This window comes from Burkholderia sp. Tr-20355, assembly GCF_017104685.1.
GTDB lineage: Bacteria > Pseudomonadota > Gammaproteobacteria > Burkholderiales > Burkholderiaceae > Burkholderia > Burkholderia seminalis.
This window is the reverse complement of record NZ_JAAGPK010000008.1, coordinates 1-55954: the sequence shown is the minus strand read 5'-3', so window position 1 is coordinate 55954 and position 55954 is coordinate 1. Positions and strand designations below refer to the sequence as shown.

Below are 55954 nucleotides of genomic sequence, written 5' to 3'. Positions count from 1 at the left end.
GACGCGGCGCGGCGGGCGCGGCTTCACGACCTTCGTTTCAGGCGGGAACAGCGCCGATTCGCCGAGCGTGTCGCGCAGCTGCTTCGCGAGCGCCTGCGCATCGGACTTCGCGTCGCCCGCGAGCGACGCATCCTGGCGCAGCTCGCCGAGCGACTGCGTCGCGATCCGCAGGCCGGCCACGGCCAGCACGCTCTTCGCCTGACGGTCGGTCGCGTCGCGCTGCAGCGCTTCCTGCGCGGCAACGATTGCCTGGCCGTAGTGGTTCTGTGCGAACTGGATTTGCGCAATGCGCGACCACGGCTCCTCGCGCGTCGGATCCGACTTCGCGAGTTGCTGGTAAAGGCCGAGCGCCTTGTCCTGGTCCCCCGCCTTCGCAACGGCGTCTGCATCGGCCAGCGACTTGTTGAACACCTCGGCAGTCGGCGGCGCGGGAGGCTGGCTCGCACAACCGGCGATCACGCCGCAAGCCACTACTACCCCAGACAGTTTTGCGAAGAGACGGTCTTTCATCGTTATTTCCACCGGCGCGTGAGTTTTAAATCGTTGAGAATCTGGTTCTTTTGCTTTGCAAGAAGCGCGCGGGTATAGTACCGATCAATTTTTCATAATTCAATCGTCGTGTGAAGAGTAATTCCTTTTAAAACCGGGCGCTACCCCCTCGAATGGCCTATCGCCGCAGGCTCGCGGCGGTTTTTCTTTCGGCCGGAATGCGCAAGTTTTACTGGTCGCACGACGCGCCGCCCGGGCGGCGGAAAAAATTTCCGGATGCCCGCCGAGACGCCGGCGCGCTTAATAGTTGAACAATGTAACGCCGGGGATTCGCAGCGATCGCGGAAATACCTGGCAGTCTTGACAGGGATAAAGGCGGCACGCCGGAAACACATGAGATCGTCCATGATTCGCTACGCGCTGCCGCTGGTTGCGTGCGCCCTGCTGGCCGGATGCGCGGCCGCCCCGCTGCTCGGCTCGGCCGCGAGCGCCGTGATGTCCGCGGCCGGCATCGGCAAGCCCGAGGTACCCGACGCGCAAAAGCCGCCGCGCAACCTCGGCATCACGCTCGCCGCGGCGCCGAACCTGAATGCCGCGACCGACAACAAGCCGCTCGCGCTCGTCGTGCGGCTCTATACGCTGAAGGACCCGACGTCGTTCCAGCAAGCGCCGTTCGACGCCTTCACCGATCCGACCAAGGAAAAGGCCGCACTCGGCGCCGACCTGCTGAACGTACGTGAAATCACGCTGATTCCGGGCCAGCGCTATACGGCGACCGAGAAGGTTTCGCGCGAGGCGCAGGCGTTCGGCATCGTCGCGCTGTTCCGCGATCCCGCACTCCAGCGATGGAAACTGACGTTCGATCCGGTGAAGTCGGAGAAATCCGGCATAATCATCGGCCTGCATAATTGCGCGATGACGGTCACCGATGGCACCGTCATTGCACCGCAGCAGGGTGCGCCGTCACAACCGCTGAATATGCTGTCTTCAGTGTCCTGCGGTTAAACATGTCGCACGAATGTCAATTAACAAGAGTTAACAATTGGCGATTTAATTCGGGCACGACCAAATCGATTACATCGCAACGCCACATTAACCGGATTTGACATGAGTTATTCGGCCAAGGTGCTGTGGGGGGAAGGGCTGTTCCTCCGGCCTCAACACTTTCAGCGACAGGACGCGTACCACGAGGCGCGCCTGTTCGAGTCCATCCAGGCGATCCAGCCGTACAACTGGGGCGTGCGCTCGGTGCGCATCGATCGCGACGCGCTCGGCAGCAATGTGCTGCGGGTCGCCGAACTCGCGCTCGTGTTTCCGGACGGTGCGCTGTATGCCGCGCCGCAGGCCGACGACCTGCCGCCGCCGATCGCGCTGGATACGCTGCCCGAGGGCATCAACGAATTCGTGTTCTATCTCGCGCTGCACCCGCTGCGCGAGAACGGCACCAATTACAGCGACGATCCGGCCGCCGGCTTCATGACGCGCTTCGTCAGCGAGCAGACGAGCGTCGCCGACAACTTCACCGATGCCGCCGAAGCCGACATCACGCTCCTGAAGACGCAGGTCAAACTGATCGCGCACAGCGAACCGCGCGACCAGTTGCTGTCGGTGCCGCTCGTCCGCGTGCGCCGCACCGCGACCTCCGGTTTCGAGATCGACGACAGCTTCGTGCCGCCGTGCCTCGCGATCGAGGCATCGCCGATCCTGCACCAGCGGCTGCGCCAGCTCGTCGACGCGCTGCAGGCGAAGGTGAACGCGCTGTACGGTTTCCACCGCGAGCCGTCGAAGAACATCATCGAGTTCCGCTCGGGCGACATCGCATCGTTCTGGCTGCTGCACACCGCGAACGCCGCATTCGCGACGCTCGCGCACCTGCACCAGCACGCGGCGCTGCATCCCGAGCGGCTGTTCCAGGAACTGCTGCGCCTCGCGGGCCAGTTGATGACGTTCTCGAAGGGTTATTCGCTCGCCGACCTGCCCGTCTACCGCCACGACGATCCGGGGCCGAGCTTTGCGCGTCTCGACCTGATGCTGCGCGAGCTGCTCGACACCGTGATCTCGACGCGCTATTTCGCGATCACGCTCGACGAGGTACGTCCGTCGTTCCACCTGGGCCGCCTCGACTCCGGCAAGATCGACGACAAGACCGAGTTCTATCTGGCCGTGTCCGCGGACATGCCGAGCGTCGAGCTCGTCGATGCCGTGCCGGCCCGCTTCAAGGTCGGCGCGCCCGACGACGTCGACAAGCTCGTGCTGTCGGCGATGCCCGGCGTGCGGCTGTCGTACACGCCGCAGGTGCCGCCCGCGATTCCGGTGCGGCCGGGCGCGTGCTACTTCGCGCTCGATTCGCGCAGCCCGCTGTACGAGCGCATGCTGCAGGCCCAGTCCGCGATGATCTATGCGCCGACTGGCATCAATGACCTGAAATTCGAACTGATCGCGGTCACATCATGAGCTACGCGCCTTCCCTGTTCGGCGACAACGCGCCGGCACCCATGCATACCCCGGCGTCGACGGACTCCGCGTTCCAGGCGCGTTCGCTGCTCGATTTGCTGTACGACGGCTTCTTCATGCTGTTCCTGCTCAAGAACGGGCGGGAACCGGACAGCGCGAGCGAGTTCAGCACGCGGATCCAGGAGTTCCTGTCGGATTTCGAGCGCGGTGCGAAGAAGCTGAATATCGCTGCCGAGGACGTCTACGGCGCGAAATTCGCGTTCTGCGCCGCGATCGACGAGATGGTGCTGTCGTCGCAGTTCAAGATCCGGGCCGACTGGGAACGCCGGCCGCTGCAGCTCGTGCTGTTCGGCGAGCAGCTCGCGGGCGAGAAGTTCTATCAGTATCTCGAGGATTGCCGTGCGCAGGGCGCGGCGCGGCTGCAGTCGCTCGAGGTGTTTCATATGTGTCTGCTGCTCGGGTTCCAGGGCAAGTATCTGCTCGAAGGGCCGGAGAAGCTCGCTTACCTCACCGCGCGGCTGGGCGATGAGATCGCGCATATGAAAGGCAAGCGGGCGCCGTTCGCGCCGCATTGGCCGTTGCCGGATCAGATCGCGCATCGGTTGAAGCGTGAGGTGCCGGTTTGGGCGATCGGGGCGGTGTTTGCACTCGTGGCACTGCTCGGGTACCTCGGGCTCAATACTTATCTCAAGGACAAGACGCTGCAGGCGTTGGCGCCTTATTCGCAGGTGATCAAGGTCGGGCCGGAGTCGGCTAATTTGACGATTTCGTTGCCTTGAGGGGCGGGCTTCGTTCGACGTTGATGCTGCATGGAAAAAGGACCGCTCGGCGGTCCTTTTTTACTGTGGCGCGTGGCGAGCGCCTTCAGAGCAGGATGAATTCTTCGTTGTCGACGTAGAACACGAATGCGTCGAATAGTTGCGCGATGCTCGGTTCGTCGACCTGGTCATGTGCGTTGATCACGATGTCCTCGATCGTCGCGCTGTTCAGCGTGACACGCCAGTCGGGGTGTGGTGCGGCTGCGGGTGGAGTGGTGCCTTCGGCGTGGTCAGCGTCATCGGCGAATTCGCCCTCGGTATCGAGCGTCCACGGCGTCGGCGGCAGGCAGAGCCATCCGGAAAAATCTCCAGGGTGTTCGAGGATGTGCTGCAGCGACGCAGTGGTCGCGTAGGTGGTCGACATAGGTATTGCGGTTGAACGGAGGGAAGGCGTTGCTGGAATCGTGAGGCCACGGTGGCAAGCCGTGATTATGCCGAATCCGGGGCCCTGAGATTGCTCAGCGCGCGTTGTTGGGGCCTGTCAGGAATTTCGTGTTTAAGGCATAACATGCTCTCAAGGAGAGTGTATGCCTTGCAAACCGAAAGCCCAGCCGGCGGCTCTGCCGGCGATTCCGGCCGAGCTGCTTGAGCGGTTCTGCAACGGTCCGATGACGGCCGAAGCCATCAATGCCGCGACACTGGCGCTCAAGAAGGCGCTGATCGAACGGGCGTTGGGCGGCGAGATGAATCATCATCTCGGCTACCCCGCCGGTGCGGCCAAACCGACCAACGCCACGAATCAGCGCAACGGCAAAGGTGCCAAGACGGTCCGATTCGCATCGAGGTGCCGCGCGACCGCGAAGGCAGCTTCGACCCCATCCTTATTCCCAAGCACGAACGGCGCTTCACGGGCTTCGACAACAAGATCGTCGCCATGTATGCCCGGGGCATGACCGTGCGCGAGATTCAGGGCTTCCTGCTGGAACAGTACGGCACCGAGGTCTCACCCGACTTCATCAGCTCGGTCACCGACGAGGTCATGGCCGAAGTAACCGCCTGGCAGGCCCGGCCGCTTGAGCCGATGTATCCGGTGGTGTTTTTCAACGCACTGCGGGTCAAGATTCGCGAAGACGCCGTCGTGCGCAACAAGGCGGTGTACCTGGCGCTGGGCGTGCTGCCCGACGGCACGTGGGAGATCCCGGGTCTGTGGATCGAGAACACCGCGGGCGCCAAGTTCTGGATGAAGGTACTCAACGATCTGGAGACTTGCGGCGTTCACGACATCTTGATCGCCGTGACCGACGGTCTGAAGGGCATGCCCGAGGCCCTGGCAGCAGTATTTCCGGCCACGACGCTGCAAACCTGCATCGTCCATTTGATCCGCAACAGCCTGGACTACGCCAGTTGGAAGGACCGCCGAGGACTGGCCGCGGCGATCAAACCGATCTATGCCGCGCCCAGCGCGGAAGCTGCTCAGGCCGAACTCGATGCGTTTGCGAATGGCCCGTGGGGCCAGAAATTCCCGACCGTCAGTAGCGCGTGGCGCAACGCCTGGGATCGCGTGATCCCGTTCTTCGCGTTTCCGCCGGGCGGGCGCAAGATCATCTACACGACGAACGCGATTGAAAAATATCAACTCGCAGCTGCGCAAGATCATCAAGACCCGTGGTCACTTCCCGACCGATGAGGCCGCCACCAAGCTCATCTGGCTGGCCTTGCGCAACATCACCGCGAATTGGGGAAGTGCCGCGCATGACTGGAAGACCGCCATGAACCAATTCGCTATCCTTTACGCAGATCGATTCATCCGGCGTTCCGAGTAATTGCTCCACCCGCCTTGAACACGGAAATCCTGACACCCCCGCGCGCTCCTCCTAAACACCACTTGAAACCTGCATCCCACATCTATACTTTTTGCCGATTGAAATTTGGGCAAGATACTACGAATTCCGTGATCGCCACACTTACGAAGTCACCATCTTCTTCATCAGACTCCCTAGCCAAATAGACATAATATGGCGATCAGGTCCGAATCGAAATCGTACGCAATCATCTGCTCCCCTTTCCGAACCAATCAAAAAAAGAAGCGAAGATGACCCACCTTGCATCAATATCGAAATTTTTTACTCATCAACATACAATTCACGCCAATCGATACGTATCAACATCACCTCGCCTCAACTGAGGGACTGCACGCCCCGTCGAAAAAGAATAACACGGAAACGCAAAGCCTCACTCTCATTCAGCAGCAAACCGACCCTACAAAGTTAGAGCATCGTAAATCAAAATCCTATCCTTTTCAGCCATTTTATATGCATGCATAACAAGAGTAAGGTCACTTTCAACGCCATCTATTATTAGATCGAGTTGCACCCTCTTACTGGACTCCGATGGCGCCCCCGGATCAATTTCATACAACTTCACGTGACTAACGATGTAGCCTCGATCAGGGACTCCAATCCTTTTCAGCGCATTCTCATCCAGAATATCCCCGCACAGATATTCCAAAATATTCCTCTTAACTCCCTCCGACTCTTTGGCATCAAAATTTCCATCCGAAACCAATTTTTCGAAAATATTTTTCGAAAAGCATTCACATATTTTGGACATCTCCAAAATCATATCATCTGTAATCCATTTGCTCACACTACCACCTCCTAGTTGAACTATTTCTATTCCCTGGCACCCGAGTCGGCGTATCAGCCGTAACGCCCATACTGGAGAAATAATTGTCAGCTCGCATTACATGGCAGCGAGTTTCATCTGCAGAAAAACCAGCTCGGCGTAGCGCCCGGTATGCAACCCGACGCTCCGCTGCATATGTACCGCCGACACCTCTCTGACGCTGCGATTGTGTCGCAACATAATGCTCCGACCCAATTTCGTGTGACGGCCCCGCCAATTGCACCGAAGGTGCAGCGTTCGCAGCAGCATCATCGTATCCTGGGACGCCTTTCATAGCCGCGTTTTGTATTACGTGATGCGAATCTGCCGGAACATTGTTATACGGTCCGAATTTACGGCCTGACTCCGAAAGAATTTTCTCGCAATCCTCCGGACAAGGGCGACATTTCTTTAACCCAAGTGGGTCGATCCAGCCTATCGGGTTGGGTGCGTATTGATAGACATTAATGCCGCCGATGAGGCCAATCGGATCCTTACTAATGAACCGTCCGCTACTCGGATCATAGTATCGGTGCCGGTTATAGTGAAGCCCCGTCTCCTCATCAACCTGCTGCCCCTGAAACCGCAGCGGATTTCTCGGCGCAATTCCTGCCGCTGTCGATACACGCGCAATAATCTCTCGCGCCTCTCCCCACGCCTTATATGCCCCCTCCCACACGACGTCACCGTCATCATCTGTCAACAACTGAGGGGTCCCGATCTGGTCGCAGTGGTAATAGAACAGTGTCGCGCCGCCTCGCCGCTCCGGCATCTTTTGCAGCGGATCTTCCTCTGGCACATAGCGGTCGGTATTCTCCCACCCCGGTGTCTCGATTCCCAAGACTGGCTCAGACACATACTGCGCCAGCGGCACAAACGTCCCCGGTTCGTAGATATAGTGCGTACCGCACTCGCCATCGCTCTCATACGCCAGTGTGTCACCATCCCACCCGAACACCGTGCGCTCGCCGTTCACCTCCTTTGCGATCCGGCGACCGAATGCGTCGTAGAAATACCGTGACTGACTCTGCCGCGATGTCTCCGCAACCCGCGCCGACAGCAAACGATTGAACTCATCCCACTCATACTCCTGCTCGCCCGCAGGCGTACGCTTGCGCACCAGATTCCCGCGTGCGTCGTACTCGAAGTGCATTCCCGCATACGCCTTCAGCAGGTTACCGAGCACCTTCGGCACCTCGACCGGCAACGTGCTTTCCGGTCGCACCGGGCTTGGACGGGATGCTGGCGCCTCCGCAGACGTAGTCGGATCGATGATGTTGTTCGCCGGATCGAACGCAAACCGCTCCTTCGCAACCGGACTGATCGCTTCGATCAACCGCCCGACTGGATCGTATCGATAGTCGGTCCCGCCCTTACGGCTGTCCTCGATCCGAGACAATTGCCCCACTGCATCATAGCGATACCGCCGCTCGGCAAGCGGTGCAGGTGCCGTCGACCGCTGAATCGTCTGCTGAAGCAAACGTCCCGCAAGATCGTAGTGCGTACGCTGCCCGACCTTGCTCGACAGGACGCGCACCGTCTCGCGATGAAGGTCATCGCGCTCAAATTGCACCCGCTCCTCACCATCGAGTTGCATTCCATGCACGTGTCCGGAACCGTACATCAACCAGTCGACCGCATGACCATCTGGCCGCACGGTACGTCGTCGGTTGCCAAGTTCGTCGTATTCGTGGTGCCACACGTAGCTGCGCCGTTCCCCGAACAGATCGTAAGCGTGATGTTCGCGCACAAGGTTACCAACCGGATCGAAGAAGGACTGCACACGGCTGTATCGGTTCACCGCATCGATCAACCTGCCGCTTGGGTCGTAGGCAAACCGTTCCTCGTATTCCCCCACGACACGCTTCATCACACGGCCAATCGCATCGACATCAACCGACATCACGCAACCCGCTGTGTCCACAGAAACAAGCCTGCCGTTTTCTTTGTCGTATTCATAGCGCGTCGACTTGCCGTCAAAGCCGATTTCCTCGATCAGCCGCCCCGCCGGATCATAGTGAAACTGGTACGTTGCAAAGTTCGCATCAGTCAGCGCGACTAAGCGACCGAGACGGTCATAGCGAAATGCAAGCGTCCGCCCGAGCGCATCCGTGCGGCTCGCCATCCGGCCAACCGCGTCATAGCTGTATCGCATCGATCGATTGAGTTGATCGGTATGCCGCAACAAACGCCCCTCGGCGTCGTATTGCACATACGCAACTCCGGCCGGTGAACGAATTGCCGTGAGTTGGCCGTTCGGGCCATAGTCATATGCGACCACGCCCCCCGATGCGTCCTTTGCCTCAATCACGCGCCCGATATCGTCGTAGCGCCACTCCGTCTTCTTTCCGGAGCAGTCCGTGAAGCTCGTCAACCGCCCACCATCGTTGTACTCCAGCGCCTTCGACCCACCCTTCGCATCGGTGATCTGTGTCGGCAATCCCTTGTCGTTGTAGATGTACTTCGTCGAGTGCTCGAGCGGATCAATCTCCTCGACGAGATTGCCCGCGTCGTCGTACTTGCGCTGCCACACATGTCCGTTCGGATCAACGAGTCGGATCATCTGATCCTTGTCGTCGTATGCCATCTCGACGACGCTACCGTCCGCCCGCTCCTGCCAGACCAAATTGCCGCGCGCGTCGTATTCACTCCGTTCGATGCTGCCATCCTGCCGGATGTGCAGTACCAGATTGTGATGAGCATCGCGCCGAAACCACTCCTGGTTACCGTCCGGATACACGATCCGATACACGTAACCGTGGATGTTGAAGTAGTACCGCGTCATCTGTCCGAGCGCATCGGTCACGTAGGTCAGACGGATGTTCGGATTCCATGCGAGCCGGAGATCGAGGCTGCCGTCATCCGCATATTCGCGAATGCACTTCGCGTTTGCGTTGTCCTCGGCATCCGCGCCATCCCATTCGAGCGTCATCCCGCGGCCCGTGCGATCGGTATAGCGCGTCACAAGGTGACGGCGATACTGATACGTCCGCGCATTGCCGTGGCGATCGACCGCGCGCACGAGATCGCCGTCGGCATCGTATTCGTAGCTCGTCAGCGTGCGACGAACACCATCCTTGAGCACGTGTTCGATCTGCACGATCCGGCCATGCCGATCGTGCTCGAACGCGAGCACATTGCCGCTCGAATCGATCAGACGCGCCAGGCGATCGAGCGCATCGTAGTCCAGCGTGATCGTGTTGCCGGCACGGTCCTTCTGCATCGCGAGACGGAACACGTCGCCGCGACGCTCGTACACATGCAGCACGGCATGGCCGTATGCGATCGTCACCCATGTATCGTCGAGCCGCGACAGCGTCAGGTTCTCCGACAGATCATCGTGCACCGCGCCGGCCGCGAGTGCCGGATACTCGATGCTGCGCCCTTCCGCATCGCGATAGATCCACTGACCGTTCTTGATGTCAATGCGCGTCGTATAGGGCGTGATCCATCGCGCACCCAGTTCGCCATTGTCATAAGCCGACAGACGAGAACGATAAGTACGCTCCCAAACGAGCGGCATGGCGCCCGGCAGGTCGAAATCCACGTGGGAGAACGTTTCGTCGCCGAACGCGAAATCGATTGATGCCTCCGATGCCCCGAGCCCGCACGCCTTGCACGTGCTCCTCCCCGCCCCTTCGACCGGCGCTTGTCCGTCGACTTTCTCCAGCCCTTCCTGCTCCCGCGTCTTCTTCGCCTGGCTCTTCCCGTTCGCCTTGACGTCCGTACTCTGCTCATGAAGCTTCGCGCGCGCCTTGACGCGGCCAACGGCCTCGATCAGCTGCAAGACCAGCCACATCATCTTGCCTTCTTCGCTGCCGGCAAGCGAACGAATCGACGCCGCGATCTTCGGCGCTTCGGTCCGAAGGAACGTCACCGTGCCGCGAAACGGCTCGAGCCACGCATCCGGCGCGAGCTTCGCCACCGTGCCCGCCGTCTTGTTGACAACCTTCTTTCCCAGCGCCTTGGTCCCCTCGTACGCAAACTGGATGCCGTCGCCGACACGGCTCGGGCTGTACCACGGCCGCTCGTCCGCCATCTTCTTTGCGATCTCCTGCTGTCGCTTCAGATTCGCGTTGGCGTCGAAGAGTTGCCCGTGCAGCGCCTTGTCCATGCCGGTCGCCAGCGCGAGCATGAGCTCCTGGCACGTCGATGCGCATCCGTTGAGCAGTTCGACGAGGCCGGACTTCAGCTTGTTGAGAAAATCCTCGATCTCGGTCGCGCAAGTCGCGTTGATATGCGTGACCAGCACGGAGATGATCGCCGCGCCGAGGTTGTTGCGCGTCATCAGCAATTCGTGGCGAACGAGCGCAAGCAGCGGGCGCGCCGACATCCGGAAAGGCGCAAGCGTCGGCGGAACCGGGATGATGCCAAGCAGGTTGATCGCAAGGCTCATGTAGTCGAGCACCTGGCCGCCGCGCTTCTCGATGATCTCGGCAATATCGCCCAGCGCGTCGACCATTGCCATGATGTTGCCGATGATCGGTACCGCACCGGCAAACGTCTTCACGTCCTCGAACGTGATGTGGTTGCCGCTGATCTTGCGCAACCACGCATCGAAGCGGTTGCCGACCGCGGCGACATCCTTCGGAGAAACATCGCTGAGCCAGGTAACGGCCTGTTCCTTCTCTGCGCCCGGCGGAAGTTGTTGTGCCATGTCGTTCTTCGTTCAGTTCGTTATATTCGGGCGGCTGACGAGCCGCCGCGCTCTCAGGATTTCAGCGGTCCGCCAAACCCGCTCGTCGGCAGCTTCATGCCCGTCGCTCCCGCGGCCGAGGCCACGGTCGTGGCGCCCTTGCCCGCGATACCGGCGACGCCCGGCAAGGCGCCTTGCAACGCCCCGGACGCCGCATTCGCCGCCGGCGCGGCCAGCGCCGCGAGTCCGCCTTGCCGTGCCGCCTGCACCATCCCGGCCACCTGCTTAGCGGCGCTGCCCAGGCTCGACGCCGTCTGCAGCGCGGAGACTGCACCTGCTCCACCCAGCGCGCCCGCCGCAGCCGGCAACGCGGAACTCGCCAGTGCGCCCAGCGCTGCACCTGCACCGCCACCGCTCACGAGCCCCATGGCTGCCGTCGCAGCAGCAGGGGCCATCCCTTGCAACTGGCTGGCAAGCTGTCCCGTTGCCGCTGACTGGGCCGCCTCCGGCGACGGCTCGACCGGCTCCGCTGGCCATTTCGCCTGTTTGAAATAGTTCGCCGGCTGATCCGACTCGCGCGGATCCTTCCCGAACTCGACACGTACCGCACCCGGCGGCAGCCCGCTCACGACCGTGTAGCCGCTGTTGTCGAGCGCCCCCTTCTTCAGCACCGCACCGTTCACGTCTTTCACCGTGAACAGCCCGCCCTTCACCGCCTCGCCGTTCACGTACTTGTGAAACAGCTCCAGCTGCCCCGGCTGATCCGGCCGTGGACTCGGCAACGGATATCCCATGCTCGCCGGCCCCGCGAACGTATGCGACGCCCCCTTCACATCGACCGCGCCAGGCGTATGAATCTCGATGTCCCCGCCTTGAATGCGGATATACCCGCCGCCGCTCGTCAGCAGAATCCCCTGATCGGCCGCGATCTCGATGCGATCCGTCGCCGACACGACCTTCACCGCCTTCTGCGCGGTCACCTCGATGTTGTCCGACTGCGCCTGGATCTCCACCTTGCCCTTGCCCGCGAACAGCTTCATCCCCGCGTTCTGTACGAACAGGCTCAGCTTCTGCCCGATGCTCCCGATCAGCGACTTGCCCGCCGCGACATGCACGCTTTGCCCGCTCGCCACGTTCACGTGATCGTTCGCGACCACATGCACCGACTGCTGCGTCGACATCCCGATTCCCGACGGGCTGCCGAACAGCATCACCGGTTCCTTGAACGCGTTCGCGTTACCCGTGCCGCCGCCTGCCGTGCGCCCGCCGGATGCGCTGCCCGACTTGCTGTCCTGCGTCGCGTCGGTGAACGCGCGCATCGTGTCCTGCGCTTCCTTCAGGCTTTCCGCCTGATGCTGCTCGCTCACACCCGACATCGCTTCGACGAGGCTTTCACCCGTCACGAGCTGCTGCTGCGCTTCCTTCACGTCGAGCGGCTGGCTGTTCGGCGCCTTCGGGTGCGTCGTCACGTAAAGGCCCTGGCTCGCCCGCACCGCGCCGTACGCATCCGAGCGCAAGTCGAACCCGCTGCCGAGATACGACCCGCGCGAATTGCCGTTCTGGTCGATGAGGTAGCCGAGGTGCAGCAGGCTGTTCGCGCTGCTGCTCATCAACTGCACGCGGTTCTGCCCGGTCGCGTCGTCCATCACGAGCTGGTTGTAGCCGCCGCCCGAATACTCCTTCGACCGATACCCTGACAGGATCCCGTCGCTGTGCCACTGCGGCTGGTTCGCGCCGTTGTACACGCGCCCGACCGCCAGCGGCCGGTCGCAGTCGCCGCCGACGTAGTCGATCAGCACTTCCTCGCCGATACGCGGCACGTGCACGCCGCCGTAGCCGCCGCCCGTATCCGACTGCACCACGCGTACCCAGCACGACGCGTTCTCGTTGGCCGGATTCAACCGGTCCCATACGAACTGCACACGGATCCGGTTCAGTTCGTCGGTATAGACCTCCTCGCCCTGCGGTCCAACGACGATTGCCGTTTCGAGGTGCATCTCCGGTTTTTTATGCTCGAACGGGCTGCGATACGGCACGCTCACGCGCTGCGCCTCGACCTCGACGAGATAGAAGCCCGTCGATCCGTCGTCGTGCGGGACACGCAACGCGGGATCGGCGCCGTAACCGTCCTGTGCCTGGATCAATGCCTCGCGCAGGCTGTACGGGAAGTCCGCGCTTTCGCTCGCAACGGGCAGGTTGTTCTCGATCCACCACGCGACCTCGATCGTGGCGAATTCGCGCTGATCGGCGGAATCGCGATCGTGCTCGGGATGCTCGGCCAGCGTGAAGCGCCGGCCGGCGTCGATCGCGCGCACGCCGCCCGCACCGTGGAAGCGCTTCGCCTGCGATTCCCACTCCTCCATCCGCACCTTCGTCAGATGGTCGCCGCGCGTCTGGTCCAGATACGTGTAAGCGCCCGTGTACTCGTACACCTCGAGCTGGTCGGGCAGTTCACCCTGGCCGGCCATCGTCGGCAGCGACGTACCTTTCGGATTCGACGGTTGCGCGGGATTCTTGTAGTCGAACGTGCGGGTCGACCGCGTGACGCTCTGCAGCGTGCGCGTGCCCGACCATTGCGTGAACGCGTCGGCCCCGCTTGCCGCACCGCCGCGATAGAAGCTCACCGTCTCCGGTGACAGCGGCGCAAACGCCTGCAGGTTGTCGGTGATCACGAGCGTGTGCGACTTGCCGTCGTCGGCCTGCTGCCATGCGCAGTAGAGCCCCTCGTCCTCCATCAGCCGATGCACGAAATGCCAGTCGGTGTCGTGCTGGCGCGTGTACGAGCGATTTGGCAGCGGCTTCGACAGCGCGAAGCGGAAATGGCCCTTGGCCTGCGGATGCTGGTTCAGCACGTCGCTGATGATCTGGTCGACGGTCGTGTCGTTCCAGAGCCGCTGGTCGCGACGGAACTTCAGGAAATGGGTGAAATCGGCGAACGTGAGCTGATAGGTCGTGAGTCCGCCGTCGGCGCCCAGCCGGCGCGCGGTATGCACGTATCCGTTGATCGGCCGATAGCTGCGGTCGCCTTGCTCGATCCACAGCGTGACGGGCTGCGCGATCAGCTTTTTAAGTTCCAGATCGCTATCGGTCGACAGCACGTCGAGCGTGAACTCGTACGCACGCCCAATGCGCGAGCGGCCGACTGCCCGCTGCACGGTCAGGACGTTGCCCCCCAAGGGCGTATCGAGCTTCAGCAACCGGTCCTGCTGAAGCAACCCGCCACGCAACGCGGCGATCGTGTTCTGCATGTTCATGGCTACGGCCTTTTCTTCTTTTGACGCGCCCTCGGATGGCGCGAGCACTGGACTTTGCTCGCGCGATTTTACAGACAATTTACTGGCATCCTCGAAAACCGGCCGGATTTGAAGACACGGCATCCAATCGGTCCGCGCTTTGCCTGCGCTGGCGCCCGCCGCACCGTTCGGCCCTCGCCGCGCCGTGAAATCGATTGCAATCAGGGCCAATTCGACTTCCGGCGCGGCGCGGTTGCGAGTAGTGTCTACGTGCCCGTATTCCGGCCTCATCCGGGTCCGACCGATACCCGGCGCTCCCTACACGACACTGAACACTGGAGATCTGCGATGAAACGTTCGAAGTTCCTGCTGTCGGGCCTGCTGCTCGCGTCGGCCCTCGGCTTCACGGCCGTCGCCGCACACGCGGAAGACCTGCTCGATTCCGTGAAGAAAGCCGGCGTGCTGCGCGTCGGCCTCGAGGGCACGTATCCGCCGTTCAATTCGCGCGGCACGTCAGGCCAGCTCGAGGGTTTCGACGTCGACGTCGCGAACGCGGTCGCCGGCAAGCTCGGCGTGAAGACGCAGTTCGTCCCGACCGAATGGAGCGGCATCATCGCCGGCCTGCAGGCCGGCAAGTTCGACGTGATCGTCAACCAGGTCACGATCACGCCGCAACGCAAGGAAGCGCTCGACTTCAGCCAGCCGTACACGTACTCGGCCGCGCAGCTGATCCAGCGCAAGGACGACACGCGCAACTTCAAGTCGCTCGACGACTTCAAGGGCAAGAAGCTGGGCGTGACGCTCGGCACCAACTACGACCAGATGGCGCGCACCGTGCCGGGTATCGAGGTGCAGACGTATCCGGGCGCGCCGGAGAAACTGCGTGACCTCGCCGCGGGCCGGATCGAGGCAACGCTCGACGATCGGCTGATGCTGCCGTACATGATCAAGACGTCCAACCTGCCGCTGCGCGCGGGGGCGGTGCTGAACGGCGGCAAGCAGGAAATGGCGATCCCGTTCCGCAAGGGCAATCCGAAGTTCGAGAAGGCGATCAACGACGCGCTCGATTCGCTGCACAAGGACGGCACGTTGAAGAAGATCTCGATGCACTGGTTCGGCAGCGATGTGACTGTGCCGGTCGCACAATAAGCCGCCCGGCATTTCCATGCGTCACGCCGTTCATTTCGATGAACGCGTGACGCCTCCCCTCAAGCCGCTTCGTCGAAGCGCGCCAGCAGCATCTGGCCGATCGGCGTCAGCGCCGGACGCGCCGCCACGGCGCTCATGCGCGCCTGCGTATCGTCCACCAGACGCTTCTCGACCAGCACGGCAAAGGCCGGATTAGATTGATCGACGCTGTCCGGCGCACGCGCAATGCGCAACAGCATCGAGAATTCGTGCGGACTCAGCATGGTCCTTGTCTCCTGACCGGCCGCGATCCGGTTCGAACCGGCGTCGATCGTGTTTGCGAATGGAAGGGTGCGATGCGCGACCGCCAGGCTGCCGGAGCGAGATCCCGGTTGCCCGGCCTGCGAGGCGGGCACGTCGCCGCGGGGCGGGTTGCGCACGGCTCCGTCGGACGGGGTCGCGGCGACGAAAACGTGCAACCTTATGGGCGTATCGTGACGCGGCCGTGACAGCAAAGCGGGAGCGAAACAGTCCGCATTACGCGCCGCCGGCGTTTCGATGCGGATCCAGTTGACGACGAACTGCATCAAGCTCGCGCCCGTCATCGCGAATCGACTGAATACGGGTAGCCGCCGCGCTCCGATCCGCTCGCATGGCGCATGCAGCGCACGACCACGTTCAGCGCACGCCCAAGCGTCATTCCAACGAGCACGCCCCAGACGGCGAACGACAGCATCTCGAAGCCGCTCGTCGCCGCCCATGGCGCCCGCACGGCCACTGCATAATGCATGCAGGTTTCCGCGACGAAGGTCACCATCAGCGTGACGAGTAGGCTTGCGTCGCCGGGCAGGCGCACGCGCAGGCCCGACGGCATCGAGCGGTATTCGAGGCGCCACCGGCTCGCGTGCAGCCAGCCCAGCGACGCGCCGCCCAGCACGGCCGCCAGCGCAATCGCGTTCGCATCGACACCGGCGTGCGGAAACAGACCGTTCAAGCTGACGATGCCGAGCATCCCGAATACGACGGGAGAAATCAGCGGTCGCATCGCCGGCACCTCGCGCGGGAAACAGCGCTTGATGCCGATGTAAAGCAGCACGCAGAACATCACGTACACGTAAGGCTTCAGACGAAGGAGCGCGGACATGGTCGAAGTCGCCTGATCGGAATGGACACGCCGACACCGTACTGCGCAGCCCCTGCGCGCGGCGCGGCTTGCGACGGGCGGCCGGAATCCGCGGACGAGTTGCGCGTCGTGGCGATGGTCGTCCGGTGAGGCCCCCTCGGCGCGGAGCCGGCGCCATCCGCTATCCCTCCGGGCGACGCTCCGCGACACTCGTGGCGATAGCCGGCCAGCCGTCGGCCGCCGACGCACGTCGTCGAAGCCGCGCGCCGTTCGTCGCAACATTCACGCAGTCGGCCCGCGTGACGCTAAAGTCACGGCATACGCGCATCGCGCATCGCGCACCACGCTCCCCCGACACCATGCGAGCCACGTCCGATCCTTCACCGATACCGCCGCCTGCCGGCGCCGCACCGCGGCGGCTGCGCGATCCGGCCGCGCTGCTCGCGTTCACGTGCTTCAATTCGGTCGTCGGCCTGGGGTTCTGGGTCGTCCATGTCGGCGAACCGCTGCTGCCCTACCTCGTCGTCGCCAACACGATCGGTTTCTGCGCGCTGTTGCTCAGCCGCGCCGCGAATCGGCTGCTGCCGCGCAAGCCGGGGCTCGTGCTGAAGGCCATCGTGATCGCACCGGTCAGCGTGTTCGCCGGGTTCGAGATCGCCGCGACCATCATTCGCGGGAACGTGCCGCACGTATTCGGGCACGCCCGCATCGGAACGTGGGACAACTACGGGCCGTCGTTCCTGGTGTCGGCCGTGCTGTTCGTGTGCGTGTCGCTGTTCCTTCAGTCGCTTCGCATGCGCGCGACGCTCGAAACCGAGCGACGCGAAGCCGCCGAAGCGCGCCAGGCCGAGACAGCCGCGCGTCTCGCGCTGCTGCAGGCGCAGATCGAGCCGCACTTCCTGTTCAATACGCTCGCGAACGTGCAGAGCCTGATCGAACCCGACCCGTCCCGTGCATCGACGATGCTGGACAACCTGAACCGCTACCTGCGTGCGAGCCTGCGCCGCACGCGCGATGCGACGTCGACGCTCGGCGACGAACTCGATCTCGTCGACGCGTTGCTGAAGATCGCCTCGATCCGGCTCGGCGAGCGGCTGTCATATGCGATCGAAGTTCCGGAGGAATTGCACGCGCTGCCGTTCTCGCCGCTGCTGCTGCAACCGCTCGTCGAGAATGCGCTGCTGCACGGGATCGAGCCGTCGATCGACGGCGGCGGGATTGTCGTTCGCGGCCGGACGCGGGGTGACAAGCTCGAACTGAACGTGATCGACACGGGCGTCGGCCTCGGCAAGGGCGGCTCTGGCCTGCACGGCGGTGTCGGGCTCGCCAACGTCGCCGCACGTATCCGGACGCTGCATGGCGAGCGCGGCAGCGTCACCGTCGAAACGAACGCGAGTGCCGCACATGGCGTCACCGCCACCCTGCTGACTCCGATCGACTGACATGCCGACCGCCCTCATCGCCGACGACGAACCGAACCTGTCCGCTTCGCTCGCGCAACGACTGCGGCAGCTCTGGCCTGAACTGGAGATCGTTGCGATGCCGCGCAACGGTGTCGAAACACTGGCCGCACTGAATGCGTCGCCGCGCCCGGACATCGCGTTCCTCGACATCCGGATGCCCGGCATCGACGGATTGAAGCTGGCTGCGCTGGTGCCGGACGTACATGTCGTGTTCGTCACGGCTTACGACGAATATGCAGTCGACGCGTTCGATCGCTCAGCGGTCGACTACTTGCTGAAGCCGGTGACGGACGAGCGGCTGCTGCGCTGTATCGCGAAGCTTCAGCGCGGCGAGCCGGCTGTCGGGCATCCCGAAGCGTTGGCTCAAGCGGCGCAATCGCGGGATGCCGCGCCGATCCGCTGGCTGACCGTGGGCGTGAAGGATGCGACGCGGCTCGTTTCGATCGACGATGTGCTGTATTTCCAGGCGTCGGAAAAATACACGGAAATCGTCACGGCCAGCGAACGGCTCGTGATCCGCACGCCGTTGAAGGACCTGATGCAGCGGCTCGATCCGGCGCGGTTCGCGCAGGTGCATCGCGGTGTGATCGTCGCGTACGCGGCGATCGATCGTATCGAGCGCGATCTGCTGGGACGGTTGCGGATTCGCGTGCACGGGCAGCGGGAGATGCTGCCCGTCAGTCGTGCGTATGCGGGATTGTTCAGGCAGATGTGAGCGGCAGATTGATGTCGAAAGGACAGTCCCCTTGTCGCGGCACCGCGCACGCGACACCTCGCCGACCAGAAAGACGGCCGCAGAAAAGACAAAGGGCCGGGAGAATCAATCTCCCGGCCCTTGTTCAATATGGTGCGGCTGCAGGACTCGAACCCGCCACCTGATGATTACAAATTTTCAATTAAATCAATAAGCTACTGAAAATCAAGGGAAAATGACTGTAACCAAGGGAAATCAAAAGCACTTTGTATTCAGCAACTTAGCAAAATTTAGCAAAGCGATCGCAAACTTATGCTTGTACCCCTGTTGTACCGCCCCTAACCATCCGGAAGCGGTTTCATCCGGCACATATCGCTTGTTGCCATAGCCCGCGTGTTCCGACGTCACTTGGTGTCGCCGCTGCCCCTGTCCTTGCCGCGCGGCACGCCCAAGCCAGTTGTCACAAAGGTCTGCATGACGTTAGCGCCTTGTGGACGCAACCCCTCAGCTTGCATCGCCGCATACCATTGAGACAGCGCCCTCCGAGCCCCCTCCATGTCCGTGCCATCCGCGAATTCGCTCATGTGCTCGTTCCATAGCTCAAGCTCCCGCACTGTCACAGCGTCGGCCTTCACCAAGTACCTTGCAACACCCAAAACGGCCTCCGCAAGCTCATGCTCGACCACGGCGGTGGGATTCGACCACTGAGCCTCGCCTAGAGAGTCGGTGTACAACGCGATTTGCTTGAGCTGGTCGAGAATGTACGGATGCTCCGCGTTGTGAGCAAACAACGGACGTAGATCTTCAAGTTTCGTAGGCCCGGTACGATTGATCAGGTCCGCAAACATCCAAGCGACGTTCTTCTTGGTGTGGGACCGGTACTCCTTCCAAAGACCCACAAGTTGCCGGTCATCCGTAGCAGTGACCATGCGGCGCAGGATTGGCAGCTTACCGCCCTCCTCGATCGCGAGGATTGATAGAGCCAATGCAGACGGATAGCGTCCGTTCTCGAACAACAATTGAGCGTCTTCAAGAAGCCGACAGGCATTCTTGCCAGCGGCAGTCATACCCTCAGCTATCTGCTCCAGTGAGAGACGCCCGCGGAATTGGTCGAGTTTTGTTCGTGCAGTCAACGCGTGCCCCAGACGGTAGTCTATTGTCGCTCCCTGCGATGCGTGGCCATCAATTGGTGGATATCACGCTGCACCTCGTCGACGAGGGGGGCGACTTTGCCAGCGGTGATTTCCGCTGCCTCTCCGATCATCTTGCCCACACGATGTTGGTGACCTATATGCGCAGATGACAGTGCACCATACATGTGATCGGAAAGCGTTTTGAGCTTCACGAATAGCGCGTCGGGCATGAATAGGAAATTGCGGTGTGTGTAGGCCGAAAATTGCCGAACAGCGGCTTCGACGCGTTGGTATCGGTGGAAGAATACCGTGTGCTGGTAGTACTCCCCTCTCTCTCGGCCAGTGTGCAGCCGCAATTGTTGCTTTTGAGTCTCGAGAAGTTCACTGTCTTTCAAAAACTCTTCCAACTCTGCATCCGTCATCGCAGCTACATCTACGTATTGCTGCATCCGGCTGGTCAGCGCGCTTAGTTGGCCAAATGCTTCCGCTAGCTTCTCCCATGTCTCAGGAACGACCGTAAATTCGCGCTCCAGATACCTTAGTCGCCCCTGGAGGTCTGTGTCCCATTGAACTTTCAGCTCGGCTAGCTCCTTGGCGTTCGTCTGCCGAAGAGACTCAAGGCGCTGGGAAAACTTACCTTCGATCCACTTCTGGCCAAGCCATTTGAACATCCCATAGGCTATGGCGGCAGCTCCGCCGCCAGTCACGATGAAGTTCTGAACGAATTGCCATGCATCGGCTTGCGTCATTCCTGGAGTTCCTCTTAGGCCAAGCACATGTTGCGAAATCCGAAGCCTAGCCATCCGTTTGCCATGAGCGGATTCAAGGCCGACATTCGACGCGCCCCGCGTCCCTCATATGTCAACACCTTCCCCTTTAGCAACGTTGGCGTGCTCAAGTGAAGAGCGAGTCGGCACCTAACCGGAGCGTTCGTTGACAGATGAGGGACGACCATATCTCGCCACTTCCCCGCAAATCTCGATGCATCTCAGCGCCGGCCAGCTCCAACAACAACCTGAGGCTTGAGCCTGTCACGGACCTGTTGATAGATCGGTATGTCAATGTCCTCCTTGACCTCAAGCGTTACGGCAAGGCCGTATGGAATCACATCATCCAAATGAACCGTCGCATCCTTTTTGCAAGTCACTCTTATCCGGATCGTCTCACCATCTTGGTAAGCGGATATGATCCTCTCCCCCTCGAGTACCTCGTGTTGGACCGTCCCCCTGAGCACCTGATTGCGGTCGCCATCCTGACGTGACAGCCTCAACGAAGTTTCATCCCACGGGGAACCACCAGGGGCGAGTTCCAACTTAGCCTCGCGCAAATTGCGGTGATCTGAGTTGATCGGCGTGAACCACGCCAACGTCACCACTAACCGCCGCCATAGCTTCTGGGCAGAAAGGCCGATTGGCAACGGAAATGCGTATTCATGGACCTCGTTCTCTCGAATCTCTCCACACCCCAGAACTGTCGCGCGTTGGGCCGTACATGTAAGTACGCGCTCTATGTCGGCAGCGCCGTAACCGATGTATCGCGCGATGATTTCCCTGAACTGTCTCGAGTTCCGCTCATTCTTCAGTGCAGAGGTCAGAAGATCCTTAGCAGATTCCGACTGTTTGGCTCCGTGGATAAGTAGCGCCTTGATCAACACGGCAATTAACGGTTCGGGTACAGCCTCGCCTTCTTGTTCGCGTAGTTGTTCCAGCATTTCATAGATACGCGCAGCGCTACGCGTAGCCAGAGCCGTCGCATTGCTGGTTCCCCGCGTAACAATCACGTTTGCTAGTTCACCGGGCTTAGAACTGTCCCACGCCACAGTTTGACCTGGTCGAACCTTTGATCGATCAATACGGAATACGCTAGAGCCGTTAAGGTTAGGGGTCTGATAAAGCTGCCGACCGCCGGGAAAGAGCACTTCTGGCTTAATCGCACGCCTGAAACCATGCCCGAGGCGCATTGCAGGACTGAATACGCTTTCGTTGGGCATTACATCGATCCGTCGCATCTCTGGATATTCACCGGAATCGTCGGTATGCAATGCGCCCACGGTGATGGCGTTAAGTGACTCGGCCGGGGAAAGCAGTCGGCGTGAGGACAGGCTCTGCGACACGGCTCGGATCGTTGTGCGCACTTTGTCCTCGTCGGACAGCTCCGAAAACTCTCCGTAGCTCACACCGATATCGAAATCGTCGGGGAAGTTTCCCGCACTTACGCAGAATAGAACGCGATATTTCCACGACAACCAATCGAGCAATCTCGCCCATGGACTTGGGGTATGAATGAAAGGCCGCTCACTATCACCGATCGAGAGATTCACAACCTTTACCAGGGGAGCTTGCGCAGGAACGTCGCCAGCCCCCTCGAACATCCGTCTCACGGCGAGATGAATACGGTCCTCAAAGAACACGTCATCTGGCATATGCTCACCACGATCCGAATGATTTGGATCGGGTTGCATAATTGGTGTGCAGTAGACCTTTCTCCTCAGCGGTTCCGATTGCCCCGAGCTGAGATCGCCGTTAACAATCAGTGACGCCATGCTCGTACCATGGCGCCGCTCGCCAGGCTGATAGAGGCGCTCGATATCAAAGGGATCATCGAATAACAGCTTTCCCTCCAATGCTTTGTGGAGGAGAAGAGGGGCACCGTCAAGCAAGGCAACAACAGGCGGCAACTCAGCTACAGCCTCCTTAAATTCGGCGGGGTCCCCTTCATTCTCGTCGGCTATGGCCAAACTCTGCCCCGTCGGGCGAAAGTACATGATCCCGGGAAACTTGAATAACTGTATGTCAACTTCAGCAGCTGGATTGCCCACTTCGCCCAGCAATTGCCGAATTCTCTCCGCGGGCAACTCGGCCTTCACCGCATGAAAGGCGATTTCGTTCATGTCGATGAACGGTCCCAACGTTCTACCATCTAGCGCAGCGAGGAGTTCCCGGACCGCTCGTTCGTTCTGCCGACGCCTTATCTCTGTGTGTCGATAGAAAAGTTCGATCTGGAATGTTATCGGCTGCTGTGCATCGAGCGGATCGACCATTTCGTGCCAACGGTGGATCATCCCGGTTTCCCGCAGCGTCTCTTCGATCCCCCAGCGTCGGATCACCAACAACTGCGAAAAGACGTCGCCCCACTTTCCCTTGCCACGAGGTAGAGCGCGTCCTTGGGTCCATTGTGCCCAAAGCGAGAGCAGTTCCCGCAATCCGGCCTCGTTACTCATCGAAAGGAAGAGACGGCCTTTCAATAGTTTGTCGGTCCGCTGGCCCCTACTATCGACTTCATAAAAGTCGTCGTCAGGCTGAACACCATCGAGATCCCATTCTCCGAGCCATTCGAGGCCGGCAGCATCCACTGCCTGCTTGAAATCGTCCACGCTACCGGCGATTTCCATCACCAACACCGTTTCTGGCTCCATACCAGCCATAGCACCAGCAACGCTCGCCTGGTATCGAGCGAACGACGCCTGAAGCTCATCGAGTTGGACATTGACCCGCGCTACCTGCCTCTGTCGTCCAGGCAAATGCGGCCCGCCTATGGGGAAGCCGCGCCTAGGTTCTGGAGGTACGACACGCTTTTCTGGAAATACCAAAAGCGGTAACGGCTCGGCCATGGACTTTTCCCCGGATTCGTTTGTGGTCTATTTAGGCTTCTTGCTGGCTGGGTTTCAGACGATCGCGCCACTGGTCCAGCTTGGTCTGTGTAATCATTTTCGCATCGTCTGTGCTTCGATCAAGAACGGCTCGACGCACTACTGAGAGACAGAATTCCTCAACCTCTGCGAAGTTCAAACCGAGTAATCGCTTAGCAAGTGTCTCGGCTGCAAAACCAAAGTTAACTTGGCAACGTACACCGATAGAAGCAACAAATGCAGTCAATTGGGCGCGAGTTGGCATCGGTAACTCGATGCGCAACTGGAAGCGCCGCCACACTGCTCGATCCAATAGTTCTGGATGATTGCTTGCGGCCACTACGACGACATAGTCAGGCAGCTCATCCATCTGAAGTAGAAGTGAACTGACAACTCGCTTGATTTCGCCGGTTTCGTGCGTATCACCACGCTCCTTTCCTAGAGTCTCAAACTCATCGAAAAAGAGAACGCAACGCTGCGTTCTCGCGTAGTCAAGCAGACTCTTCAAACGCGATGATGTCTCCCCCAAGTAACTACCAATGAGGGTCTCATATCGAACAACAATCAACGGAACCATCAGCTCAAAGGCTAGGGCTTCGGCTAATGTGGTCTTGCCGTTACCCGGCGGCCCGGCCAAAAGAACCTTGTGACGGGGACGCAAGTTGTGGGCATGGAGCAGTTCTGCGCGGTGCTGTTCCTCGATCAGTTCCTTTAGCTGATCACGAACGTTTTCCGCCAACACAATGCTATCTAGGCTTCGCTCTGGAGCGATTTCAAAGATCAGTTCCTTGTGTGCACCGCCTCCCACACCGCCACCGTTGCGCGGCCCCTGCGCCGGCGCCGCCGATTGAAAGAGAGCGGCTTGCTGCAACGATTTCGCCAAACGGTCAGCCAGAATGCGATGGCCTTTGTCGCGCTCTTCCTTGATCAATGATTCCGCAGCCTTGCGGAACGAAGGCTGATCGCCACTGCTGGCTGCTTTGACCAGTTCTACCAGGGTATCAGCTTGTGCCATCAGAACTAACCTCAACAATGTATAAGGAGACCTGCCGCTTCACTTGGGGACGCAGGTAAATTCGGTTCGGGCCGAGGTCCAACGTCGCGCTGCGTGCTTGATCTGGATCCACAAACGCAGCCAAGGCGACCTCTGTATTTGCCCACGTCATGTTCTATTTTGAGCGGGCGCGACTTTGTAGATGGTCGCGCGCGAGACTTTGTAACGTTTCGCTATCTCACCGACGGAAAGTTCCGGGTTGGTCATCAACTGCTTGATCTCACTTATCTGCTTCGCGTCGAGCTTAGGCTTTCGCCCCCCCGCGCGGCCACGCGCGCGCGCTGCTGATAGCCCCGCGTGTGCCCGCTCTCGAACCACGTTGCGCTGGAACTCCGCGAGAGCAGCAAATACTTGAACGACCGGCTTACCCGCTGCACTGCTAGTCTCAATTTTCTCACTCAAGCTCTCAAACCTTACGCCCTGCTGCTCGAGTTCAACCACAGTCTGCACAAGATCCGACAGACTACGAGCGAGGCGATCCAACCGCCACACTACAAGGGTGTCACCGGAACCGAGTACTTTCCGGCACTGTTCCCATCCCGGGCGAGCTGCCACCTTAGCGCCGGCGGCCTCCTCGTAAATAGTCGCGCAACCAGACTCCGCAAGTGCTCGCCGCTGATGCCCAAGAGTCAGATCGTCTGCCGATGCTCGCGCGTAACCGATTCGTTGATTCATTGACGGCTTGCCAAGCATTGAAAAATTGACGGGAATTTTGACAGAAAAGCGGCAGACTGTCCCCACGACCTCAGGCTATGGGTGCGACGTTGCCGCCCTGTTCAGCAAGCCGCTCTCGACTACGAGCTGATGCTCGACTGACGCACGAAGATCGCCGTGCTTCTTACTGCCATGCGCAGGAAGGCGCGCGAGGAAATCTGCGACAAACGATTCGCGCCACTGCGGCGGAATGTCGGTAATTTGTTCAATTGTTCGTTGCCGCAGGGTTCCCCCGACCGACATGCTGGCCGAGTTGTGGTCCCACCATATTCGCACCCAAACGAAACTCGATTCCGGATCGAATTCGACGAGTTCGACATCACGTAAGCGCAGGAGGACAGGAACCATTTGCGACTCCGTGTCCCATCCCATCTCGGATGCGGCAATTCTCGGGACTATCTGGTAGACGCCGATGATGTTGCTGAACGGCCCCGTAAGGAGATACGTCAGCATCGCTCGGTCCTCTTGCGTCCGGCCTGCCATCTTCGGTGAGCGCCAAAATGCGACGTCATTGATCGTGCGCTGGCGTCCCATCACGATGCCTCGTCGAGAAACTTCGCCAGCTCCGAGGCTCTGAACATCACGCGCCGGCCGAGACGGATCTTTGCGGGCTTGAGCTTCGTAGCCAGTTCGCAGTCGCGGTTCAGCGTGACCCGCAGGCCCGTTACGCTACGGTTGAGCAGCGCCGCACAATCAGACAATGTAAGTAGGACTCCATATCGACTGACCAACATCTCTTCTGTCTTCGTCATCAAGCTTCTCCACCCAGGCTGATGGACATCAGGGCTCGTGAGTCGGGGTAGCGAACTATCCAAGTTCGAAGGCATACCACCGGCACAATGACCCGAAACGCACGTTAATTAATAGAGCTTCCGCATAAACGCACGTTAATTCTTTCAAACAAACAGAAATTTTGCAAGCAATTGATTTTAAAGGAAAAATTTATCTAAATCTTTTTCAAATATTTAGCTCAACATTCTTATTACATAAAAAAGCGCGACTCAATGTCCGCGCTTCAGCGTTCGATTAGATGAGCGGAGGAAGCAAAAATTTTAGCCGCTAAAATCCAGCACTCACATCCACAAATACGCTTGGACTACGCCTCTTGTGCGCTGGGACAATTATTTTCGCCAGTCATGCTGCTTGACGTCATCTACACCAGAGACCTTGCGTCGAATTCTTTGCGACGTGAAATCATGGCATCGGTGGCATGTGATATGCCATGATTGCAACTTTAATCACACGATCTGGATCGTCTCGTAGCTTGAACTCATAATTCAGCCAAGACTCGTCTTGCTCAGATACAAATCGAACGAAATTAGGATGATTGCACGTGCTGTCGCGAATCGTTTTCAATACAGAGGAAAACCCCTTGTTCGGCACAAAGAGAATGACAGCAGCCTTATTATCACGCCAGCCCAAGTAGTCTAACAGTTGATCTATGGTGGCGAGGTAGATGCTCTCGCCCCGCCAGAATTTGCATTCGCCAACGAATTCGTTGTTACCGCCTGCTGCGCTCCGCACCAAAATGTCCGTCTTGCCCCGTTTGTTAAAGGTTTCACCCGTCGTTGATCCGAGAACGGCGGCCCCTAGTGTTACCAATATGTGATCACGAAGATGCTCTTCTTCTTTATCAGCATAAGTGCTTGGCAAGCGTTCAAACATTTTCCCGATGATGTTGATGCACTCGAGGATCTTTTCATAAGCAGTGGTATGAATAACGCTTTGAGTCCTGTCGCTCTCCCACTGATATGTCGTTGACTGCTTGAGGCCTTCGATTGCTTGGCGAGTTGCTTTAACGAGTTCAATCTGTTCATCGAAGAGTCTGATCATGCGCCCCACAGCCCAGGGTGGGCTGTCGAGCTTATGAGCGATCTCTTTTGCTTCACGCGACATGCGGTTCAGGATCTCAATTTGGTCGATCCAACCTCCTGCGAACGAATCGACAAACGATTTGAGAGTTGGGAAAAATCCGGGGTCGTTAAATGCAACCAACCTCCCGCTCATAAACACGGCTAGATCTCGACCTGTACCATAAATTTCCTCAAGAGGGCCTCGTTGCTCCCAAGGAAGATCGTAGACTCTCCTAAAATCCTCCTTGTTTTTCAGATGGGGCCAATCTTCAAAGTTGTAGCCTCTGAAAACAGTGGCATACTGCGCCAGCCGGCTAAGTAACTGACTTTCCTGCTTCAGATCGGGACGAATTTCCATTTTTTTAGGGTCTCCGGAATGTGACCGATTTTCTATCGACTTTAGTCGTCAAGGAAAGTCGGGGGGACGCTAACAAATAGCCAACTACTTTGTGGCACACACAAGTCAACCGACGCAATTGCGTCGGTTGTCGGAAAAAGGCGATAACGGTTCTCGGCCGCATCGCCAATTCGATGTTCAGTGATTGTGTTGTTGATCTGATTGATTACATTTACCGAAACACGCATCTCGAGCTATTGACCTCGGTCAATAGCCTCCAATCGATCAAGTTTGCCCACGAGGTCCTCGGCCCGCAAATGCGTATATCGCTTGAGCATCTGCATTGATTTGTGCCCGCTGATCGAAGCGACCTCTTGATCGCTCAACCCGGCCTCGACCAACCGACTCACAGCCTCATGGCGTAGATCGTGAAAATGCAAGTCAGCTAAACCAACCGTCTGCACGATGCTTGCCCAGAGCTTCTGAAACACGTAGGGCTTGCGCCTCCCATCTCGCCCTGGCTCTCCGAAGAATACGAGATCGATGTCGTCTGGTCGCATTGAATTGTCCAGCGCTGAACGCAGGATTTCGACTGCCGCGCGAGTCAACGGAACCAAGCGCGCGGAACCGTTCTTGGTGTCCTTGAGGGTGACAACCCGGCGGTTCAGATCGAGTTGCGCGCGGCGCAGGCCAGTGATCTCGGATGAGCGCATACCGGTTTCGACGGCCAGCCGCACGATCCATCCGAGCATCGGATTGCTATGGGCATCGGCGGCCGCGAAAAGCCGTTGTTGCTCTTCTGGCGTCAAGCGCCGATCCCGGCCAGCGCCAGGGCTAGGCTTTCGGATGTTGGCGACTGGATTGAACGTCAGGCCGATCCCCCACTCCTGAATCGCGACCCGGAACAGATGCCCGAGCATCGCTAGCTCGATGCGCACGGTGTTGTTCGATTTGCCGGCCGCCAACCGTTCGTCGCGGTACTTGGCGACGAGTTCGGCACTGACGGCCGCCATCGAATACTTCCCAAAGAACGCAGCCAAGTGCTGTGACGTAAAGCGCTCGCTGCGCTGCGTAGTCGCCTTCTTGGTGATCGACACCTCCTCCATGTACCGTTTCAGCGCGGCCGACATCGTGAGCTTTTCGGAGGGCGCGCGGGAAAGGTAGACACCCCGGACCATCTCATCTTCGGTCCGACGCGCCCAGTCCTCGGCGTCGCGTTTGGTGCGGAAGGTCTTGGCCGTAGTCGGCCAACCAATCTTGCGGATGACCGCCTTCCACGTGCCGGAAGGCGTCTTGACGATGGTTGCCATGTGGCTGTTCTGAGAACTGACTGTACCGAAAATGTACTTTTCAACACCCAGAAAGCACAAGAGGTTACGTGAAAATCACGTAACCCCTTGATTTATTTGGTGCCGGCTGCAGGACTCGAACCCGCCACCTGATGATTACAAATCAACTGCTCTACCAGATGAGCTAAGCCGGCGTAAGCGCGAGATTCTACCTCATTTCACGATCTTGAGGCGAGGTCTGCTGCCGCCTTTCGTGCCGTCGCCGTCGGTTTTCGGCGGTTCGTCGGCGCCTTCGGACGGTTCCTCGTTCGCGCCGCTGTCGACGACCGGCGTCAACGTCGCAGGCTCGTCACGCTGCCCGTCTTCCGCTTGCGCGGCGTCGTCGTCGAACGTACCCGAATCCGCGCCTTCGCCCGCAACCGCATCGACCTGGAACGCCATGCCCTGCCCGTTCTCGCGCGCATAGATCGCGAGCACGTTGGCCACCGGAATCTCGATCTTGTGCGCCTTCCCGGAGAACCGGGCCGTGAACTCGATCCACTCGTTGCCCATCTGCAACTGGCTCGTCGCCTCGAAGCTGATGTTGAGCACGATCTCGCCGTCACGCACGAACTGACGCGGCACGCGCGTCGAGTTGTCGACCCTCACCGCGATATGCGGCGTGTAACCGTTATCGGTGCACCACTCGTACAACGCGCGCAGCAGATAAGGCTTCGTTGAAATCTCTTGCATCACGATCCTCGAACCCGGAGCAGGCACGCGGCATGCCGCGCCGCCCGCTCCGTCATTCCTTCATTGCAACATCAACGACGCATGACCTTTTCGGACGGCGTCAGTGCCTCGATGTAGGCCGGACGGCTGAAGATCCGTTCGGCGTACTTCATCAGCGGCGCGGCGTTCTTCGACAGCTCGATGCCGTAGTGATCCAGGCGCCACAGCAGCGGAGCGATCGCGACGTCCAGCATCGAGAACTCTTCGCCGAGCATGTACTTGTTCTTCACGAAGATCGGCGCGAGCTGCGTCAGGCGATCGCGGATCGCGAGGCGTGCCTTCTCGTGGTTCTTCTCCGCCGCCTTGCCCTTCTCGTTCTCGAGCGTGCTGACGTGGACGAACAGTTCCTTCTCGAAGTTGAGCAGGAACAGGCGCGCACGGGCGCGCTGCACCGGGTCGGCCGGCATCAGCTGCGGATGCGGGAAGCGCTCGTCGATGTACTCGTTGATGATGTTCGATTCGTACAGGATCAGGTCGCGCTCGACCAGGATCGGCACCTGACCGTACGGGTTCATCACCGAAATGTCTTCCGGCTTGTTGAACAGGTCGACGTCACGGATTTCGAAGTCCATGCCCTTCTCGAACAGCACCAGCCGGCAACGCTGGGAGAACGGGCAAGTTGTGCCGGAATACAGAACCATCATATTTGCGTTTCCTCAAAAAAGCCGAGGGCCGGCACGCGGCGCAACCCCTTTCACGGGTTCCGCCTTGCGCCGGCCCCACGCCGGTCAGGCGTGTTTACTTGATATCTTTCCAGTACGCGGCATTGAGCCGCCAGGCCAGGAAAGTCAGGACACCGAGAAAGATCAGCACCCACACGCCGAGGCGTTTGCGGGTCTGCTGGGCCGGCTCGGACATCCATGTCATATAGGCCACCAGGTCGGCCACCGCAGCATCATAGTCGGGCGACGACAGCGTGCCCGGCGTGACCTGCTGGAAGCCGACGAGCGTGTGGACCTTCTCGCCCGTCTCCTCGTCCGTCTTGTCTTCGAATTTGGCAATGCGCTGCCCCTGCAGCTGCCACAACACATGGGGCATGCCGACGTTCTCGAACACCGCGTTGTTCCAGCCGGTCGGCCGCGTATCGTCGCGGTAGAAACTCCGCAGATACGTATACAGCCAGTCGCGGCCGCGCGCGCGCTCCTCGACCGACAGGTCGGGCGGCGTGGTGCCGAGCCAGTTCTTCGCGTCTTCGGGCCGCATCGCGACGGACATCGTGTTGCCGACCTTGTCGGTCGTGAACAGGAGATTCTTTTCGATCTCCTTCTGGGATATGCCCAGATCCGTCAGACGGTTGTAGCGCATCAGGTTCGCGCTGTGGCAGTTCAGGCAATAGTTTACAAACAATTGCGCGCCGTGCTGAAGCGAAACGAGATTTTCCGTGTTATCGGGCGCCCGGTCGAGCGGAAAATTACCTTCCGCCCGCACGGCCGGCGCCGCCAGCAGCGCACACGCGGTCGCCCCGATCAGCGCGAGTGTCGAAAGCAGTTTCTTCATGTCGTTCTCTCCTCGCTCACGTTAATGGGGCTTGAAGCGCACCCGCTCCGGCGGCTGCTTGAACGTGCCAAGCGGCGTCCAGACGGGCATGCCGAGGAAGAACGCGAAGTAGATCAGCGCGCAGGCCTGCGCGATCAGCGTCGCAGCCGGCGATGGCGGCCGCGTGCCGAGGAACGCGAGGGTCAGGAACGCCGCGACGAAGATCCCGAGGAACACCTTGTGGAACAGCGGCCGGTAGCGGATCGACTTCACCGGGCTGCGGTCCAGCCACGGCAGGAAGAACAACGTGATCACCGCCGAGCCCATCACGACGACGCCCCAGAACTTCGACTCCGTCAGGTACATGAACACGACGATCGCCGCGGCCAGCACTGGCAGGCCGGCCTTCCACTTGCCGCGCGCGCGGATCAGCGCGAGCACGCCGAGCAGCGCGATCACGATCATCAGCACGATCTTGAACGGGTCGGTGGTCGCGCGCAGCATCGCGTAGAACGCGGTGAAGTACCAGACCGGCGCGATCTCGGGCGGCGTCTGCAGCGGGTTCGCGGGGACGAAGTTGTTCGCCTCGAGGAAGTAGCCGCCCATCTCCGGCGAGAAAAACACGATCAGCGCGAAGATCATCAGGAACACGCACACGCCGAGGAAATCGTGCACCGAGTAGTACGGATGGAACGGGATGCCGTCGAGCGGGATGCCGTTCTCGTCCTTCTTCGCCTTGATCTCGATGCCGTCCGGGTTATTCGACCCCACTTCGTGCAGCGCGACGAGGTGCGCGATCACGAGACCGACCAGCACGAGCGGAATCGCGATCACGTGGAACGCGAAGAAACGGTTCAGCGTGACGTCGGACACGACGTAGTCGCCGCGAATCCACAGCGACAGGTCCGGGCCGACGAACGGGATCGCCGAGAACAGGTTCACGATCACCTGCGCGCCCCAGAACGACATCTGGCCCCACGGCAGCAGGTAGCCGAAGAACGCCTCGGCCATCAGGCACAGGAAGATCGCGCAGCCGAAGATCCACACGAGCTCGCGCGGCTTGCGGTACGACCCGTACAGCAGCCCGCGGAACATGTGCAGGTAGACGACCACGAAGAACATCGATGCACCGGTCGAGTGCATGTAGCGGATCAGCCAGCCCCATGGCACCTCGCGCATGATGTACTCGACCGACGCGAACGCGAGCATCGAGTCGGGCTTGTAGTTCATCGTCAGGAAGATGCCCGTGACGATCTGGTTGACGAGCACCAGCAGCGCGAGGGAGCCGAAGAAGTACCAGAAGTTGAAGTTCTTCGGCGCGTAGTACTCGGAAACGTGCTTCTTCCAGGTGGACGTGAGCGGGAAGCGCTGATCGATCCAGCCGGTGAGACCTGTCGTGGAGACTTCTTTGTTGTCGGCGGCCATCACGCTTCTCCTTTCTCGTCCTTGCCGATCACGAGGGTCGTCGCCGACGTGAACATGTAGGGCGGGATGTCGAGATTCTGAGGCGCCGGCTTGTTCTTGAACACACGGCCGGCGAGGTCGTAGGTCGAACCGTGGCACGGGCACAGGAAACCGCCCGGCCAGTCGTCCGGCAGGTTCGGCTGCGGACCCGGCGTGAAGCGTTGGCTAGGCGTGCAGCCGAGGTGCGTACACACGGCCATCACGACGAGAATGTTCTTGCGATCGGCCCGCGAGCGATATTCGTTGGCGCAATACGCGGGCAACGGCATCGAATACGGGGATTTCGTGGTCGGATCCGCGACTTCCTTGTCGGCCTTGACCACGTCGGCCAGCATCGAATCGGTGCGATTCAGGATCCAGACGGGCTTGCCGCGCCACGGCACGGTGACCATTTCGCCAGGCTTCAGGCCGCTGATATCAACCTCGACCGGGGCACCGGCCGCTTTCGCTTTCGCGGACGGCGCAAGCGACGCCGCGAAAGGTATGACGGTGGCAACGCCTCCCACGCCACCTGCTACGGATGTCGCAATCAGCCAGGTACGGCGGCCGCTGTCGACGCGTTTCTCTTCCTTGTCTCGCATCACACGCCCCACTTCTGAGTTGGATTTTCCGTCACGACTTTCCATTCCGCCGCTAGTTTGCTCGAATGGAGTCGCCATTTACAAGGCCCGGAGATGAAAATCCCTTCGAAGTGTTTGATAGTTAAGGGTTATCCCCCACTATCGGAGCGATTAAATCATTTCACTTTTAAGCATCCGCTACATTGCGAAATTTCGATGCACCGCCGCAAATCCGTCGCTCAGACCGGATTGTGAATATCGATAAAAAGGTGCTCGATATCGAATTCTTCGGACAAGTGGGCGCCCAGCGCCTGGATTCCGTAACGTTCGGTCGCATGGTGCCCCGCCGCAACGAACGCGACGCCGCTCTCGGCAGCCGTGTGCGTCACGTATTCGGACACCTCGCCGGTCAGGTACACGTCCGCGCCGGCATCGATCGCCGCGTCGAAATAGCTTTGCGCGGCGCCGGTGCACCACGCGATACGGCGCAGCTGCATCTCCGGGTCACCGAGCACGAGCGGCGTGCGGCCGAGCGTGTTCTCGACCTTCGCGACGAAGTGCTCGAGCGTGACGGGCATCGGCAGCGTCGCCATCCAGCCGAGGTCGCCTTCGCCGAAACGCTGCTCGCCGATCAGCCCGAGCTTCGCGCCGAGCTGCGCGTTGTTGCCGAATTCGGGATGCGCGTCGAGCGGCAGGTGGAACGCGAACAGGTTCAGGTCGTTCGCGAGCAGCAGCTTCAGGCGCTGGTACTTGCGGCCCGTGATCTGCGGCGCCTCGTTGCGCCAGAAATAACCGTGATGGACGAGCACGGCATCCGCCCCCCATTCGAGCGCGGCCTCGAGGAACGCGACCGACGCCGTCACGCCGGTGGCGATCTTCTCGATCTTGCGGCGCCCCTCGACCTGGAGGCCGTTCGGGCAATAGTCCTTGAAGCGCGCGGTTTCGAGGGTATTGTTCAAGTACAATTCAAGTTCGATCCGATCCATATAAACCTCTAATCCATTCAGATGCTTAGACGCTTCTGGCTGTTCTTCGCGCAGGCGGTTACCGTGCTGCTCGCGCTGATGTTCATCGTCGTGACGCTCAAGCCGCAATGGCTGCAACGGCAAGGACAGCTCGGCAAGCAGCTCGCCACGCCGATCGTTGCGCTGCGGGAGGTCGCGCCCGGCATCGGCGGCGCGCCGGCGACCACGTCGTACGCGGAAGCCGCGCAGAAGGCGATGCCGGCCGTCGTCAACGTGTTCTCCAGCAAGGACGGCTCGCTGCCGCCCGACCCGCGCGCGAAAGATCCGCTGTTCCGCTACTTCTTCGGCGACCGCAACGCCCGCAAGCAGCAGGACGAACCGGCAGCCAACCTCGGCTCGGGCGTTATCGTGAGCCCGGAAGGTTACATTCTAACGAACCAGCACGTCGTGGACGGCGCCGACCAGATCGAAGTCGCGCTCGCCGACGGCCGCACGGCCACCGCGAAGGTGATCGGCAGCGATCCCGAGACCGATCTGGCCGTGCTGAAGATCAACGTGACGAACCTGCCGACGATCACGCTCGGCCGCTCCGACCAGTCGCGCGTCGGCGATGTCGTGCTCGCGATCGGCAACCCGTTCGGCGTCGGCCAGACGGTCACGATGGGGATCATCAGCGCGCTCGGCCGCAATCACCTCGGCATCAACACGTTCGAGAACTTCATCCAGACCGACGCACCGATCAACCCCGGCAACTCGGGCGGCGCGCTGGTCGACGTGAACGGCAACCTGCTCGGCATCAACACGGCGATCTACTCGCGTTCGGGCGGCTCGCTCGGCATCGGCTTCGCGATTCCGGTGTCGACCGCGCGCACGGTGCTCGAGAGCATCATCACGACGGGCTCGGTCACGCGCGGCTGGATCGGCGTCGAACCGCAGGACGTCACGCCGGAGATCGCCGAGTCGTTCGGGCTCCAGCAGAAATCGGGCGCGATCGTCGCCGGCGTGCTGCAGGGCGGCCCGGCCGACAAGGCCGGCATCAAGCCGGGCGATATCCTGGTCACGGTCAACGGCGAGGACATCACGGACACGACCAAGCTGCTGAACGTCGTCGCGCAGATCAAGCCCGGCACGCCGACCAAGGTGCACGTCGTGCGCAAGGGCAAGGAGTTCGACGTGAGCGTCGTGATCGGCAAGCGCCCGCCGCCGCCGAAGCAGACGCTCGACGAGCAGGACAGCGATACCGAATGAGGTTGGGCAGGCGGGTCGCGCGACATCACGCGCCCGTTGTCGTCGGTGGAAATGAAAAAGGGCAGCCGGTTGGCTGCCCTTTTGCTTTGCTTCGACCGATCCGTATTGCCCGGGAAGGGGACAATGCCACACGCTTGCCGGCTCGGCCACGGCATCGCCGCACCGTTCGAGCTGACCGGAAGAGCCGGCCCGCCGCCCGGTGCGCCGCCGTCAGCCCGCGGCTTCGCCGTTCCCCGCCTCGCCCTCTTCGGCCGGCTTCTTCGGCACGAAGAACCGCGCGGCCAGGATCCCGGCTTCATACAGCACGATCAGCGGCAGCGCGAGCATCAGTTGCGAGAACACGTCCGGCGGCGTGACGACCGCCGCGACGACGAACGCGCCGACGATCACGTACGGGCGGATTTCCTTCAGTTTCTTCACCGTCAGCACGCCCATCCGGACGAGCAGCACGACGACGATCGGCACCTCGAACGTGACCCCGAACGCGATGAACATCCCGAGCACGAAGCTCAGGTAGTTGTCGATGTCGGTCGTCATCTCGGCCCCGAGCGGCGCGTTGTAGTGCGCCATCACGCGGAAGATCGTCGGGAACACGAGGAAGTACGCGAATGCCATCCCGCACAGGAACAGCACGTAGCTGCTGCCGACGAGCGGCGTGACGAGCTTCTTCTCGTGCTGGTACAGCCCCGGCGCGACGAACGCCCAGATCTGGTACAGCACGACCGGCAGCGCGATCACGAGCGCGACGAGCATCGTGACCTTCATCGGCACGAAGAACGAGCCGGTGACGTCGGTGACGATCATCTTGCCGTCCTTCGGCAGATTCTCCATCAGCGGCCGCGCGAGCAGCCGGAAGATGTCGGGCGCCCAGTAGACGAGCCCGAGGAACACGACGATCACGGCCAGCCCCGCGCGAATGATGCGGTCGCGAAGCTCGACGAGATGGGAAATGAAGGTTTCTTCCGGGGCGTCGCCCGGGTTCTGCTGGGGGTCGCTCACACCGGCCCTCGGTAGGATTGACGAGCGAGCATGCGCTCGGCTCAGAAGAAGCGCGTCGGCCGGCGCAGGCTGGCCGGCTGGTGGCGCGCGACACGCGCGGCGCCCGACTGCACGTGCGTGCGGCGGGTGGTCGCGCGCTTGTACCAGACAGGCGTCGCCGCCTGCTTCACGCGCCAGTTGCGGCGCTTCGTCGCGAGCGCGGCCGGACTGCCGCGCCACGACGGCGCAGCAGGCGCGTCGGAACCGTAGGACCCGGCGGCGCCCGACGCTTCGTCAAGACCGCCGACCGCGGAATGCCACGTGTCGTTGAGTTCCTTCTCGTGCTCGCGCAGGTTGTCGTGAATCGTCGTCTCGACATTGCGCGCGGCCGATTCGAAATCGGTCTTCATCGTCCGCAACGCGTCGAGTTCGATTTCGCGCGAGACCTCGGCCTTCACGTCGTTGATGTACCGCTGCGCACGACCGAACAGCGCGCCTGCCGTACGCGCGACGCGCGGCAGGCGCTCGGGGCCGAGCACCACGAGCGCGACGACGCCGATCAGCGCCATCTTCGAAAGACCGAGATCCAGCATCGCGAATGCCTGTCAGCGGGCCGGCGTTACGCCTTGTTCGAATCGGAACGCGTCGTTTCCTTCGCGTTGACGTCGACCGAGCCGGAGCGCGGCAGCTGCTGCGCGTCGGCCGGCGTTTCGCCTTCCTTCATGCCGTCCTTGAAACCCTTCACGGCGCTGCCGAGATCGTTGCCGATGTTGCGCAGCTTCTTCGTACCGAAAACCAGCGCGACGATCAGCAGCACGATCAGCCAGTGCCAAATGCTCAATCCACCCATGATGAAACCTCTCCTCAACCACGCCGCCGGGCGGCGCAAATCGCCGGCGACGCGCCGGCTTCGACTATCGATGCGGGGAAACGCCCCGCGCCGTCAACCCATCCGCTGCCAGGGGCGCGGACCGGCCAGGATATGCGCGTGCAGGTGGTAGACCTCCTGCCCGCCGCCCGGGCCCGTATTGATCACCGTGCGAAAACCGGTCTCGCCGCCCGTGTACGCGACGCCGAGCTGGTCGGCAAGGCGCGCGACGAGCAGCATCAGCCGGCCGAGCATCGGCGCATCGTCCGCGCTCGCCGCCGACAGCGTCGGCAGGTGCCGGCGCGGAATCACGAGCACGTGCGTCTCGGCCGCCGGGCGGATGTCGCGGAACGCGACGAATTCGTCGTCCTCGTGCACCTTCGTGCTCGGGATCTCGCCTGCCGCGATCTTGCAGAACAGGCAATTCGGATCGTGACTCATGTTGCTCCTGCGAAACGCCCGCGCGCCGGTCAGAACCACGCCTGCGGATCGAGCGTCTTGTTGTCGTTCAGGTACAGCCAACCCTTGATGATACGGTACAGCGTCCAAATCCACGTGACAAACATCACTGCGAATCCGACCACGACGAATGCCAGCGCGAACCCGATGACGTACGCGATCAGCGCGCGCCAGAACGTGCGGATCTGCCACTCGAAATGGTCGGCATACGGCGTGCCGGCCACGTCCCCGCGCTTCACGTAGTTGATGATGATCGCGATGATGCCCGTGACGCCGCCCGTCAGCCAGTGAAATGCATAAAGACCGTAGAGCACGTGAGTCAGCGTGCGCAGCCCGTTCAGGCGCTCGGCATCCGCCGCCCCCGGCACCGCGGGCGTCGGAAACTGGTTCGACGTATCGTTCATGATGCTACCCCCGTAAGATGACAATTCTTACAGCTTACCGCACTGCTGCCACCGCGGCGGGACGATGCGCATCAGCCGCCGTTTTCCTCGCGCTCGCGGCGCTTGCGCAGCGCCTTTTCCTCGATGCCCGACAGCCCTTCGCGGCGCTCGAGTTCGGCGATCACGTCGGCCGGGCTCAGCTCGAAGTGCGACAGCATCACGAGGCAGTGGAACCACAGGTCGGCCACCTCGCCGACGAGCGCGCTCGGCGCGCCGCCCTGGCGCACGTCCTTTGCGGCCAGCACGACTTCCGTCGCCTCTTCGCCGATCTTCTTCAGCACCGCGTCGTCGCCCTTGTGGAACAGGCGCGATACGTACGATTGATCGGGGTCGCCGCCCTTGCGGCTATCGATCACGGCCGCGAGGCGCAGCAGCGTGTCTTCGGTCGATTGCGTCATTTGTAGATGTGTTCGGGATCTTTCAGCACCGGTTCGACCGCGACCCAGTCGCCGTGGTCGACGGTGCCCTCGAATTTCTGGAAAAAGCACGAATGCCGGCCGGTATGGCACGCGATGCCCGACACCTGCTCGACCTTCAGCAGCACGACGTCCTCGTCGCAGTCGAGCCGCACCTCGTGCACGTGCTGCACGTGGCCCGACTCCTCGCCCTTGAACCACAACCGCTTGCGCGAGCGCGAATAGTAGACCGCGCGCTGCGTCTCGATCGTCTTCGCCAGTGCCTCGCGGTTCATCCACGCGAACATCAGCACGTCGTTCGTCGCTGCTTCCTGCGCGATCACCGGCACGAGGCCGTTGTCGTCCCAGCGGACCTTGTCGAGCCACGCGGGCAGGGATTTCGTTTCCGTATTCATTACAGCCTCACCGGGATGCCCTGGTCGGCCATGAAGCGCTTCGCCTCGCCGACCGTGTGCTCGCCGTAGTGGAAGATGCTCGCGGCCAGCACCGCGTCGGCGCGGCCGTCCTTGATGCCGTCTGCCAGATGCTGCAGCGAACCGACGCCGCCCGATGCGATCACCGGCACCGGCACCGCGTCCGACACGCCGCGCGTGAGCGCGAGGTCGAAGCCCGACTTGGTGCCGTCGCGGTCCATGCTCGTGAGCAGGATCTCGCCCGCGCCGAGCTCGGCCATCTTGCGCGCCCATTCGATCGCGTCTAGGCCCGTGTTCTTGCGGCCGCCGTGCGTGAAGACTTCCCAGCGCGGCGTCTCGCCGTCGGCCGACACGCGCTTCGCGTCGATCGCGACGACGATGCACTGCGAGCCGTACTTGTCGGCCGCATCGCGCACGAGCTGCGGGTTCGCGACCGCCGACGAATTCATGCTGACCTTGTCCGCGCCCGCGTTCAGCAGACGCCGCACGTCCTCGACCGCGCGCACGCCGCCGCCGACGGTCAGCGGAATGAAGACCTGCGACGCGACGGCTTCGATGATCGGCAGGATCAGGTCGCGCTGGTCGGACGTCGCGGTGATGTCGAGGAACGTCAGTTCGTCGGCGCCCTGGTCGTCGTAGCGGCGGGCGATTTCGACGGGATCGCCGGCATCGCGCAGCTCGACGAAGTTGACGCCCTTGACGACACGCCCGGCAGTCACGTCCAGGCAGGGGATGATGCGTTTAGCTAGAGCCATGATGTTGCGCCAAATGCCGCGCTGGGACGGCCGGTTGCGGAAGCCTCGCACGAGACTTCCGGTCGGGGCCGCCTGCGGGCGGCCCCGGCAAACGGGAAACCGCGTTACGCGTTGTCGAGTTCGCCGTTCAGTTCGTCCGCGCGCCTTTGCGCGGCCGCGAAATCGAGATCGCCGGAGTAGATCGCGCGGCCGCAGATCACGCCTTCGACGCCGTGCTCTTCCACTTCGCACAGGTTCTCGATGTCCGTGAGGTTCGACAGGCCGCCGCTGGCGATCACCGGAATGCCGACCGCCTGCGCGAGCTTCACGGTCGCCTCGATGTTGATGCCCTGCAGCATTCCGTCGCGCCCGATGTCGGTATAGACGATCGATTCGACGCCGTAGTCCTCGAACTTCTTCGCGAGATCGACCACTTCGTGGCCGGTCAGCTTGCTCCAGCCGTCGGTCGCGACCTTGCCGTCCTTCGCGTCGAGCCCGACGATGATGCTGCCGGAGAACGCGGTGCACGCGTCCTGCAGGAAGCCCGGGTTCTTCACGGCCGCCGTGCCGATGATCACGTAGGACAGGCCCGCGTCGAGATACTTCTCGATCGTCTCGAGGCTGCGGATGCCGCCGCCGAGCTGGACGGGGATTTCATCGCCGACTTCGTCGAGGATCGCTTCGATCGCCTCGAGATTCTTCGGCTTGCCGGCGAATGCGCCGTTCAGGTCGACCAGATGGAGCCGCCGGGCGCCGAGATCGACCCACTTGCGGGCCATCGCCGCCGGGTCCTCGGAAAAAATCGTGGCCTGGTCCATGTCGCCCTGTTTGAGGCGCACACACTGACCGTCTTTTAGATCGATGGCCGGAATCAGCAACATAGCAATCGGGTGTCGTCGTGGAAGAAGAAAAGAATCCGGCGCGTACCGGCCAATCCGGTACCGCGCCGTCTCGCTAGTTTAGTACAACTCTTTCGGCGCCTAGGCGCGCGAGCCCCGCAAGACGGGCCTCCGCGGCCCGTCGACTGTGGTTCGCGCACCACGTTCACGGTTTCCAGTGTACGAAGTTGCGGTACAGACGCAACCCGACCTCCGCGCTTTTCTCCGGGTGGAATTGGGTCGCGAAGAGGTTGTCCCGCGCGACCGCGGACGTAAACGGCGCACCATATGCCGTTTCGCCGACCGTATGTGCCGGGTTGTCCGGCGTCACGTAGTAGCTGTGCACGAAGTAGAAATACGCGTCGTCGGGCACGCCGTCCCACAGCGGGTGCGGCTGCGACTGGCGCACGCGGTTCCAGCCCATCTGCGGCACCTTGAAGCGCGAGCCGTCGTCCTGCACGCGGCCGTCGAGCTCGAAGCGCACGACCTTGCCGGGCAACAGGCCGAGGCCCTTCGTGTCGCCTTCCGCGCTCCAGTCGAACAACATCTGCTCGCCGACGCACACGCCGAGCAGCGGCTTCGTGCGCGACGCCTCGATCACGGCCTCCTGCAGGCCCGATTCGCCGAGGCAGCGCATGCAGTCGGGCATCGCGCCCTGGCCGGGCAGCACGACGCGGTCGGCCGCGCGAATCGCGGCCGGCGTGTCGACGATCGCCACGTCGGCGGCCGGTTCGGCCTTCTTGAGCGCCTGCGCGACCGAGCGCAGGTTGCCCATCCCATAATCCACAATCGCAATCGAAGTTTTCATCTCAGTGCAGGCAGTAGCGCCCTCAGTCCATTGACGATGAATTCCACCGCCAGCGCCGACAGCATCAGACCCATCAGCCGCGTGGCGATGTTGATGCCCGTGCGGCCGATCCAGTTCGCGATCGGCTCGGCGAGCCGCATCGCGACGAAACACAGAAAAGCCAGGACCGCGCCGATCGCGACCAGCCCGGCCTGTTCATACCAGTGATGCGCGTTCGCCGCATAGATGATCACCGTGCTGATCGAGCCGGGGCCCGTGAGCAGCGGAATCGCCAGCGGCACGACCGCGATGTTGTCCTTCAGCTCGGCTTCGTGGCGCTCTTCCGGCGTCGATCGCGTGTTGCCGATCTGCGCGTTCAGCATGTTGATCGCCATCAGCAGCATGATGATCCCGCCGCCCACTTCGAGCGACCCGACCGAAATGCCGAAGAAGTTGATGATCTGCTGCCCGAGCAGCGCGGTCACCGTCATCACGCAGAATACCGACACCGATGCGATCCGGATCGTGCGACGCCGCTCGCCGTCCGTCTGCTGCGCCGTCAGGCTCAGGAAGAACGGCACCGCGCCGACCGGGTTGATCAGCGCCAGCAGCGAAATGAACGATTTGAGCAGATCCATCGCAAGCCGGCGCCGCGCGCCGAAGCCGTGAGGTTGTCCTTAGCGTCCGCCCATCCGGACGATCAGAGGCTGCCTTTCGTCGACGGAATCTGCCCCGCCGCACGCTCGTCGAGCTCCACCGCCGCGCGCAGCGCACGGCCGAAGGCCTTGAACACCGTCTCGAGCTGATGGTGCGCGTTGATCCCGCGCAGGTTGTCGATGTGCAGCGTGACGCCCGCGTGGTTCACGAAACCGCGGAAGAACTCGATCGACAGGTCGACGTCGAACGTGCCGATCCGCGCACGCGTGAACGGCACGTGGAATTCGAGGCCCGGCCGGCCGGAGAAGTCGATCACGACGCGCGACAGCGCCTCGTCGAGCGGCACGTACGAATGGCCGTAGCGGCGGATGCCCTTCCGGTCGCCGATCGCCTTCGCGACGGCCTGACCGAGCGTGATGCCGACATCCTCGACCGTGTGGTGGTCGTCGATATGCGTGTCGCCATGCGCTTCGACCTCGAGATCGACCAGCCCATGCCGCGCGATCTGGTCGAGCATATGGTCGAGAAACGGCACGCCGGTGGCCAGCTTCTGCTGGCCGGTGCCGTCGAGATCGAGCTTCACACGGATCTGCGTTTCGCTGGTATTGCGAACGACTTCCGCCACACGCATGGCAATTCCTTGATTGAGTCTGAGGTAAATGGGGATTGATCGTCGCGCGCCGCCGCGCCCTGGGCTCAACCGGGCAGCGCGAGTTTCAAGGCGGCCAGCAGGCGGGCGTTTTCGTCGGGAGAACCGACGGTCAGCCGCACGCATTCGGCCAGCAATGGATGCATTTTACTCACGTTTTTGACCAGCACCCGTTCGGTGAGCAGCGCATCGAACACGGCGGCCGCGTCAGGCACGCGCACCAGCAGGAAATTGCCGGCGCTCGGGAACACCGTCGTGCCCGGCAGCGCGGCCACGGCCTGCGCGAGACGCGTGCGTTCCGCGCGCAGTTCGGCCGCCTGCGCATCGAGCACGTCGAGGTGGTCGAGCAGGAAATCGGCGGTCGCCTGGGTCAGCACGTTGATGTTGTACGGCGGGCGCACCTTGTCGAATTCGGTCAGCCACGCGTGCCGCCCGACGAGATAGCCGAGGCGGATGCCCGCGAGACCGAGCTTCGACACCGTGCGCATCACGACGACGTTGTCGAATTCGGCGGCGCGCGGCAGCCACGAACGCTCGGCGAACGGCTGGTACGCCTCGTCGATCACGATCAGGCTGTGCCGCGCGGCGGCAATGATCCGTTCGACGTCGGCATCGTCGTACAGCGTGCCGGTCGGGTTGTTCGGGTACGCGAGATAGACGATCGCGGGCCGGTGCCCGGCGATCGCCGCGAGCATCGCGTCGACGTCGAGCGTCAGGTCGGCCTGCAGCGGCACGCCGACGAATTCGAGCTGCGCGAGCTTCGCCGACAGCTCGTACATCACGAAACCCGGCACCGGCGCGAGCACCTTCGCGCCCGGCTGCGCGCACGCGACCGAGATCATGCTGATGATTTCGTCGGAACCGTTGCCGAGCAGCACGTCGCAACCGGCCGGCACGCCCATCGCGTGGCGCAGCTTGTCGAGCAGCGCGGCCGGGCGCGGCGCCGGGTAGCGGTTCAGCGCGACCTGCGCGAGACGCTCGCCGAGCGCCGCCGCCAGCGGTTCGGGCAGCGGATACGGGTTCTCCATCGCGTCGAGCTTCACGAACCCGCTCGCGTCGGGCACCGGATAGCTCGTCATCGCGAGCACGTCGCGGCGGATGATGTCTTGTGGCGTCGTCATGGTCTCAAGCCGGCGTGCGTCGCGCCGGCATCAAATGGTCGGCAAGGCGGCGGCTGCCGCCCTGCACTGGTCTCCAGCCGCGCTCCGCGGTGCGGCCGGCGCCGGCGCATCGGCGCCCGCCCCGGCTCGGCCCCGCGTGGTGCGTGGTCAGCCCTTCATCCGGAACTCGGCGCTCTTCGCGTGCGCCTGCAGCCCTTCGCCGTACGCGAGCTCGGAGGCGATCTCGCCGAGGGTCTGCGCGCCTTCCGCGCTGACCTCGATCAGGCTCGAACGCTTGATGAAGTCGTACACGCCGAGCGGCGACGAGAAACGCGCGGTGCGCGACGTCGGCAGCACGTGGTTCGGCCCCGCGCAGTAGTCGCCGAGGCTTTCGCTCGTGTAGCGGCCGAGGAAGATCGCGCCTGCGTGGCGGATCTGCTGGCCCCATTGTTGCGGTTCCAGTGCCGAGATTTCGAGGTGCTCGGGCGCGATGTCGTTCGCGATCCGGCACGCTTCGGCCATGTCGCGCACCTTGATCAGCGCGCCGCGCCCTTCGAGCGATGCGCGGATCACGTCCCGGCGCGGCATCGACGGCAGCAGCTCGTCGATCGCCTTCTCGACACGGTCGAGGAACGCGCCGTCCGGGCACAGCAGGATCGACTGCGCGAGCTCGTCGTGCTCGGCCTGCGAGAACAGGTCCATCGCGACCCAGTTCGGATCGGTCGTGCCGTCGCACAGCACGAGGATTTCCGACGGCCCGGCGATCATGTCGATACCGACCGTGCCGAACACGCGGCGCTTCGCCGACGCGACGTACGCATTGCCGGGGCCGCAGATCTTGTCGACGGCCGGCACCGTCGCCGTGCCGTACGCGAGCGCGCCGACCGCCTGCGCGCCGCCGATCGTGAACACGCGGTCGACGCCGCCGAGCAGCGCCGCGGCGAGCACGAGGTCGTTCTTCACGCCGTCCGGCGTCGGCACGACCATCACGATCTCGCCGACGCCCGCGACGCGCGCGGGAATCGCGTTCATCAGCACCGACGACGGATACGCGGCCTTGCCGCCCGGCACGTACAGGCCGACGCGGTCGAGCGGCGTGACCTTCTGGCCGAGCACCGTGCCGTCGCTTTCCGTGTACTGCCAGCTATGCGTGCCGCACTCGATCTTCTGCTTCTCGTGGTACGCGCGCACACGCGCCGCGGCCGCTTCCAGCGCCGCGCGCGCCTTCGGCGCGAGACCGTCGAGCGCCGTCTGCAGCGCGTCCTGCGGCAGTTCGAGCGCGGCGACGCTGTTCGCGCTCAGCCGGTCGAAGCGGTTCGTGTACTCGAGCACCGCGGCGTCGCCGCGCGACTTCACGTCGGCGAGGATCTTCGCGACCGATTGCTCGATCGCTTCGTCTTCGCTTGCCTCGAACGCGAGCAACGCGCGCAGCGCGGCGCCGAAGCCTTCGTTCGTCGAATCGAGCTTGCGGATGGTGATGGACATGGGAGTTCCGTTACGGTGATGCGCTCAACCGCCATTCTGCGACGCGCGTTCGAACGCGTCGAGGATCGGCTTGAGCGCCGCGCGCTTCAACTTCAGCGCGGCCTGGTTCACGACGAGGCGCGACGAGATCGCCATGATCTCCTCGACCTCGACCAGATTGTTCGCCTTCAGCGTGCCGCCCGAGCTGACGAGGTCGACGATCGCGTCGGCCAGCCCGACCAGCGGCGCGAGCTCCATCGAGCCGTACAGCTTGATCAGGTCGACGTGCACGCCCTTCGCGGCGAAGTGTTCGCGCGCCGTTTCGACGTACTTCGTCGCGACGCGCAGGCGTGCGCCCTGGCGCACGGCGCTCGCGTAATCGAAGCCGGCCGACACCGCCACCGACATCCGGCAGCGCGCGATGTTCAGATCGATCGGCTGGTACAGGCCCGAGCCGCCGTGCTCGACCAGCACGTCCTTGCCGGCCACGCCGAAATCGGCCGCGCCGTATTCGACGTAGGTCGGCACGTCGCTCGCGCGCACGATGATCACGCGCAGGTCCGGGTTCGTCGTCGGCAGGATCAGCTTGCGCGACGTTTCCGGATCCTCGGTCACCTGCACGCCGGCCGCGGCGAGCAACGGCAGGGTTTCCTCGAAAATCCGGCCCTTCGACAGGGCGAGGGTCAGCGGCGCGGTCATGCTTGGCTCCCGGAAAGGCGGCGCACGTTCGCGCCGACGGCGGTCAGTTTGGCTTCCATGCGGTCGTAGCCGCGGTCCAGGTGATAGATCCGGTCGACGAGCGTTTCCCCGTCGGCGCGCAGCCCGGCGATCACGAGGCTCGCCGACGCACGCAGGTCGGTCGCCATCACGTTCGCGCCGGACAGCTTCTCGACGCCCGTCACGAGCGCGGTATTGCCGTCGATCGTGATGTTCGCGCCGAGCCGGTTCAGCTCCTGCACGTGCATGAAGCGGTTCTCGAAAATGGTTTCGACGACCTGCGCGGTGCCCGTCGCGACCGTATTGAGGGCCATGAACTGCGCCTGCATGTCGGTCGGGAACGCCGGGTATTCCGACGTGCGGATCGTCACGGCCGACGGGCGGCGGTCCATCTTCACGCGCAGCCAGCTGTCGCCTTCCTCGATCGACACGCCGGCTTCGCGCAGCTTGTCGATCACCGCGTCGAGAATGTGCGGGCGCACGCCCGTCAGCATCACGTCGCCGCCGGCCGCCGCGACCGCGCACAGGAACGTGCCGGCCTCGATGCGGTCGGGGATCACCGAATGGCGCGCGCCGTGCAGCCGCTCGACGCCCTGGATCACGAGGCGATCGGTGCCGATACCGTCGATCTTCGCGCCCATCGCGACCAGCAGGTGGGCGAGATCGCTCACTTCCGGCTCGCGCGCGGCGTTTTCGATCACCGTCTCGCCGTCTGCCAGCGTCGCGGCCATCAGCAGGTTTTCCGTGCCCGTCACCGTGATCATGTCGGTCACGATGCGCGCGCCCTTCAGGCGCTTCGCGCGCGCTTCGATGAAGCCGTGCTCGATGCTGATCTCGGCGCCCATCGCCTGCAGCCCCTTGATGTGCTGGTCGACCGGACGCGCGCCGATCGCGCAGCCCCCCGGCAGCGACACCTTCGCCTCGCCGAAGCGCGCGAGCAGCGGGCCGAGCACGAGGATCGACGCGCGCATCGTCTTCACGAGCTCGTACGGCGCGACGAGGTTGTCGACGCGCGACGCGTCGAGCTGCACGCGGCAGCCGTCGGTCTCGCTCTTCACGCCCATCTGGTTCAGCACCTTCAGCGTGGTGCGCACGTCCTTCAGGTTCGGCACGTTGTCGAGATCGACCGGATCGGCGGTGAGCAGCCCCGCGCACAGGATCGGCAGTGCGGCGTTCTTCGCGCCCGACACGACGATCTCGCCGGACAGACGGTTACCGCCTTCGATCACGAGCTTGTCCATCCCCTGTCCCTGCGATTCCCCGTTGGCGGCCGGGTGTGCCGTGGCGACGCTCTTGACGGCGTCGCGCTCGTTGACGGTGACTTGCACTCAGTGATTTCCGGTTATGCGTTCTGCCATTCGGCGGGCGTCAGCGTCTTCATGCTGAGCGCGTGGATTTCCTGCTTCATGCGATCGCCGAGCGCCGCATAGACGAGCTGGTGCCGCTGGATCGGCCGCTTGCCCTCGAAGGCCGCCGACACGATCGTCGCGAAGAAATGCTGGCCGTCGCCTTCGACTTCCAGATGCGTGCAGGCGAGACCGCCGGCGATGTATTGCTTGACCTGTTCGGGAGTCGGCAACATGGTGTAAGGCTCCTGTCGGCGGCGGCGCCCCGGGAGGCGGCCGCAGCCTGTCGATATCAATGACGCAGTTTGTAGCCGGTCGCGAGCAGCCGCATCGCGATCAGCGCGAGCAGCACGAAGAAACCGGTAACGATCGCGAGGCTCGCGAACGGGTTGATGTCGGACGCGCCGAAGAACCCGAAACGAAAGCCGTCGATCATGTAGAAAAACGGATTGAGACGCGAGATCTCGCGCCACACGGGCGGCAGCGAGTGCGTCGAATAGAACACGCCCGACAGGAACGTCAGCGGCATGATCAGGAAGTTCTGGAACGCGGCGAGCTGGTCGAACTTCTCGGCCCAGATCCCGGCGATCAGGCCGAGCGTGCCGAGGATCGCCGAGCCGAGCAGCGCGAACGCAATGATGAACAGCGGCGCCGCGAAATGCATCGGGATAAACCAGATCGTCACGACGAACACGCCGGTGCCGACCGCGAGCCCGCGCACGACCGACGCGAGCACGTACGCGCCGAAGATGTCGCCGTACGACAGCGGCGGCAGCAGCATGAACACGAGGTTGCCGGTGATCTTCGACTGGATCAGCGACGACGAGCTGTTCGCGAACGCGTTCTGCAACACGCTCATCATCACGAGGCCCGGCACGAGAAAGCTCACGTACTCGACGCCCGGATAGACCTCGACGCGGCCCGACAGCGCATGACCGAAGATCGTCAGGTACAGCAGCGCCGTGACGATCGGCGCGAGCACCGTCTGGAACGACACTTTCCAGAAACGCAGCAGTTCCTTGTAGAACAGCGTCCGGAAGCCGCTGCCCGGCACGCGCCGGGCCGTGCCCAGCGTCCCTTCGGCCGGCAGGGAACGCAGTTCGCGCGGGGATTGTTGATTCATGCCAGACCCTCGATCACCTCGGCCCCGTTCATCACCTGGACGAACACATCCTCGAGGTCGGCCTTGCGGACCTCGATCTCGTCGAACGTGCAGCCTGCCGCGCGGCATTGCGCGAGAATGCGTTCGACATCGTCGTAGCTCGTGAGACGCAGCAGGTGCTCGCCCGGCGCGCGCGCGGCGGGGTCGGTCTCCAGCCCGCGCAGCTCGGCCGGCAGCGCGCCCGTCGCGAGCCGCAGATAGAGCTGCAGCCCCGCGAAGCGGCGCAGCAGCGCGTCGGTGCGGTCGAGCGCGACCACCTCGCCACGGCGCAGCATCGCGATGCGGTCGCACAGCGACTCGGCTTCCTCGAGGTAATGGGTGGTCAGCACGATCGTGTGACCCTCGCGGTTCAGGCGCGAGATGAATTTCCACAGCGTCTGGCGCAATTCGACGTCGACGCCGGCGGTCGGCTCGTCGAGCACGATCACGGGCGGCCGGTGCACGAGCGCCTGCGCGACGAGCACGCGGCGCTTCATCCCGCCCGACAGCGCGCGCATGTTCGCGTCGGCCTTCTCGGTGAGGTCGAGATTGGCCATCACTTCGTCGATCCAGTCGTCGTTGCGGCGCAGCCCGAAATAGCCGGACTGGATCCGCAGCGTCTCGCGGACGGTGAAGAACGGGTCGAAGACGAGTTCCTGCGGGACGACACCCAGCGCGCGGCGCGCACCGCGGAAGTCCTTGACGACGTCGTGGCCGCGCACCGAGATACTGCCTTCGTCGGCCCGGGCGAGCCCGGCGAGGATACTGATGAGCGTGGTCTTGCCTGCGCCGTTGGGGCCGAGCAGACCGAAAAACTCGCCTTCCTCGACCGACAGGCTGACGCCCTTGAGCGCCTGAAGCGACTTGTAGCGCTTCTTGACGTGACGGATTTCTATGGCTGACATGACTGTGCGCGACGCCAGGGCCGCGACGCCTATTCTGTGCTTGCTGCGAAAGAAAATGGGGGCCGGACGCCGATTGGCTGCCCCGCAAAACGCTTGATTATAGGGCAAACCGGCTGGGGGAGCCGGCGCCGGAGGCGCGCGGCCTGACGCGTGCGCGCGCCGGCTGGCGCGGCAGGCTCCGGTCGGACAGGGTCAATGTCGCCCGGTGCCGTCGATGAGCGCGTCGACGCCGTAGGCGCGCGCGAGGCTGGCGAGCTTCGGCGGGAGATTGAGGATGTCGAGGGTCGCGCCGCGCGACATGGCGGCACGTTGCCATGCGAGCAGCACGGCGAGCGCGGACGAGTCGAACTGCGTCAGCGCCGCGCAATCGACGGCGGTGGCGCCCGCGCCGATGCGCGCAAGACCGTCCGCGAGCGCGGACTTCGCGCTCGCGACGGTCAGTGAGGAGCCGGCTTCGAAGCCGCTCACGACGCTTGCTTGCCGGCGGCAAGTTGCTGGTTGCGCTGCGTCAGGAACTGGATCAGGCCGTCCACGCCGCTTTGCTGGATCTTTTCGTTGAACTGCTGCTGGTACGTCTGGATCAGCCACGCGCCGAGCACGTTCAGGTCATACACCTTCCAGCCGTTCGCCGACTTGTACAGGCGGTAATCGATCTGGACCGGCTGGCCGTTGTTCATCGCGACCGTCTTGACCACGACATCGGTATCGGCCGGATCGGCGCGGAACGGCGGGTACTGGATCTGCTGGTCCGGCTTCAGCTGCGCCAGCGCGCCCGAGTACGTGCGGATCAGCAGCAGCTTGAACTGCTCCTGAACCTGCTGCTGCTGCTCGGCCGTTGCCGTGCGCCAGTTGCGGCCCATCGCGAGCTGCGTGGTGCGGCGGAAATCGGTGTACGGCAGGATGTCCTTGTTGACGATCGAGATGATGCGGTTGGTATCGCCCTGCTTGATCGTCTGCTGCTTGACTTCGTCGAGCACCTGCTGCGTCGCCGTCTTGATCAGCGACTGCGGGTTCGACTGGTCGACTTGCGCGTGAGCCGCGCTGCCGAACGAGAACAGCGCCGCGAATACGGGGATCAGGAACAGTTTTTTCATCATAGTGACCTGCATGAATGAGTCGATGCGAAGGTTGGAGCAGGTAGCTTACGCGCAAGTTCGCGCACGCTACCGACTGAATCGTTTCCGGCTGTAACGAATGTAAATCCGTCAGTGCAGCCGGATGCTCGGGAAACGGAACCCGCCCGGCGACGGCGGCGCCACCTGCATCGCCGGCACGTTCGTTTCGCTGGCCGGATTCGGTCCTTCGGCCGTGCCCGAGGCCGGCGTGGCAACCGCCGCGCCCGATGCCCCCGCCGGCGCGGTCGCGCCGCTCACCGCTGCCGCGCCCGCCGTACCGGCCGCCGCCGGTGCCGCGCCGTCGTCCGGCCGATCGTACTTCGGCAGCGCGTCGTTTCTCGACGGCGCGGCGGCCCCGCCGCGCGCGTTGCTTCTCAGAATCTGGCGGCGCTGCAGGTACGCGTTTCTTCCGACCGAAGCCTTGTCGGTCGCGCCGCTCACCGCTGCCGCGCCCGCCGTACCGGCCGCCGCCGGTGCCGCGCCGTCGTCCGGCAGATCGTACTTCGGCAGCGCGTCGTTGCTCGACGTCGCGGCGGCCTCGCCGCGCGCGTTGCTGATCAGCATCTGGCGGCGCTGCAGGTACGCGTTGCGCACGAACGAATACTTGTCGAGCGCCGCGGCATCCAGCACGTCGCCCGCGCCGAGCAGGTTCGCACGCGTGTTGACGAGGTTAACGCCGAACAGGCCCCAGCTCAGGCCGTCCGGCTTCACGTAGGTAAGCGGATTGCCGACGTAGTCGACGCCGAGGCCGGCCGTGTCGCGCAGCGTGCTCGGGCCGAGCAGCGGCAGCACGAGGTACGGGCCCGACGGCATGCCGTAGCGGCCCATCGTGATCCCGAAATCGGCCGTGTGCTTCGGCAGCTTCGCGATCGTCGCGACGTCGAACAGGCCGCCGACGCCGAACACCGTGTTGATCACGACGCGCATGATGTCGCCGACGCCGTCCGCGATCCGCAGCTGCACGATGTTGTTCGCCGCGATGTAGACGTCGCCGATGTTCGAGAAGAAGTTCGTCACGCTGTCGCGCACCGGCTGCGGCACCACGTACTGGTAGCCCTTCGCGACCGGTTTCAGCGCGTAGGTGTCGACCGTGTCGTTGAACTTGTACATCGTCCGGTTGAAGCCTTCGAGCGGATCGCCCTTGGTCGGCGTCTGCACGGTCGCGCAGCCGCTCAACGCGGCGGCTGCCGCTATCGCCAGCGCGGCGTGCCTGATGCGGATCGTCTGCATGGTCATTACCCTCTTCTATTCTCTCGTGTGGTTATTGGGCCGCCGAACCGGACGCGGCGGACACCGCCGACGCCGGCACCGCCACCGGAGCCGGCGCAGCCGGCGCGCCGGCTGCCGGCTTCGCACCGCCCGCATCGGCGGCCTTGCTGTACAGGAACTGGCCGATCAGGTTCTCGAGCACGATCGCCGACTGCGTCATCGAGATCGTATCGCCCGACTTCAGCATTTCCGTGTCGCCGCCCGGATCGAGGCCGATGTATTGCTCGCCGAGCAGGCCCGACGTCAGGATCTTCGCCGACGAATCCTTCGGGAACGGGTACTGGCCGTCGATGTCGATCGTCACCAGCGCCTGGTACGTGTTCGTGTCGAAGCCGATCGACTTCACGCGGCCGACCACGACGCCGGCACTCTTCACGGCCGCGCGCGGCTTCAGCCCGCCGATATTGTCGAATTTCATCCGGACCGAGTAGGTCGGCTGAAACGACAGCGAGCTCATGTTGCCGACCTTCAGCGCCAGGAACAGCACCGCAAGGAAGCCCACCACCACGAACAGGCCGACCCAGAAGTCGAGAGCAGTCTTTTTCATCGTCATCCCAAAATTTGGCTTGGCTGAGGCTTAGCTGAACATCAGCGCGGTCAGCAGGAAATCGAGGCCGAGTACGGCGAGCGACGCGAACACGACCGTCTTGGTGGTCGCGCGCGACACGCCTTCGGGCGTGGGCTTCGCTTCATACCCCTGATACAGCGCAATGAAGGTCACGGCGAACCCGAACACGATGCTCTTCAGCACGCCGTTGCCGACGTCGGCCCAGACTTGGACCCCGCCCTGCATCTGCGACCAGAACGCGCCCGGATCGACGCCGATCAGCACGACGCCGACGAAGTAGCCGCCAAGCACGCCGACCGCGTTGAAGATCGCCGCGAGCAGCGGCATCGCGATGATGCCCGCCCACATGCGCGGCGCGATCACCGTCTTGATCGGGTCCACCGCCATCATTTCGAGCGCGGTGAGCTGCTCGCCGGCCTTCATCAGGCCGATCTCGGCCGTGAGCGACGTGCCCGCGCGGCCCGCGAACAGCAGCGCGGTGACAACCGGGCCGAGCTCGCGCACGAGCGACAGCGCGACCAGCAGGCCGAGCGCCTGCTCGGACCCGTAGCGGTTCAGCGTGTAATAGCCCTGCAGGCCGAGCACGAAGCCGACGAACAGCCCCGACACGGCAATGATCACGAACGAATAGTTGCCGAGGAAGTGGATCTGCTTCGTGACCAGCCGCGGCCGGCGCAGCAGCGGGAAGAATTGCAGCACGAGGCGTACGAACAGCCGCGTGCCGTAGCCCGCGCGCTCGAGGCCGCCGATGACGTAACGTCCGATCGCGCTGATCATGCGCGCCCTCCGCCGAGCCCGAAATCCGCTGCAAGCGGCGGGCTCGTGTAATGAAATTTGAACGGGCCGTCCGGCGCGCCGTCGATGAACTGCCGCACGCTCGGATCGGTCGACGCGCGCAGCTCGTCGGGCGTGCCCTGCGCGAGCACGCCGCCGTTGGCCAGAAAGTACACGTAGTCGGCGATCGCGAACGATTCCGGCACGTCGTGCGTGACGAGGATCGAGGTCGCGCCGAGCGCCTGGTTCAGCGTGCGGATCAGGTTCGCGGTGATGCCGAGCGAGATCGGGTCGAGGCCGGCGAACGGCTCGTCGTACATGATGAGCTGCGGATCGAGCGCGATCGCACGGGCGAGCGCGATCCGGCGCGCCATCCCGCCCGACACCTCGGACGGCATCAGGTCGCGCGCGCCGCGCAGGCCGACCGCGTTGAGCTTCATCAGCACGAGGTCGCGGATCAGGTCTTCGGGCAGGTCGGTATGCTCGCGCAGCGCGAACGCGACGTTCTCGAACACCGACATGTCGGTAAACAACGCGCCGAACTGGAACAGCATGCCCATCTTGCGGCGCAGCGCGTACAGGCCGTCGCGCGTTTGCGCGCCGACGTCGGCGCCGTCGAACAGCACCTGGCCGCGGCGCGCGCGCACGAGGCCGCCGATCAGGCGCAGCACGGTGGTCTTGCCGCAACCCGAGCCGCCCATGACCGCGACGACCTGCCCACGCCCGAAGCGCAGGTTCAGGTTGGACAGGACGAGGCGGTCGCCGTAGCCAAAGTCGACGTCGCGAAGTTCCAGCAGGGTCTCGGTAGGAGTGGGGCTCACGGAGCTGACAGTCCTTTTACGCAGAACGCCGAATTATAGGGCCTGCATTGGAATGATGTCGTGACGCCGTTCCGGGCCCGGCGGTCAATGATTGTCAAATTGTCCGGGAAAACATTGCTGCAGCGCAATAAGCGCCGTCCGATAATCGGCGGCGCCCGTGACCGCGCTGACCACCGCGACGCTGCCGACGCCCGTCGCCAGCACGGCCGGCAGCGTGTCGAGCCCCACCCCGCCGATCGCGACGAGCGGCGCCCGCGCGCTGGCGAAGCGCGCGTAGCGGGCAATCCGCGCGAGGCCCTGGGGCGGCGCGGCGACGGCCTTCGTGGCGGTCGCGTAGACGGGGCCGAGCGCGAGGTAGCTCGGGCGCGCGTGCAACGCCCGCAACATCTCGTAATAACCGTGGCTCGAAAGTCCGAGCCGCAGGCCCGCGCGCGCGATCGCGGCCAGATCGGCCGTTTCGAGGTCCTCCTGACCCAGATGAACGCCGTACGCGCCTTCATCTACCGCGATCTGCCAGTGATCGTTGATGAACACGCGCGCATCGGGATAACGACGCCCCGCCGCGACCGCACGCGCGATTTCCCGGCGCAGCGCGTCCGGCGTCGCGCCTTTCACGCGCAGTTGCACGGTCCGCGCACCGCCCTCGAGCACGCGCTCGACCCACGCCGCGTCCGGCACGACCGGATAGAGGCCGAGTTGCGCGGGACACGGCGCGAATGCCGGCTCCGGCGCGGGCGGCAGCCCGGCGACACGCGGAAACCGCGCGGCATCGACCGGCCACGCGTCGGCGGCGCGCGTCTCGTCGCCGTCTTGCCACGCCAGCGCGAGCACCAGCGCGTCGACCGGCGCGAAACCGCAATCGAGGAAGGCGGCGAGCGCCGCGATCCAGTCGTCCGCGAGCGGATGCGCGGCTTCGAGCGCGTAACGCGCGCCCGCCGCATGCAGCACCGCGCCCTGCTCGTCGAATTCGATCGCGACCGCCTCCGGCGAGGCCGGCCGCGACGCGGCCGACGCGCGCGCCTGCGCGATGCGGTCGCCGGCGGACACGATCAGCACGTCGCCGTCGGACGGCACGTCGGGCGCCGCCACGCAGAGCCGCCACGGCGCCGCGCCGTCCGGCCAGTCGCCGAGGCGGGCGCGAATCCGTTCGGCCGCTTCGGCCAGCTCGTCGGCCGGCGGCCAGAATGCGTCGGCGAAGCGCGCGCTCATGCGCCGCCCCCGTCCTGGTGCCAGAACGGCATCCCGACGACCGGCGTGCTCGCGTGCGCGGTCTCGCGTGCGTCCATCGGCCCGGCCAGGTACGCGGCGCGCCCCGCCTCGACGCCCTGCGCGAACGCGCGCGCCATGATCTCCGGGTGCGTGGCCTGCGACACGGCCGTGTTCAGCAGCACGCCGTCGAAGCCCCACTCCATCACCTGGCACGCGTGCGACGGCACGCCGAGCCCCGCATCGACGATCAGCGGCACGTCCGGCAGCCGCTCGCGCAGCACGCGCAGGCCGTACGGGTTCACGATGCCCTTGCCCGTGCCGATCGGCGCGCCCCACGGCATCAGCGCCTCGCAGCCGACGTCGAGCAGGCGCCGGCCGATCACGAGATCCTCGGTGCAGTACGGCAGCACCTTGAAGCCGTCCTTGACCAGTTGCGCGGCGGCCTCGATCAACCCGACCGGATCGGGCTGCAGCGTGTAGTCGTCGCCGATCAGCTCGAGCTTGATCCAGTCGGTGCCGAACACCTCGCGCGCCATGTGCGCGGTCGTCACGGCCTCGGCGACGGTCTGGCAGCCGGCCGTGTTCGGCAGCAGCGGCACCGCGTGGCGCTTGAGCAGGTCGAAGAAGCCGGCTTCTGCGGTGCCGCCCGTCATCTGGCGGCGCAGCGCGACCGTCACCATCCCGGGACGCGACGCGTCGATCGAATCGGACAGCGACTGCAGCGACGGATAACGCGACGTGCCGAGCAGCACGCGGCTTGCGAAGGTTTCGCCGTACAGCGTCAGCGCGTCGGCGGAGGTGAGGGACGTCATGTCGTTTTCCTGGAAGAGCGGGGACGAACCGGCGGCGCTCAGCCGCCCGCGACGGGGTGCACGACGTCGAGCTTGTCGCCCGCCGCGAGCGCGCGCGCCGCATGCTGCGTGCGCGCGACGAAATTGCCGTTCAGCGCGACCGCGTACGGCGGCCGCGCGCCGTACGCGGCGAGCGCGTCGGCCACCGTCGCGCCGTCGGGCAGCGTCAGGGTCTGTTGGTTGATCTGGATATCCATGAGGCTCGGTCGGATTCGGTCGGCGGCGCGCGTCAGGCCGGCTGGCGCGCGTCGCTGCGGA

The 55954-nt window shown here is 63.0% G+C and carries 57 protein-coding genes, 1 tRNA gene and 1 pseudogene (1 of these 59 cut by a window edge); 8 read left to right on the top strand and 51 right to left on the bottom strand.

What is annotated here, in order from left to right; translation table 11 throughout:
* A protein-coding gene (locus G3N62_RS03235) for a tetratricopeptide repeat protein (RefSeq protein ID WP_034187527.1) crosses the window boundary here: on the bottom strand, positions 1-510 show its 5' portion. It extends 120 nt beyond the left edge of the window; the window shows 510 of its 630 coding nt (coding positions 1-510); the start codon lies at positions 508-510; its stop codon lies off the left edge, out of view.
* Between the two features lie 372 nt (positions 511-882).
* Between G3N62_RS03235 and tssJ the strand changes: the two genes are divergently transcribed.
* The 3 genes from tssJ (at position 883) to icmH (ending at position 3722) form a co-directional block, all read left to right on the top strand.
* Entirely contained in the window at positions 883-1494 is a 612-nt protein-coding gene (gene tssJ / locus G3N62_RS03230; protein WP_034187528.1) for a type VI secretion system lipoprotein TssJ, read from the top strand.
* Between the two features lie 102 nt (positions 1495-1596).
* Complete coding sequence (gene tssK / locus G3N62_RS03225) at positions 1597-2943, top strand: type VI secretion system baseplate subunit TssK (protein WP_124670906.1); 1347 nt, start codon at positions 1597-1599, stop codon at positions 2941-2943.
* A complete protein-coding gene (gene icmH / locus G3N62_RS03220) occupies positions 2940-3722 on the top strand; it encodes a type IVB secretion system protein IcmH/DotU (protein WP_034187530.1) in 783 nt (260 codons plus the stop codon). Before tssK ends, icmH begins: the two co-directional genes overlap by 4 nt.
* Positions 3723-3807: 85 nt before the next feature.
* Here icmH and G3N62_RS03215 read toward each other — a convergent pair whose 3' ends face one another.
* Positions 3808-4125 (bottom strand): hypothetical protein, encoded by a 318-nt coding sequence (locus tag G3N62_RS03215; protein ID WP_049035666.1) that lies wholly within the window; start codon positions 4123-4125, stop codon positions 3808-3810.
* A 231-nt stretch (positions 4126-4356) separates the two neighbouring features.
* Here G3N62_RS03215 and G3N62_RS03210 point away from each other — a divergent pair, with 231 nt between their 5' ends.
* Entirely contained in the window at positions 4357-5388 is a 1032-nt protein-coding gene (locus tag G3N62_RS03210; RefSeq protein WP_241012830.1) for an IS256 family transposase, read from the top strand.
* A 572-nt stretch (positions 5389-5960) separates the two neighbouring features.
* Here the strand turns inward: G3N62_RS03210 and G3N62_RS03205 are convergent.
* Genes G3N62_RS03205 through G3N62_RS03195 form a run of 3 tightly spaced genes read right to left on the bottom strand, consistent with a single transcriptional unit; the run spans position 5961 to position 14255 of the window.
* The gene (locus G3N62_RS03205) at positions 5961-6347 is read right to left on the bottom strand and encodes a hypothetical protein (RefSeq protein WP_124670907.1); all 387 of its coding nucleotides are present in this window, start codon (positions 6345-6347) and stop codon (positions 5961-5963) included.
* A gap of 1 nt (position 6348) precedes the next feature.
* Positions 6349-11022 (bottom strand): RHS repeat-associated core domain-containing protein, encoded by a 4674-nt coding sequence (locus tag G3N62_RS03200; RefSeq protein WP_124670908.1) that lies wholly within the window; start codon positions 11020-11022, stop codon positions 6349-6351.
* 53 nt (positions 11023-11075) lie between these two features.
* Positions 11076-14255 (bottom strand): type VI secretion system Vgr family protein, encoded by a 3180-nt coding sequence (locus G3N62_RS03195; RefSeq protein ID WP_206141139.1) that lies wholly within the window; start codon positions 14253-14255, stop codon positions 11076-11078.
* A 327-nt stretch (positions 14256-14582) separates the two neighbouring features.
* Here G3N62_RS03195 and G3N62_RS03190 point away from each other — a divergent pair, with 327 nt between their 5' ends.
* Positions 14583-15383, top strand: a complete 801-nt coding sequence (locus G3N62_RS03190) for a transporter substrate-binding domain-containing protein (protein ID WP_034189797.1) — start codon at positions 14583-14585, stop codon at positions 15381-15383.
* A gap of 59 nt (positions 15384-15442) precedes the next feature.
* On the opposite strand, the gene G3N62_RS03185 is transcribed toward G3N62_RS03190, so the two are convergent.
* Both G3N62_RS03185 and G3N62_RS03180 read right to left on the bottom strand, forming a co-directional pair.
* Positions 15443-15646, bottom strand: coding sequence for a hypothetical protein (locus G3N62_RS03185; RefSeq protein ID WP_034189859.1), 204 nt, complete (start codon positions 15644-15646; stop codon positions 15443-15445).
* 317 nt (positions 15647-15963) lie between these two features.
* The gene (locus tag G3N62_RS03180) at positions 15964-16506 is read right to left on the bottom strand and encodes a hypothetical protein (protein ID WP_124670910.1); all 543 of its coding nucleotides are present in this window, start codon (positions 16504-16506) and stop codon (positions 15964-15966) included.
* A 338-nt stretch (positions 16507-16844) separates the two neighbouring features.
* On the opposite strand from G3N62_RS03180, the gene G3N62_RS03175 reads away from it, so the two are divergent.
* The gene (locus tag G3N62_RS03175; protein WP_124670911.1) at positions 16845-17927 is read left to right on the top strand and encodes a histidine kinase; all 1083 of its coding nucleotides are present in this window, start codon (positions 16845-16847) and stop codon (positions 17925-17927) included.
* 1 nt (position 17928) lies between these two features.
* The gene (locus G3N62_RS03170) at positions 17929-18663 is read left to right on the top strand and encodes a LytTR family DNA-binding domain-containing protein (RefSeq protein ID WP_049032314.1); all 735 of its coding nucleotides are present in this window, start codon (positions 17929-17931) and stop codon (positions 18661-18663) included.
* A gap of 383 nt (positions 18664-19046) precedes the next feature.
* Here the strand turns inward: G3N62_RS03170 and G3N62_RS03165 are convergent, their stop codons facing one another.
* The 16 genes from G3N62_RS03165 to G3N62_RS03090 form a co-directional block, all read right to left on the bottom strand.
* Positions 19047-19775, bottom strand: a complete 729-nt coding sequence (locus tag G3N62_RS03165; RefSeq protein ID WP_256254182.1) for an AbiV family abortive infection protein — start codon at positions 19773-19775, stop codon at positions 19047-19049.
* 20 nt (positions 19776-19795) lie between these two features.
* Positions 19796-20524: a hypothetical protein gene (locus G3N62_RS03160; RefSeq protein ID WP_124670912.1), complete on the bottom strand. Its 729-nt coding sequence runs from the start codon at positions 20522-20524 to the stop codon at positions 19796-19798.
* A 239-nt stretch (positions 20525-20763) separates the two neighbouring features.
* On the bottom strand, positions 20764-23385 hold the full coding sequence (locus G3N62_RS03155) for a S8 family peptidase (RefSeq protein WP_124670913.1): 2622 nt from the start codon (positions 23383-23385) through the stop codon (positions 20764-20766).
* Between the two features lie 31 nt (positions 23386-23416).
* Positions 23417-24418: an ATP-binding protein gene (locus G3N62_RS03150; RefSeq protein ID WP_124670914.1), complete on the bottom strand. Its 1002-nt coding sequence runs from the start codon at positions 24416-24418 to the stop codon at positions 23417-23419.
* A gap of 147 nt (positions 24419-24565) precedes the next feature.
* The gene (locus tag G3N62_RS03145; RefSeq protein ID WP_124670915.1) at positions 24566-25132 is read right to left on the bottom strand and encodes a recombinase family protein; all 567 of its coding nucleotides are present in this window, start codon (positions 25130-25132) and stop codon (positions 24566-24568) included.
* Positions 25133-25207: 75 nt separating this feature from the next.
* Positions 25208-25708: a hypothetical protein gene (locus G3N62_RS03140; protein WP_185733118.1), complete on the bottom strand. Its 501-nt coding sequence runs from the start codon at positions 25706-25708 to the stop codon at positions 25208-25210.
* Complete coding sequence (locus tag G3N62_RS03135) at positions 25705-25923, bottom strand: hypothetical protein (protein WP_038772165.1); 219 nt, start codon at positions 25921-25923, stop codon at positions 25705-25707. The genes G3N62_RS03140 and G3N62_RS03135 overlap by 4 nt, the downstream gene beginning before the upstream one ends.
* Before the next feature lie 442 nt (positions 25924-26365).
* Entirely contained in the window at positions 26366-27382 is a 1017-nt protein-coding gene (locus G3N62_RS03130) for a hypothetical protein (RefSeq protein ID WP_071776558.1), read from the bottom strand.
* 233 nt (positions 27383-27615) lie between these two features.
* Positions 27616-28671, bottom strand: coding sequence for a site-specific integrase (locus tag G3N62_RS03125; RefSeq protein ID WP_124670917.1), 1056 nt, complete (start codon positions 28669-28671; stop codon positions 27616-27618).
* Positions 28672-28768: 97 nt separating this feature from the next.
* Positions 28769-28844, bottom strand: a tRNA-Thr gene (locus G3N62_RS03120).
* A gap of 19 nt (positions 28845-28863) precedes the next feature.
* Entirely contained in the window at positions 28864-29382 is a 519-nt protein-coding gene (locus tag G3N62_RS03115) for a ClpXP protease specificity-enhancing factor (protein WP_124670918.1), read from the bottom strand.
* Positions 29383-29453: 71 nt separating this feature from the next.
* Positions 29454-30065 carry a glutathione S-transferase N-terminal domain-containing protein gene (locus G3N62_RS03110; protein WP_006400565.1) on the bottom strand — a complete coding sequence of 204 codons (612 nt, stop codon included), beginning with the start codon at positions 30063-30065 and terminating at the stop codon, positions 29454-29456.
* A gap of 94 nt (positions 30066-30159) precedes the next feature.
* The gene (locus tag G3N62_RS03105; protein WP_034189804.1) at positions 30160-30918 is read right to left on the bottom strand and encodes a cytochrome c1; all 759 of its coding nucleotides are present in this window, start codon (positions 30916-30918) and stop codon (positions 30160-30162) included.
* A 21-nt stretch (positions 30919-30939) separates the two neighbouring features.
* A complete protein-coding gene (locus G3N62_RS03100) occupies positions 30940-32322 on the bottom strand; it encodes a cytochrome bc complex cytochrome b subunit (RefSeq protein WP_034189805.1) in 1383 nt (460 codons plus the stop codon).
* Positions 32322-32942 carry a ubiquinol-cytochrome c reductase iron-sulfur subunit gene (gene petA, locus G3N62_RS03095; RefSeq protein ID WP_006477110.1) on the bottom strand — a complete coding sequence of 207 codons (621 nt, stop codon included), beginning with the start codon at positions 32940-32942 and terminating at the stop codon, positions 32322-32324. The genes G3N62_RS03100 and petA overlap by 1 nt, the downstream gene beginning before the upstream one ends.
* A 218-nt stretch (positions 32943-33160) precedes the next feature.
* A complete protein-coding gene (locus G3N62_RS03090; protein WP_124670919.1) occupies positions 33161-33907 on the bottom strand; it encodes a Nif3-like dinuclear metal center hexameric protein in 747 nt (248 codons plus the stop codon).
* Between the two features lie 21 nt (positions 33908-33928).
* Between G3N62_RS03090 and G3N62_RS03085 the strand changes: the two genes are divergently transcribed.
* Positions 33929-35134, top strand: a complete 1206-nt coding sequence (locus tag G3N62_RS03085; RefSeq protein WP_034189807.1) for a Do family serine endopeptidase — start codon at positions 33929-33931, stop codon at positions 35132-35134.
* A gap of 210 nt (positions 35135-35344) precedes the next feature.
* Here G3N62_RS03085 and tatC read toward each other — a convergent pair whose 3' ends face one another.
* The 28 genes and pseudogenes from tatC to thiS form a co-directional block, all read right to left on the bottom strand.
* Complete coding sequence (gene tatC, locus G3N62_RS03080; RefSeq protein WP_034189808.1) at positions 35345-36133, bottom strand: twin-arginine translocase subunit TatC; 789 nt, start codon at positions 36131-36133, stop codon at positions 35345-35347.
* Between the two features lie 41 nt (positions 36134-36174).
* Entirely contained in the window at positions 36175-36705 is a 531-nt protein-coding gene (gene tatB, locus G3N62_RS03075; RefSeq protein ID WP_034189809.1) for a Sec-independent protein translocase protein TatB, read from the bottom strand.
* Between the two features lie 26 nt (positions 36706-36731).
* Positions 36732-36962, bottom strand: a complete 231-nt coding sequence (tatA, locus tag G3N62_RS03070; RefSeq protein ID WP_034183658.1) for a Sec-independent protein translocase subunit TatA — start codon at positions 36960-36962, stop codon at positions 36732-36734.
* A gap of 93 nt (positions 36963-37055) precedes the next feature.
* Complete coding sequence (locus G3N62_RS03065) at positions 37056-37421, bottom strand: histidine triad nucleotide-binding protein (RefSeq protein ID WP_034189810.1); 366 nt, start codon at positions 37419-37421, stop codon at positions 37056-37058.
* Between the two features lie 29 nt (positions 37422-37450).
* Entirely contained in the window at positions 37451-37843 is a 393-nt protein-coding gene (locus G3N62_RS03060; RefSeq protein WP_034189811.1) for a membrane protein, read from the bottom strand.
* Positions 37844-37914: 71 nt separating this feature from the next.
* Positions 37915-38280 (bottom strand): phosphoribosyl-ATP diphosphatase, encoded by a 366-nt coding sequence (locus G3N62_RS03055; RefSeq protein WP_034189812.1) that lies wholly within the window; start codon positions 38278-38280, stop codon positions 37915-37917.
* A complete protein-coding gene (gene hisI, locus G3N62_RS03050; RefSeq protein WP_034189813.1) occupies positions 38277-38693 on the bottom strand; it encodes a phosphoribosyl-AMP cyclohydrolase in 417 nt (138 codons plus the stop codon). The genes G3N62_RS03055 and hisI overlap by 4 nt, the downstream gene beginning before the upstream one ends.
* Complete coding sequence (hisF, locus tag G3N62_RS03045; RefSeq protein ID WP_011350732.1) at positions 38693-39466, bottom strand: imidazole glycerol phosphate synthase subunit HisF; 774 nt, start codon at positions 39464-39466, stop codon at positions 38693-38695. Before hisF ends, hisI begins: the two co-directional genes overlap by 1 nt.
* Positions 39467-39570: 104 nt before the next feature.
* Positions 39571-40326: a 1-(5-phosphoribosyl)-5-[(5-phosphoribosylamino)methylideneamino]imidazole-4-carboxamide isomerase gene (hisA, locus tag G3N62_RS03040; protein WP_034189814.1), complete on the bottom strand. Its 756-nt coding sequence runs from the start codon at positions 40324-40326 to the stop codon at positions 39571-39573.
* A gap of 163 nt (positions 40327-40489) precedes the next feature.
* On the bottom strand, positions 40490-41131 hold the full coding sequence (gene hisH / locus G3N62_RS03035; protein WP_034189815.1) for an imidazole glycerol phosphate synthase subunit HisH: 642 nt from the start codon (positions 41129-41131) through the stop codon (positions 40490-40492).
* Positions 41128-41748, bottom strand: a complete 621-nt coding sequence (locus G3N62_RS03030; RefSeq protein WP_049032488.1) for a YchE family NAAT transporter — start codon at positions 41746-41748, stop codon at positions 41128-41130. Before G3N62_RS03030 ends, hisH begins: the two co-directional genes overlap by 4 nt.
* 62 nt (positions 41749-41810) lie before the next feature.
* On the bottom strand, positions 41811-42398 hold the full coding sequence (gene hisB, locus G3N62_RS03025) for an imidazoleglycerol-phosphate dehydratase HisB (protein ID WP_006477126.1): 588 nt from the start codon (positions 42396-42398) through the stop codon (positions 41811-41813).
* Positions 42399-42463: 65 nt separating this feature from the next.
* Positions 42464-43537, bottom strand: a complete 1074-nt coding sequence (gene hisC, locus G3N62_RS03020; protein ID WP_069706014.1) for a histidinol-phosphate transaminase — start codon at positions 43535-43537, stop codon at positions 42464-42466.
* A 147-nt stretch (positions 43538-43684) separates the two neighbouring features.
* The gene (hisD, locus tag G3N62_RS03015; RefSeq protein WP_034189818.1) at positions 43685-45001 is read right to left on the bottom strand and encodes a histidinol dehydrogenase; all 1317 of its coding nucleotides are present in this window, start codon (positions 44999-45001) and stop codon (positions 43685-43687) included.
* Between the two features lie 24 nt (positions 45002-45025).
* A complete protein-coding gene (gene hisG / locus G3N62_RS03010) occupies positions 45026-45679 on the bottom strand; it encodes an ATP phosphoribosyltransferase (RefSeq protein ID WP_012327780.1) in 654 nt (217 codons plus the stop codon).
* Entirely contained in the window at positions 45676-47025 is a 1350-nt protein-coding gene (gene murA, locus G3N62_RS03005; RefSeq protein ID WP_034189819.1) for a UDP-N-acetylglucosamine 1-carboxyvinyltransferase, read from the bottom strand. Before murA ends, hisG begins: the two co-directional genes overlap by 4 nt.
* Before the next feature lie 14 nt (positions 47026-47039).
* Positions 47040-47279: a BolA family protein gene (locus G3N62_RS03000; RefSeq protein ID WP_006477131.1), complete on the bottom strand. Its 240-nt coding sequence runs from the start codon at positions 47277-47279 to the stop codon at positions 47040-47042.
* A 56-nt stretch (positions 47280-47335) separates the two neighbouring features.
* Complete coding sequence (locus G3N62_RS02995; protein ID WP_241012828.1) at positions 47336-48166, bottom strand: ABC transporter permease; 831 nt, start codon at positions 48164-48166, stop codon at positions 47336-47338.
* Positions 48163-49089, bottom strand: coding sequence for an ABC transporter ATP-binding protein (locus G3N62_RS02990; RefSeq protein WP_034189820.1), 927 nt, complete (start codon positions 49087-49089; stop codon positions 48163-48165). Before G3N62_RS02990 ends, G3N62_RS02995 begins: the two co-directional genes overlap by 4 nt.
* Before the next feature lie 192 nt (positions 49090-49281).
* Positions 49282-49557, bottom strand: coding sequence for an STAS domain-containing protein (locus G3N62_RS02985; RefSeq protein WP_034189821.1), 276 nt, complete (start codon positions 49555-49557; stop codon positions 49282-49284).
* Positions 49554-50183, bottom strand: a complete 630-nt coding sequence (locus tag G3N62_RS02980; protein WP_034189861.1) for an ABC transporter substrate-binding protein — start codon at positions 50181-50183, stop codon at positions 49554-49556. Before G3N62_RS02980 ends, G3N62_RS02985 begins: the two co-directional genes overlap by 4 nt.
* 450 nt (positions 50184-50633) lie before the next feature.
* Positions 50634-51434 (bottom strand): annotated as a pseudogene (locus G3N62_RS02975) (VacJ family lipoprotein); the annotation flags it as partial.
* A gap of 31 nt (positions 51435-51465) precedes the next feature.
* The gene (gene mlaD, locus G3N62_RS02970) at positions 51466-52026 is read right to left on the bottom strand and encodes an outer membrane lipid asymmetry maintenance protein MlaD (protein ID WP_034189822.1); all 561 of its coding nucleotides are present in this window, start codon (positions 52024-52026) and stop codon (positions 51466-51468) included.
* 24 nt (positions 52027-52050) lie between these two features.
* The gene (gene mlaE, locus G3N62_RS02965; RefSeq protein ID WP_034189823.1) at positions 52051-52818 is read right to left on the bottom strand and encodes a lipid asymmetry maintenance ABC transporter permease subunit MlaE; all 768 of its coding nucleotides are present in this window, start codon (positions 52816-52818) and stop codon (positions 52051-52053) included.
* Positions 52815-53636 (bottom strand): ABC transporter ATP-binding protein, encoded by an 822-nt coding sequence (locus G3N62_RS02960; RefSeq protein ID WP_006477138.1) that lies wholly within the window; start codon positions 53634-53636, stop codon positions 52815-52817. Before G3N62_RS02960 ends, mlaE begins: the two co-directional genes overlap by 4 nt.
* An 84-nt stretch (positions 53637-53720) precedes the next feature.
* A complete protein-coding gene (gene thiE, locus G3N62_RS02955; RefSeq protein WP_124670920.1) occupies positions 53721-54845 on the bottom strand; it encodes a thiamine phosphate synthase in 1125 nt (374 codons plus the stop codon).
* Complete coding sequence (locus tag G3N62_RS02950) at positions 54842-55657, bottom strand: thiazole synthase (protein ID WP_034189825.1); 816 nt, start codon at positions 55655-55657, stop codon at positions 54842-54844. Before G3N62_RS02950 ends, thiE begins: the two co-directional genes overlap by 4 nt.
* 38 nt (positions 55658-55695) lie before the next feature.
* Entirely contained in the window at positions 55696-55893 is a 198-nt protein-coding gene (gene thiS / locus G3N62_RS02945; protein ID WP_027783340.1) for a sulfur carrier protein ThiS, read from the bottom strand.
* Between the last annotated feature and the right edge of the window lie 61 nt (positions 55894-55954).

What these genes read in the sequence shown, in the direction of transcription:
- tssJ (WP_034187528.1), top strand. Translation starts at nt 883, where the DNA reads ATGAGATCGTCCATGATTCGCTACGCGCTGCCGCTGGTTGCGTGCGCC.
- tssK (WP_124670906.1), top strand. Translation starts at nt 1,597, where the DNA reads ATGAGTTATTCGGCCAAGGTGCTGTGGGGGGAAGGGCTGTTCCTCCGG.
- icmH (WP_034187530.1), top strand. Translation starts at nt 2,940, where the DNA reads ATGAGCTACGCGCCTTCCCTGTTCGGCGACAACGCGCCGGCACCCATG.
- G3N62_RS03215 (WP_049035666.1), bottom strand. Translation starts at nt 4,125, where the DNA reads ATGTCGACCACCTACGCGACCACTGCGTCGCTGCAGCACATCCTCGAA.
- G3N62_RS03200 (WP_124670908.1), bottom strand. Translation starts at nt 11,022, where the DNA reads ATGGCACAACAACTTCCGCCGGGCGCAGAGAAGGAACAGGCCGTTACC.
- G3N62_RS03195 (WP_206141139.1), bottom strand. Translation starts at nt 14,255, where the DNA reads ATGAACATGCAGAACACGATCGCCGCGTTGCGTGGCGGGTTGCTTCAG.
- G3N62_RS03190 (WP_034189797.1), top strand. Translation starts at nt 14,583, where the DNA reads ATGAAACGTTCGAAGTTCCTGCTGTCGGGCCTGCTGCTCGCGTCGGCC.
- G3N62_RS03185 (WP_034189859.1), bottom strand. Translation starts at nt 15,646, where the DNA reads ATGCTGAGTCCGCACGAATTCTCGATGCTGTTGCGCATTGCGCGTGCG.
- G3N62_RS03180 (WP_124670910.1), bottom strand. Translation starts at nt 16,506, where the DNA reads ATGTCCGCGCTCCTTCGTCTGAAGCCTTACGTGTACGTGATGTTCTGC.
- G3N62_RS03175 (WP_124670911.1), top strand. Translation starts at nt 16,845, where the DNA reads ATGCGAGCCACGTCCGATCCTTCACCGATACCGCCGCCTGCCGGCGCC.
- G3N62_RS03170 (WP_049032314.1), top strand. Translation starts at nt 17,929, where the DNA reads ATGCCGACCGCCCTCATCGCCGACGACGAACCGAACCTGTCCGCTTCG.
- G3N62_RS03160 (WP_124670912.1), bottom strand. Translation starts at nt 20,524, where the DNA reads ATGACGCAAGCCGATGCATGGCAATTCGTTCAGAACTTCATCGTGACT.
- G3N62_RS03155 (WP_124670913.1), bottom strand. Translation starts at nt 23,385, where the DNA reads ATGGCCGAGCCGTTACCGCTTTTGGTATTTCCAGAAAAGCGTGTCGTA.
- G3N62_RS03150 (WP_124670914.1), bottom strand. Translation starts at nt 24,418, where the DNA reads ATGGCACAAGCTGATACCCTGGTAGAACTGGTCAAAGCAGCCAGCAGT.
- G3N62_RS03145 (WP_124670915.1), bottom strand. Translation starts at nt 25,132, where the DNA reads ATGAATCAACGAATCGGTTACGCGCGAGCATCGGCAGACGATCTGACT.
- G3N62_RS03135 (WP_038772165.1), bottom strand. Translation starts at nt 25,923, where the DNA reads ATGACGAAGACAGAAGAGATGTTGGTCAGTCGATATGGAGTCCTACTT.
- G3N62_RS03130 (WP_071776558.1), bottom strand. Translation starts at nt 27,382, where the DNA reads ATGGAAATTCGTCCCGATCTGAAGCAGGAAAGTCAGTTACTTAGCCGG.
- G3N62_RS03125 (WP_124670917.1), bottom strand. Translation starts at nt 28,671, where the DNA reads ATGGCAACCATCGTCAAGACGCCTTCCGGCACGTGGAAGGCGGTCATC.
- G3N62_RS03115 (WP_124670918.1), bottom strand. Translation starts at nt 29,382, where the DNA reads ATGCAAGAGATTTCAACGAAGCCTTATCTGCTGCGCGCGTTGTACGAG.
- G3N62_RS03110 (WP_006400565.1), bottom strand. Translation starts at nt 30,065, where the DNA reads ATGATGGTTCTGTATTCCGGCACAACTTGCCCGTTCTCCCAGCGTTGC.
- G3N62_RS03105 (WP_034189804.1), bottom strand. Translation starts at nt 30,918, where the DNA reads ATGAAGAAACTGCTTTCGACACTCGCGCTGATCGGGGCGACCGCGTGT.
- G3N62_RS03100 (WP_034189805.1), bottom strand. Translation starts at nt 32,322, where the DNA reads ATGGCCGCCGACAACAAAGAAGTCTCCACGACAGGTCTCACCGGCTGG.
- petA (WP_006477110.1), bottom strand. Translation starts at nt 32,942, where the DNA reads ATGCGAGACAAGGAAGAGAAACGCGTCGACAGCGGCCGCCGTACCTGG.
- G3N62_RS03090 (WP_124670919.1), bottom strand. Translation starts at nt 33,907, where the DNA reads ATGGATCGGATCGAACTTGAATTGTACTTGAACAATACCCTCGAAACC.
- G3N62_RS03085 (WP_034189807.1), top strand. Translation starts at nt 33,929, where the DNA reads ATGCTTAGACGCTTCTGGCTGTTCTTCGCGCAGGCGGTTACCGTGCTG.
- tatB (WP_034189809.1), bottom strand. Translation starts at nt 36,705, where the DNA reads ATGCTGGATCTCGGTCTTTCGAAGATGGCGCTGATCGGCGTCGTCGCG.
- tatA (WP_034183658.1), bottom strand. Translation starts at nt 36,962, where the DNA reads ATGGGTGGATTGAGCATTTGGCACTGGCTGATCGTGCTGCTGATCGTC.
- G3N62_RS03065 (WP_034189810.1), bottom strand. Translation starts at nt 37,421, where the DNA reads ATGAGTCACGATCCGAATTGCCTGTTCTGCAAGATCGCGGCAGGCGAG.
- G3N62_RS03060 (WP_034189811.1), bottom strand. Translation starts at nt 37,843, where the DNA reads ATGAACGATACGTCGAACCAGTTTCCGACGCCCGCGGTGCCGGGGGCG.
- G3N62_RS03055 (WP_034189812.1), bottom strand. Translation starts at nt 38,280, where the DNA reads ATGACGCAATCGACCGAAGACACGCTGCTGCGCCTCGCGGCCGTGATC.
- hisI (WP_034189813.1), bottom strand. Translation starts at nt 38,693, where the DNA reads ATGAATACGGAAACGAAATCCCTGCCCGCGTGGCTCGACAAGGTCCGC.
- hisF (WP_011350732.1), bottom strand. Translation starts at nt 39,466, where the DNA reads ATGGCTCTAGCTAAACGCATCATCCCCTGCCTGGACGTGACTGCCGGG.
- hisA (WP_034189814.1), bottom strand. Translation starts at nt 40,326, where the DNA reads ATGTTGCTGATTCCGGCCATCGATCTAAAAGACGGTCAGTGTGTGCGC.
- hisH (WP_034189815.1), bottom strand. Translation starts at nt 41,131, where the DNA reads ATGAAAACTTCGATTGCGATTGTGGATTATGGGATGGGCAACCTGCGC.
- G3N62_RS03030 (WP_049032488.1), bottom strand. Translation starts at nt 41,748, where the DNA reads ATGGATCTGCTCAAATCGTTCATTTCGCTGCTGGCGCTGATCAACCCG.
- hisB (WP_006477126.1), bottom strand. Translation starts at nt 42,398, where the DNA reads ATGCGTGTGGCGGAAGTCGTTCGCAATACCAGCGAAACGCAGATCCGT.
- hisC (WP_069706014.1), bottom strand. Translation starts at nt 43,537, where the DNA reads ATGACGACGCCACAAGACATCATCCGCCGCGACGTGCTCGCGATGACG.
- hisD (WP_034189818.1), bottom strand. Translation starts at nt 45,001, where the DNA reads ATGTCCATCACCATCCGCAAGCTCGATTCGACGAACGAAGGCTTCGGC.
- hisG (WP_012327780.1), bottom strand. Translation starts at nt 45,679, where the DNA reads ATGACCGCGCCGCTGACCCTCGCCCTGTCGAAGGGCCGGATTTTCGAG.
- G3N62_RS03000 (WP_006477131.1), bottom strand. Translation starts at nt 47,279, where the DNA reads ATGTTGCCGACTCCCGAACAGGTCAAGCAATACATCGCCGGCGGTCTC.
- G3N62_RS02995 (WP_241012828.1), bottom strand. Translation starts at nt 48,166, where the DNA reads ATGAATCAACAATCCCCGCGCGAACTGCGTTCCCTGCCGGCCGAAGGG.
- G3N62_RS02990 (WP_034189820.1), bottom strand. Translation starts at nt 49,089, where the DNA reads ATGTCAGCCATAGAAATCCGTCACGTCAAGAAGCGCTACAAGTCGCTT.
- G3N62_RS02980 (WP_034189861.1), bottom strand. Translation starts at nt 50,183, where the DNA reads ATGAAAAAACTGTTCCTGATCCCCGTATTCGCGGCGCTGTTCTCGTTC.
- mlaD (WP_034189822.1), bottom strand. Translation starts at nt 52,026, where the DNA reads ATGACGATGAAAAAGACTGCTCTCGACTTCTGGGTCGGCCTGTTCGTG.
- mlaE (WP_034189823.1), bottom strand. Translation starts at nt 52,818, where the DNA reads ATGATCAGCGCGATCGGACGTTACGTCATCGGCGGCCTCGAGCGCGCG.
- thiE (WP_124670920.1), bottom strand. Translation starts at nt 54,845, where the DNA reads ATGAGCGCGCGCTTCGCCGACGCATTCTGGCCGCCGGCCGACGAGCTG.
- G3N62_RS02950 (WP_034189825.1), bottom strand. Translation starts at nt 55,657, where the DNA reads ATGACGTCCCTCACCTCCGCCGACGCGCTGACGCTGTACGGCGAAACC.
- thiS (WP_027783340.1), bottom strand. Translation starts at nt 55,893, where the DNA reads ATGGATATCCAGATCAACCAACAGACCCTGACGCTGCCCGACGGCGCG.